The following is a 57,671-nucleotide window of genomic DNA, read 5'->3' as shown; positions in this document are numbered from 1 at the left end:
TATTCGGCACGGAAGGCCCATAAATGTCGGCATCCAGCACGCCGACTTTCGCCCCTTCCGCCGCCAGCGCCAGCGCGAGGTTGACCGCCGTGGTCGATTTGCCCACGCCGCCCTTGCCCGAACTTATCGCCAGAATATTACGCACGCCTTTAATGCCCGGCTTGTCGTTGGCACGGCGCATCGTGGCGATATCGTGCTTCAAACGCCAGTCCACAGAGTGCGTTCCGGTCACGCGCAGCAGCTCGGAAGTAGTCAGTAGCTTCAATTGTTCGAAGCCAGATTTCCAGGCAAACGGCAGAATCAGCTCGATGTGCAGCACGTTATCAAGCACCACGCACTGATGCAGCGCTTTAAGCGCGGTAAGGCTTTTTTGCAGGGTCGGATGGGTAAACGTCGCCAGCACCACGTTAACAGCGGCGTGCAGCTCGGCGGGAGTAACATTCTCAGGGGATTGTGATTTCATCCCGGCTCCTTGAAATACTGTTTTATTTATAAATAGGTTTTGTTAATGAATGTCTTATCAGTGATCGCGGTTTAATGGTCAATAAAAGAACGAAGCAGGATCCTGTCGAAAATTCTGCTCTTTCACTGTTATAAAAATAGCATAACAGAAAGGGTGCAGGTTTACGTAGGGCGGCGCTGTGGGTTAACATCATAGGCCCAATACTTAAAAGAAAGCATGCTCTAACTATGGCTCAAGTCGCGAAAAAAATTTTGGTAACCTGTGCACTTCCTTATGCTAACGGTTCAATTCACCTCGGACATATGCTCGAGCACATCCAGGCAGATATCTGGGTCCGTTACCAGCGAATGCGCGGCAACCAAACTCATTTCATCTGCGCCGACGATGCGCACGGCACCCCAATCATGCTGAAAGCTCAGCAGATGGGCATTGCGCCGGAGCAAATGATTGAGGAGATGAGCCAGGAGCATCAGAAAGATTTCGCCGGTTTTGGTATCAGCTACGACAACTATCACTCGACGCACAGCGACGAGAACCGCGAGCTGTCTACGCTGATTTACAGCCGCCTGAAAGAGAACGGCTTCATCAAGAACCGCACTATTTCTCAGCTTTACGATCCCGAGAAAGGCATGTTCCTGCCCGATCGTTTCGTAAAAGGCACCTGTCCGAAGTGTAAAGCGCCCGATCAGTATGGCGATAACTGCGAAGTGTGTGGCTCGACCTACAGCCCGACCGAACTGATCGACCCGAAATCGGCGGTCTCCGGCGCAACGCCAGAACTGCGCGATTCCGAGCACTTCTTCTTCGACCTGCCAGAGTTCAGCGCAATGTTACAGGCGTGGACCCGTTCCGGCGCGTTGCAGGAGCAGGTCGCGAACAAAATGCAGGAGTGGTTTGAATCAGGCCTGCAACAGTGGGACATCAGCCGCGACGCCCCTTATTTCGGCTTCGAAATTCCTGATGCGCCGGGCAAATATTTCTACGTCTGGCTCGACGCGCCAATCGGCTACATGGGCTCATTCAAAAACCTTTGCGATCGCACACCGGGTCTCGATTTTGATGAATACTGGAAAAAAGAGTCAACTACCGAGCTGTATCACTTCATCGGTAAAGACATCGTTTATTTCCACAGCCTGTTCTGGCCAGCAATGCTCGAAGGCAGTAACTTCCGCAAGCCGACCAACCTGTTCGTTCACGGTTATGTCACCGTCAACGGCGCGAAAATGTCGAAATCTCGCGGCACCTTTATCAAGGCCAGCACTTATCTGAAGCACCTTGATGCCGACTGCCTGCGTTACTACTACGCGGCCAAGCTCTCTTCGCGTATCGACGACATCGACCTGAATCTGGAAGATTTCGTGCAGCGCGTGAATGCTGACATCGTCAATAAAGTGGTCAATCTGGCCTCGCGTAATGCCGGTTTCCTGAGCAAGCGTTTTGACAACGTAATGTCCGACAAACTGGCTGACGAAGCGCTGTACAAGACCTTTACCGACGCGGCCAGCAGCATCGCCGAGGCTTTCCAATCTCGCGAATCAAGCCGTGCTATCCGTGAAATCATGGCGCTGGCCGACCTTGCCAACCGTTATGTTGACGAACAGGCGCCGTGGATGGTCGCGAAACAGGAAGGCCGCGAAGCTGACCTGCAGGCGATTTGCTCGATGGGCATCAACCTGTTCCGCGTATTGATGACTTACCTCAAGCCGGTTCTGCCTTCACTGGCCGAGCGCGCCGAGGCGTTCCTCAATACCGAGCTGACCTGGGATTCAATCGAGCAGCCGCTGCTGGACCATAAAGTCAGCACCTTCAAAGCCCTGTTCAATCGTATCGAGCCGGAAAAAGTGGCCGCGATGGTTGATGCTTCGAAAGAGGACATTGCCGCAACGAAAGCCGTGGTTACCGGTCCTTTGGCAGATGACCCGATTCAGGAAACCATCACCTTTGATGATTTCGCGAAAGTCGACATGCGTATTGCCCTAATCGAAAGCGCAGACTTTGTTGAAGGTTCTGACAAGCTGCTGTGCCTGAAGCTGGATCTGGGCGGCGAGAAGCGTCAAATCTTCTCTGGCATTCGCTCTGCTTATCCTGATCCAAAGCTGCTGGAAGGCCGTTTGACTATCATGGTTGCCAACCTCGCGCCGCGCAAAATGCGTTTCGGCGTGTCGCAGGGCATGGTGATGGCGGCGGGTCCGGGCGGGAAAGATATCTTCCTGCTGAGCCCGGACAGCGGCGCGCAGCCGGGTATGCAGGTTAAATAAGTTTTTCTGATCTGCTGTTAACCGTTTGAAAGAAACCAGCCCGTCCCTAGTGAGTAAAATAACTGCGGACGGGCTTTTTCATGCCTGAAATTGACGCGATTTCTACCGCGGGTTATCGATAAATAAGCATAACTTATAAAGAAATTTGAATTTACAGGCCGAATTTGCAAGACTGGATTTTACTCTTGCTATTGAGCATCAAGGAAAAATCATGACTCAGACCGTACATCTTCAAGGTAATCCCGTAAGCGTTGCCGGCCAACTGCCGCAGAAAGGCGACGTTGCCAAACCTTTCACTTTGGTCGCTAAAGATCTCTCTGACGTTGCGCTGAGCAGCTTCTCGGGGAAACGCAAAGTCCTGAATATTTTCCCAAGCGTCGATACCGGCACCTGTGCAACGTCTGTTCGCACCTTTAACAAAGCGGCCGCCGAACTCGAAAACACCGTGGTGCTGTGCATCTCTTCCGACCTGCCGTTTGCTCAGTCGCGTTTCTGCGGCGCCGAAGGTCTTGAAAACGTCGTTACCCTTTCCACTCTTCGCGGTGATGATTTCAAATCTACTTATGGCGTAGCAATCACCGACGGTCCGTTGGCTGGCTTGACTTCGCGTGCCGTGGTAGTGCTGGACGAGCAGGACAACGTGCTTTACAGCCAGCTGGTGGGCGAAATCAGTGACGAGCCAAACTACGACGCCGCGCTCGCTGTATTACGTTAAATTTACCAGCACGGTTTCATTTTCAGTAAGCAGTAAGCAAAAAACCCCGCTCAATAGGCGGGGTTTTTATTTCAAACTTCTTATTTCAAACGTCTTACTTCACATTCAAATTTTTGATTGTCGAATGAAATCGAAAATCTTACTCTTCGCCGTCTGATTTTCGCGTGCTCAATCCGTATTCGCGCAGCTTGTTGGCGATGGCGGTATGCGAAACGCCTAACCGTTTTGCCAGCTTGCGGGTGCTTGGATAAGTGCGATAAAGACGGGTCAACACGGAACGCTCAAAACGCTTGCTGATGTCATCCAGCGAACCATTCAGCGCCTCTTCTCCGAGTGTTACCTCAGCGTCAAAGTCTGGCAGCGCCAAATCCTGCGGGCGCAGCTCGTTGCCTTCGAGCTGGGTCAAGGCGCGGTAAATGGCGTTTTTCAGCTGGCGCACGTTGCCCGGCCAGCCGTAATGCGACAAATAACTGCCGAGCTGGGCGTTGAGTCTTGGCCGTGGCATGCCTTGTTCGTCGGCAAAGCGCGCCACAAACAGTTCGGTGAGCGGCATGATGTCGGCGGTACGTTCACGCAGCGGCGGCAACGTTACCGTCAGCACGTTGAGGCGATAATAAAGATCTTCACGGAATTCGCCGCGCTGCACCAGCTCGACCAGATTCTTCTGCGTGGCGCAAATTACCCGCACGTCGACTTTCACCTCGTGCTCTTCGCCCACGCGACGGAAAGTGCCATCATTTAAGAAACGCAGCAGTTTGATCTGCATTCTCGGCGACATTTCACCGATTTCGTCGAGCAGTACCGAGCCGCCGTTAGCCTGCTCGAAGAAGCCTTTTTTGCCTTCGACAGCATTTGGATAGGCACCGGGCGCATAGCCAAACAGCTCGCTTTCGACCACGTCGTCGGGTAGCGAAGCGCAGTTAAGACCGAGAAAAGCATTTTTGCCACGCGCGGAACGTAAATGACAGGCGCGGGCCAGCAGATCCTTGCCGGTGCCGGTATCGCCAACAATCAGCAGCGGCGCGTCGAGCATCGCCAGCTTTTTCGCCTGATCCAGCACCTGACGCATTTTCGGACTGACTGCGACAATGTGATCGAATTCGCGTTCGTCGTTAATGGTTAAGTCTTGCAGCTGACGGCCCATTCTGGCGGCCGATTTCAGCATGACCACAGCGCCGACCACTTCACTGGCACGGTTTTCGTCATCAAGCTGAATAGGCGTGAGATCCATCAGGAAATCCTGCCCGTGGATAACGACTCTGTCGGTGTGCGGCTTGTCGCTGTCATGTTCCAGCCAGCGGGTAAAGTTGTAGCCGCTAATCAGGCCCGCCGCCGTGTACTGCCGCATCTTGCTCTCTTCGAGCTCGAACAGAGAAAGCGCGGCGGGGTTTGCCAGCTCGATACGGCCTTTCATGTCGATGGAAAACACCGGCTCGGGCATCGACACCAGCAAGGCACGCAGCGCGCGGTGTTCGCGTTCGGACGGCATAAATGGCACGGTTCTTACATCGGTTACGCCGTCAATGCGGCGGATTTCGGCCATCAGGGCGCGGAAAGTGTCAAAATCGAGCTGCGAAAAGTTGAGATAGATGCGGCTCAGGGCGGCGATTTCTATCCCATGCAAATCAATGCTGCGCAGCACTAATAAATCGAGTAACTCACGGGCAAGACCCAAACGGTCTTCGCAAAAAACTTCCAGGCGCATCGTTTTGACCTTTTTCGGGGAGTGCAATTTTTGGAAACAGACGTTCTGTTAAGCATAATACCCTGTCGCGCGCACTGTAAAAAGAGACTGTCACAAAATGTTGACAGAAAATGTGTCGCCTGCCGATTTCCTCATCAACCATCAGGCTTTTACACCCATAAAAGGCTGTTCACGCTGCGTAACATCACCGCTAACAGCACGCGTGCATCGTGACATCGCGTAAAAAACTCTGTTAACATCAGCGGCTGAATTCAACGCCAAATGGTTCCCGACTATGAAGTTCGTCTCTTTTAATATCAACGGATTGCGCGCTCGCCCTCATCAGCTGGCGGCAATTATCGAACAACATCAGCCCGACGTTATCGGTTTGCAGGAAACAAAAGTCCACGATGACATGTTTCCGCTCGAAGAAGTGAGCCAGCACGGCTACCACGTCTATTATCACGGCCAGAAAGGTCATTACGGCGTTGCACTGCTGACCAAAGAGAAGCCGCTAGAGGTTCGTCGCGGCTTCCCGGGCGACGAAGAAGACGCGCAGCGCCGCATTATCATGGCTGACATCGAAACGCCGCAGGGCGTGCTGACCGTGATTAACGGCTATTTCCCGCAGGGCGAAAGCCGCGACCATCCGACCAAGTTCCCGGCCAAGCAGCGTTTTTACGCCGACTTGCAGGACTACCTCCAGCAGCAGCTGTCAGTAGAAAAACCGGTGGTGGTGATGGGCGACGTGAATATCAGCCCGACAGATTTAGATATCGGTATTGGTGAAGAGAGCCGCAAACGCTGGCTGCGCACGGGTAAATGTTCGTTCCTGCCGGAAGAGCGCGAGTGGATGGAACGTTTGAAAGGCTGGGGTCTGGTCGACACCTTCCGCGCGGCCAATCCGGAAACCAACGATCAGTTCTCGTGGTTTGACTATCGTTCGAAAGGCTTCGACGATAACCGCGGACTGCGTATCGATTTAGTCATGGCGAGCACGCCGCTGGCCGCGCGCTGCATTGCAACGGGTATCGATTATGTAACGCGCGCGATGGAAAAACCGTCTGACCACGCCCCCGTTTGGGCCGAGTTCGACCTGAAGTGATCCTTCCCGACCCACGCGAGTCATCAGGGCTGGCGATAACAGCGCCAATAGAGGTGGTGGCCGCCATCATTGAGCGCGGCGATCACATCCTTTTGGCTCGTCGTGATGAAAACTCCGATCAGGCAGGTTTGTGGGAGTTTCCGGGCGGCAAGGTTGAAGCGGGTGAAACACAGGCCGTCGCGTTGCGCCGCGAACTGCTGGAAGAGCTGAATATTGACGCACAGGTCGAGCAGTGGATTGCCAGTAACGCCTGGCAAAAAGGCCAGCGGATTATCGAGCTGCACGCGCTGCGGGTGAGTGCGTTTAGCGGCGAGTTAGCGTTACGTTGTCACAGTGAGACTGTTTGGGTTACGGCTGTGCAAGCTCGAGATTATGATTTGGCGCCTGCGGACGTTCCGCTGCTTGAAGCCTATATCACTTTCTTGGAATCTAAAAATCTCTAGAAAATCGTGTCTTAACTAAAAGTGATTAACAAAAAAGCCTAACGTGACAACGTCACCTTAGGCTTTTCTTTGCTATTAAATCAAAAATTCACCGCTCTTTTAATTATCAGCAGCTTACAAAGTTACGGCGTAACTGAATATCAATTTCTCGTGCTATTCGTTCACGCGCGGCTTTGGTTTTATTCGTTTACACCCGGCTCCGCCTTGCCTGCTTTGCCCGGTGCGCGCTTACTTTTCGGTGCTGCGCCTTTTGGCTTTGTCGTTTTCGACGCGCTGGCTTTCGATTTGAAAGCATTCGGTTTCGAAGGGATAGTGCGAAACGCCGGTGACACGCGATTCTGCTTGGCCTGCACAATCAAATCTTGCAGCGTCGAGACTAGTGGCTGCATGAAATCCTGATAGCGACAGTTCTTCTCGCTGATCCGCGTCAGGGTCGATTCCCAATCGGCCGTCATGTCAGGTCGCGCGGCAATATCCGGCAGCGAGTGAATTAACGCCCTTCCGGTATCACTCGAATGAATGTAACGCCCTTTCTTATACAAAAACTCACGGCGGAACAGCAGCTCGATAATGCCCGCGCGCGTAGCTTCCGTGCCCAAACCGTCGGTTGCACGCAGGATTTTCTTTAATGCTTTATCCTGAACAAAGCGCGCGATACCCGTCATCGCAGAAAGCAGCGTGGCGTCGGTAAAAGGCCGTGGCGGCTGGGTTTGACGTTCAACCACCTCGCCTTTTTCACACAGCAGCTCATCGCCCTTCGCCACCACCGGCAGCGGCGTGCCTTCGTTCTCCTCGTCGCGCTCTTTGCTGCCGAGCAGCGTTCGCCAACCGGCATCGGCCAGAAAGCGCGCCTTCGCGACGAACTTTCCACCCGCGATATCTAGCTCAATCACACACTTGCGGAAAACCGCGTCGGCGCAGAACTGCATCAGATACTGGCGGGCGATCAGGCCGTAAATCTTGCTTTCATCGTCAGTCAGGCTCACCCGACTGCTGCGCGCGGTCGGAATAATCGCGTGGTGCGCATCAACCTTTTTGTCGTCCCAGCAGCGATTGCGCTTGTCGGTATCCAGCGCGGGCTGCGGCATCAGGCTCGGCTGGTGAATCCCGATGGCGTTAAGCACCGAATGGCGGCCGGCAAAGTGTTCCTCCGGCAGATAACGGCTATCGGAACGCGGATAAGTTATCAGCTTGTGCGTTTCATACAGCCGCTGACAGATATCGAGGATCTTCTGCGCGCTCAGGTTAAAGGCTTTTGCCCCTTCGATTTGCAGCGTCGACAGTGAAAACGGCAGCGGCGGCGTTTCAGATTCACGCTTGTCATTGTATCCGCTGACTATCGCGGGCTGGCCGCCAATCCGTCCGACAACGTGATCGGCCAGCGGACGATGCAGCAAGCGCCCTTCTTCATCCTGATAAGGTTCGCAGGATTCGCTGGGCTGCCACAGCGCGACAAAACGCTCGTCGGCGGGCGTAACGATGTGCGCCTTGACATCGAAAAAGTCTTTGGGCACGAAGTTTTCAATCTCTTCGTCGCGCCGCACCACCAGCCCCAGCACCGGCGTTTGTACGCGACCCACAGAAAGCACGCCGTTATAACCGGCATTGCGGCCCAAAATCGTGTAGGCGCGGGTCATGTTGATGCCGTAAAGCCAGTCGGCACGCGAACGGGCCAGCGCGGACACGCAGAGCGGAATAAAGTCGCGATTGTCGCGCAGGCGAGTAATGGCGCGCTCGACGGCCTGCGGGTTAAGGTCATTAACTAAACAACGCTGCACCTGCTGGCGCTTGGTGGCGTCTAACTCGAGATAATCCAGCACTTCATCGACCAGCAGTTGCCCTTCGCGATCGGGGTCGCCCGCGTGGACCACTTCCTGCGCCTCAAGCAGCAGCCGTTTAATCACATTCAACTGTTTGGCCACCGACGGACGCGGCTGGAGCTGCCATTTCTCGGGAATAATCGGCAAATCTTCCAGCGCCCAGCGCGCAAAGCGGCTGTTATAGGCGTCGGGCTGCGCCTGCTCGAGCAAGTGACCGACGCACCAGGTCACCACGTCCTGACTGCCGCAGGCAATGTATCCATCTCCGCGCTTGTGCGGCTTGGGCAAGACATCAGCTATCGCTCTGGCAAGGCTGGGTTTTTCGGCAATAAACAATCGCATCAGGCGTGACTCACAAACAGGGGGCGGCATTTCATCCTTAATATCTGCCTATGTTAGCCGCTGGGCAAACAATTGATAAGTCGGGATTGAACATCCGTCCCAACGTTCGCTCACAAAAACGGCGAAAAAAGGATTTATCGGATAAATCAGGCCCTTTGCGCACGAATTTCACCCACTCAAAAATCCACACCAACAATAGGGACGCAGCCTGCCGAAGTTTGGCTACGCTTAATAAGGGCAAGACAGCGTCACCGAAAACTCAATCAAAAGCAGCACATAAAGAGTTTCGTTTTGCTTGCGTTCTTTTTTGCATCAATCACCCATGACGTTTACATCACTGTCAATACTGGAAAAAATTATGTCTAACAATCTGCCATTGAGTTTTAGCATCAACGGAACCCAGCGGTCGGTCTCCGTCGACTCGCGCACCACGCTTCTCGACTTGCTGCGCGAACATCTGGCGCTGCCGGGCACCAAAAAAGGCTGCGATCAGGGCCAGTGCGGTGCCTGTACCGTGCTTATCGAAGGCAAAAGCGTGCTGAGCTGCCTGACCCTCGCCGCGCAGGCCAACGGTAAAAATATCACCACGATTGAAGGGCTTGTCGAGCCAAGCGGCGAACTTCATGCCGTGCAGCAGGCGTTTCTCGACTGTGACGCTTTCCAGTGCGGCTACTGCACGCCGGGCCAGATTATGTCAGCCGTGGCCTGCATTCGCGAAGGCCACGCCAACAGCGACGACGAAATTCGTGAATACATGAGCGGCAATATCTGCCGCTGTGGCGCGTATCCCCACATCGTCGACGCCGTGAAACAGGCCGCCAAAACCGTGCAGAAGGAGAAAGTATGAACGAACTTATCTTTCGACAGGCCGCGTCGTCTACGGATGCGGCGCAGCTGAACAGTCAGGCGGGTGCAAACCTGCTGGCGGGCGGCACCACGCAGCTCGACCTGATGAAATGCGGCGTTTTTACCCCCTCTTCGCTGGTGAGTATTCTCGATTTACCCAAGCTGGATCAGATTGAATTCACCGATGACGGCATCAAGATTGGCGCGCTGGTGAAGATGAGCCAGCTGGCCGACCATCCGCAGTGTGAACAGCTGGCTCCGGCAATTTGGGGCAGTCTCACGCAGGCCGCCTCTTCGCAAATTCGTAACATGGCGACGCTCGGCGGTAATTTGCGTCAGCGCACGCGCTGCACCTATTTTCGCGACCCGGAAACCTTCTCGGCCTGCAATAAACGCAATCCGGGATCGGGCTGCGCGGCGATCGGCGGCATTAACCGCAATCACGCCATTCTGGGCACCAGCGACAGCTGCATCGCCACCTATCCCGGCGATTTTGCCGTCGCGCTCACGGCATTTGACGCCGACATCGTACTGACCAATGCCGCTGGCGACGAGCGTCGAGTGCATGTCGACGAATTTTTCCTGCTGCCCGGCGACACGCCGCATCTCGAGCACAATATTGCCGCCGACGAGATTATTACCGCGATCGACATTCCGGCCTCGTCATTAAACGTGCTGGCACATTCAACTTATTTGAAGGTGCGCGATCGTGCGTCCTACGAGTTTGCCGCGGCCAGCGCAGCGGTCGGTGTTAATGTGATTGACGGCGTCATTGAGGATATTCGCATCGCTCTAGGCGGCGTAGCGACCAAGCCGTGGCGTGCTCGCGCCGTCGAACATGCATTGATTGGTCAGCGTTTCGATGAGCAACTTATCGCGCAGGCCGCCCAGCTGGTAGAAAACGACGCGAAACCGCAGCACGATAACCGTTTTAAAATCATCTTGGCGCCGCGCGTCATCACCCGCGCCGTGATGGCCGCAGGAGAAGTGTCATGAGCGAGACCTTAAACCCGAAAACTGATTATCAGGCCCTCGGCAGCGGCAAAAGTCGTATCGACGGCGAGCTGAAAATCACCGGCACCGCCAGCTACGCCGTGGAGCAGGAGCTTGATGGCATGCTTTACGGCGTGGTGATTCAATCGACCATTTCCAGTGGTCAAATCACCAAAATGGATACCACCGAAGCCGCCAAACTGCCCGGCGTGCTGGCGATTTACACCCATGAAAGCGGCCTGAAGATAAACACTCCAACGCCGATTGCCGACGGCGGCGCGGCGCAAACGACCTACGTGCCGCTACAAAACAGCGAAATTCTGCACAACGGGCAGAATATTGGTATCGCCATCGCCGAGACCTTTGAGCAGGCCACGGCCGCTGCGGCGTTAGTCAATATCGAGTATGCCGAAACGCCCGCGATTCTGTTCCAAACCGATCCGCAGGCCAAGCCAAAGCAGGTTGAAAGCAGCGATATTGCGATGGGCGATGCCGAGAAAGCGATGCAGGCCTCGGCGGTGCGCATCAAACATACCTACACCACGCCGCGCGAATACAACATGCCGATGGAGCTGCACGCCTGTATCGCCGACTGGAAAGGTGATGAGTTGACGCTGTGGGAGCCGAGCCAGTGGGTGTCGGGTTCGCAGACGGTGGTGTCCGAATGGTTCGACCTGCCGCGTGAAAACGTGCGCATTATCTCGCCTTACGTCGGCGGCGGATTTGGCTCCAAGCCGGTGCCTTATACTCACGTTGCGCTGGCGAGCGTGGCGTCGCGCGAGCTGAAACGCCCCGTCAAGGTGGTGCTGACGCGTCCACAGACCTTTACCGGTTTTGGTGGCCGCCCTGCTACCTCGCAAACGCTGGAAATGGGGGCCAATCACGACGGCCAAATCAACGCCATCATTCACGAAGGGATGAGTGAAACGTCGTTGAAAGATTCGTTCGCCGAGGCCTGTAATAAAGTCACAGCGATTATGTACGCCATTCCGAATGTCACCTCAAAGCACAGCGTGGTGCCGATCAATACGGTAACGCCAGGCTGGATGCGCGCGCCGGGCGAAAATCCGAGCACCTTCGGGCTGGAAGTGGCGATAGATGAAATGGCCTACGAGCTTGGCATCGACCCGCTGGAGTTGCGGCTGCGTAACTGGGCCGATCACGACTATAAATCCGAGCTGCCGTGGAGCACGCGTCGGCTGAAAGAAGCTTACGCAGAAGGGGCCAAAGCCTTTGGCTGGGACAAACGTTCCGCCACGCCGCGTTCGATGCGCGACGGCCACCAGCTGATCGGCTGGGGCATGGCGGCAGGCACTTATCCGGTGAGCCGCATGCCAGCCGAGGCGCGGCTGACGTTGCAGAAAGATGGCACGTTCCTGCTGCAAAGCGGCGGCGTCGATTTGGGGACCGGCACCTACACTATTTTGGCGCAAACTGTTGCCGAGGTGCTGCAAATTCCGTCTTCGCTGGTCAAGGTTCAGCTGGGCGATACTCGTTTCCCGCTGGCCGGCGTGGCGGGCGGTTCGCAGCTGGCGGGCAATCTGACTACCGTCACTAATAAAGCGGCGCTGCAAATGCGCGAACGTTTGGTGACGCTGGCCGCGATGCAGGCCGGCTCGCCGTTGCAAAACCTTCAACCGTCGACGCTGATACTAATCGACGGCAAGGTCAGTTCGGTTACCGATTCTGCTCGCGCAATTTCCTTAACCAAGCTTATTGAGTTGGCCGGACTCAATGAATTGCAGGTCGATGCCAGCACCTTCAAAGACGGCACGTCGCCCGAAGATCGCAAAAACATTGTCAGCGCGATGGAAGATGCCGAAGGTGCTACCGCACGCGACGTGTCGGCCCACAGCTGGAGCGCGCAGTTTATCGAGGTTCGCGTCGATGAAGATTTCGGCACCGTGCGCGTCAGCCGGATGGTCGGCGCGTTTGACAGCGGCAGACTTTACAACCCGAAATTGGCGCGCAGCCAGTGGATCGGCGGCATGATCATGGGCTTGGGTCAGGCGTTGATGGAAGAAGGCATGGTCGATCCGCGCAATGGGCGAGTAATCAACAATAATCTCGCCGATTACATGGTGGCGATTAACGCGGACGTGCCGGAAATCACTACGATTGACGTGGGCGAACCGGACTATAAAGCCACCGGATTAGGCGGCAAGGCGGTCGGCGAGCTGGGAATTGTGGGCGTAGCGGCGGCATTCAGCAACGCCGTATTCCACGCCACCGGCAAGCGCGTTCGCGATCTGCCGATCACCATGGATAAACTTATTTGATAGCTAAAGGGGCAAGGACGCCCGTTTGCCGTGACAGCGCCTGATTCTTGGTTTTTACCACATCAGACATCACCGCCAGCGCAATTTCGGCTGGCGTTTTACTGCCAATCGGTAGGCCAATCGGCGCGTGAATGCGCTGTAACTCATCGTCAGTCAATCCGGCAATGCTTTTCAAACGTTCAAAACGACGATCGCTGGTGCGCTGCGAGCCCATCGCGCCAATATAAAACGCGGGCGTCAACACCGCCTCCATCAAGGTCAAATCATCCATTCGCGGGTCATGGGTCAACGCCACCACGGCGCTGCACTGATGCTGCCCGTGCTGCTCCAGCCATTTTGCCGGAAACACCTCTTCGAGCTGCACCGTTGAGGGCAAACGATGGCGAAAATTTTGCAGCATTTCAGCGCGGGTTTCGCAAACAATAGTGTTAAAACCCAGCGCGGCGGCGAAGTCGGCGCAGTAAACCGCCACTTCTGACAGCCCCGCGATCACCAGCTGTGGCGCGGCCGCCAGCGTGATGGTAATGGTTTGTTCGTCATCCTCAACTATCGTGCTGCTGGCGTAATCGCACTCTTCGAGCAGATAACACGGCAGCGGCAACACCAATCGTTTACGCAGGGTAATGGCGCCCGCCAGCGCCGACTGCATGCGCGCAAGATAGGCCGCGCTTTCGGCGTTGGGCTGTAGACGTTCAATCAGAATCACAATCGAGCCGCCGCACGGCAGCGTTTTATTGGGCGTAAGGCCCGCTTCGCCATAAATCACCCGCTGACTGTCGGCGGCAAACTGTCCAAGCGCGATGCGTTCCAAAAAATCTTCTTCGACACAGCCACCCGACAGCGAACCGCAGCATTGCCCCGCGTCGTTAATCACCATCATGGTGCCCGGCGATCGCGGCGACGAGCCAAAGGTGCTGAGCACGGTACATAGCCAAAGGGTGTGCTGTTTAATCCACTCGTTTGCCTGAGCAATCACCTGCTTATCCAAGCTTTGCATGCGCGTTCACCTTGTCGAGATCCTCAGGGGTATCGATATCTTGAATGACACCGTCGTCATCAGTTTCCAGAAAATAGCAGTCATGACGGCGTAACAGCGGCCTTGCGCCCTCGCCCGGCGGCAGAGCCAGCAGCGCGGCGTACATACTTTTGGCGAACCCGACTGGATGACCCGGCGCGGAGTGATAAACCGGTCGCGCCATTGCGTGATCGGTCAGCAAATCGTTGAGTGTTAAAAACGTGCTGCTCTCGACGCGCGGCATATCGGCCAGATGTATTAGCCAACGACTCCAGTCTGGACGGGCCTTGACGCCCGCCACAATGGACTCGGCCAGCGTGGCCGTCTGATGACAACTGTAGCCGACGCCGCGCCGCCTGCAAGTTTCAATTACTTCAAGGTGCTCGGGTCGGGTGATGACAAACACCGCCAGACCCGTGCGCAAGCAGCTCTCCAGCGTGCTTTCAAACACCGACGTGCCGCTATTTAACGGCACGTCGAGCTTAAAAACGTCAGGAGCCTGCGCGCGATAACGCTGCCCCTGACCTGCTGCCATCAGCAGAATGCCCATCTTAGAAATAGCTGACGAAGGCGGCGCTGTCGGCCGGAATAACGTGGGTGTTCGATTTCAGCTGCGGCGTGCCGAGATAGAGGAAGCCAACAATGCTGTCTTTTTCCTGGCAGCCGAAAGCTTCACGCACGGCAGCGTGATCGGTCCACGGACCAGTGCGCCAAATGCCGTTGAAACCTTGCGCCTGCGCGGCCATCTGCATCGCGTGAACGGCGCAGCCCGCCGAAACCACCTGCTCCCACTGCGGAACTTTGGCGCTCTCTTTGCAGTCGGCGACGACTGTAATGATTTGCGGCGCGCGCATGGGCGCCTGCGTGGCTTTTTCTATGGCCTTCTCATCCAGCCCGTCTTTCTCGGCGGCATTTTTCAGTAAATTGCTAAAACGAATCAGGCCATCGTTTTCAACAATCACGAAACGCCACGGCTGAAGTGCGCCATGGTCTGGAGCGCGCATACCGGCGTTGATAATATTTTGCAGCGCTTCACCCGAAGGCGCAGGCGCGGCAAGGCGTGAGGCGGAGCGGCGATTTAACAGCAGGTCCAGAGCATCCATTTTTTCTCTCCTTATTATGTACGTATAGCTTTAACGTTAGCATACGCCGCGCGGGTATGACCAACCCGCTCGGGCGCTTTGCCAAATTCTGACATGATTTAAAGCTGACTTTTTTCGGGCAGGTCATTAGGATAGCTGCACAAGTCGCTCTTGATGGAGACAACATGCGCATACTGTGGCGAATCATCGCCGGTTTTTTTAAGTGGACCTGGCGTCTGCTTAATTTTGTAAGGGAATTTATTCTCAACCTTTTCCTCGTGCTGATCATTCTGGTTGGCGTGGGGATTTATTATGAGCTGCAATCCAAACCTGCCGACACCATGCCGACCAAAGGCGCGCTGCTGGTCGATTTGAGCGGATCGGTGGTCGATAAGCCGACGGTCAATAATCGCGTTCGCCAACTGGGCCGCGAGCTGCTGGGCACCTCGAGCAATCGCCTTCAGGAGACCTCGCTGTTTGATTTGGTCGACACAATTCGCGCCGCCAAGGATGACAGCAATGTCACCGGCATGGTGCTGTCGCTGACCGATTTCACCGGGACCGATCAGGCTTCGCTGCAATATATCGGCAAGGCGCTGCGCGAATTCCGCGATGCGGGCAAACCGATTTTTGCCGTGGGCGATAGCTATGACCAGTCGCAATATTATCTGGCGAGCTTTGCCAACAAGATCTATCTGTCGCCGATGGGCACGGTAGATTTGCACGGTTTTGCGACCAACACGCTGTACTACAAAACTCTGCTCGACAAGCTGAAGGTCACCACGAATATCTTCCGCGTCGGCACCTACAAGTCGGCGGTTGAACCGTTGATGCGTGACGATATGTCACCGGCGGCGCGTGATGCCGACGGTCGCTGGGTTAACGGATTGTGGAGTAATTACCTTAATACCGTGTCGGCCAACCGTCAGCTCACGCCGGAACAGCTGTTCCCGGGCGCGGCGGGCGTGTTGAGCGGCTTGCAGCAGGTCGGCGGCGATACGGCGGAATACGCGTTGAAAAACAAGCTGGTGGATGAGCTGGCGTCGCGCGGTGATGCCGATCAGGCGATGATCAAAGCCTTTGGCTATGACAAGCAGAAAAAAGACTTCAATTTCACCACTATTGAAGACTATTCGCCGAAAGCCAAGCCAAACAACAGTTCGTCGCAGATTGCGGTTATCTTTGCCAACGGCGCGATTGTTGACGGTGAAGGCCAGCCGGGCGATGTCGGTGGCGATACTACCGCCGAGCAAATCCGTGAAGCGCGTCTGGATCCGAAGGTGAAAGCTATCGTCTTCCGCGTTAACAGCCCGGGCGGCAGCGTCAGCGCCTCTGAAGTGATCCGCTCCGAGCTCGCGGCCGCCAAGGCAGCAGGCAAGCCGATTGTGGTGTCAATGGGCGGCATGGCAGCGTCAGGCGGTTACTGGATTTCAACGCCAGCGAACTACATTATTGCTAGCCCGAGCACCCTTACCGGCTCGATCGGCATCTTCGGGGTAATCAATACCTATCAGGATACGCTCGGCCAGTACGGCGTACACACTGACGGCGTGGCGACCTCGCCTCTGGCAGACATTGCCACCACCAAGGCGCTTCCCGTCGAGTTCTCGCAGATGATGCAACTGAACATCGAGAATGGCTATAAAACCTTCCTCGGATTGGTCGCCAACGCACGTCATAAAACGCCTGAGCAAATCGACGAGATTGCGCAGGGCCACGTGTGGATTGGTACGGATGCGAAGAACAACGGTTTGGTCGATCAGCTGGGCGATTTCGACGACGCGGTGAAAAAAGCCGCCGAGCTGGCGAAACTGCCAAACTGGCAGCTGAACTGGTATGTCGATCAGCCGAGCCTGACTGATATGGTGTTCTCGCAGATGAATGCGTCTGTTCATGCGATGCTGCCCGCCGTGGCTCAGGCTTATCTGCCTGCGCCAATGGCCGATGTCGCATTGAAAATGAGCTCGCAGGCGGATTTGTTCAACAATCTAAACGATCCGCAAAATCGCTACGCGCTCTGTCTGACCTGCGGCCAAGTGAAGTAATCTTGCGCTAATTGCTGAAAAGACCCGCATAAAATGGCTCCGTAACGGGGCCATTTTTTTATTCTCCCTCATTCAAATTTTTATTCCGGCCGCAGTCGCTTTATAATCGCCCCCACCTGGCCTGTCTGGCTGATTAAAAAAGACTTTTGCACATGACTAAAAAATCGATTTATGTTGCCTACACCGGCGGTACCATCGGCATGCAGCGTTCAGAGCAGGGTTATATTCCTGTTTCCGGCCACCTACAGCGCCAGTTGGCCCTGATGCCCGAGTTCCATCGTCCCGAAATGCCTGATTTCCACATTCAGGAATACGCGCCGTTGATGGACTCCTCCGACATGACGCCGGAAGACTGGCAGCATATCGCCAACGATATTCAGGCACATTACGATCAGTACGACGGTTTCGTGATTCTGCACGGCACCGACACCATGGCGTTCACCGCCTCGGCGCTGTCGTTTATGCTCGAAAACCTCGACAAGCCCGTAATTGTAACCGGATCGCAGATTCCCTTAGAGGCGCTGCGCTCCGACGGCCAAATCAACCTGCTGAATTCGCTCTATATCGCCGCGAATCATCCGGTGAACGAAGTTACGCTGTTCTTCAACAACCGCCTCTATCGTGGTAACCGCAGCACCAAGGCCCACGCTGACGGTTTCGACGCTTTTGCTTCGCCAAATATGGCACCGCTGCTGGAGGCAGGTATTCACATTCGCCGCCTCTCTACGCCTTCCATTCCGGCCACCAGCGGTCCGCTACGCGTGCATAACATTACGCCGCAACCGATTGGCGTAGTGACAATTTATCCGGGGATTTCTGCCGAGGTCGTGCGTAACTTCCTGCAACAGCCGGTAAAAGCGCTGATTCTGCGTTCTTACGGCGTGGGTAATGCGCCGCAAAAAGGTGACCTGTTAAAAGAGCTGAAAGAAGCCTCCGATCGCGGCATCGTGGTGATTAACCTGACGCAGTGTATTTCGGGCAAGGTCAACATGGGCGGCTACGCAACCGGTAACGCGCTGGCGCACGCAGGTGTAATTAGCGGCTTTGACATGACCGTCGAAGCGACGCTGACCAAGCTGCATTATCTCCTCAGCCAGCCGCTTTCTGCTGCTGAAATTCGCGAGCAGATGCAGCAAGATTTGCGCGGAGAGTTAACCGTTTAATCGATTTTTGAGAGACTTAAGGGGATGAAATGGGAGACGACATGAAACGTGCGCTGTTACTGATCGACCTGCAAAATGATTTCTGTGAAGGCGGCGCGTTAGCCGTAGCGCAAGGAGACGCGACGATTAACATCGCTAATCTTGCCATTGCGGCCTGTCGTCATGCCAATATTCCGGTGGTGGCTTCGCAGGATTGGCACCCCGCCGATCACCGCAGTTTCGCGGTGAATTCGGCAGCGGAAGTCTGGACGACGGGCGAGCTTGACGGACTGCCACAGGTTTGGTGGCCGGTTCACTGCGTGCAGCACCAGCCCGGCGCCGCGTTTCATCCCGAATTAAACTCCGCCGCCATCGATTTTACGGTTTATAAAGGAGAAGATCCGGCGATAGACAGCTATAGCGCTTTCTTTGATAACGGTAAACGCGCCGCTACGCCGTTGCATGACTGGCTCAAACAGCAGCAGATTTCGCATCTGATAGTGATGGGTCTCGCGACCGATTACTGCGTCAAATTTTCCGTACTCGACGCGCTGGCATTGGGTTATCAGGTGATGCTGCTCGCCGATGGCTGCCGAGGCGTGAATATGCAGCCCGAAGATAGCCAGCAGGCGATCGAACAGATGCAACAGGCGGGCGCGGAGATTCAAACGCTTGCTCAAGTGGTCAGTTCGCTGCAATTTACTCTATGATTTAAGCTGTTCAGGCGCAGAGACTGACGTTGTCTCTACGTCTTGTTCTGCCTCCTACTCTATAAAGAAATTTGAAACGGGCTGCGCGGATTAACGCGGCTCGTCTCCTCACCAAAAGAAGTCGACTATTTATGAGCTCAGTAAAGATCCATAACCAGCAGGAAATCGAGAAGGCGCGCCTCGCGGGCAATACGGCCGCCAAAGTGCTGGAATTCATTAAGCCTTACGTTAAAGTTGGCGTGACTACCAACGAAATCGACCAGCTGTGTCACGACTATATTGTCAACGAACTCAAAGTGATACCGGCTAATATCGGCTATCACGGCTACACCAAAACCTCTTGCACCTCGGTAAATCACGTGGTTTGTCACGGCATTCCGGCGGATAAAAAGCTGAAAGACGGCGACATCGTGAACATCGACGTGGCAATCATTCAAGACGGTTGGTATGGCGACACTAGCCGCATGTATTACGTCGGCAAGCCGTCGATTCGCGCGCAGCGTCTGGTTGAAGTCACGTATCAGTCGATGGTGGCGGGGATTAAAACCGTGCGTCCGGGCGCGACGCTGGGTGATGTCGGCGCGGCGATTCAACACGTTGCCGAAAGCAACGGCTTCTCCGTGGTGCGCGAATATTGCGGGCATGGCGTCGGCGAAGAGTATCACGCCTCACCACAGGTGCTGCACTACGGTCAGGCGGGTGAAGGACGCGTGCTGGAAGCGGGCATGATTTTCACTATCGAACCGATGATTAACGCCGGTAAAGCGGCCACCAGTGTGCTGTCCGATGGCTGGACCGTTGTGACCAGAGACCGTTCGCTGTCGGCGCAGTGGGAACATACCATCGCCGTGACTGAAACCGGCTATGACCTGTTAACGCCGTGGCCAGAAGGCACGGGCGAATACGAAGAAATCTAAGTCGCGGTTTCTGCTCGTCTGCTCGGCCCTGCTCTCAAAAAAATCCCCTCGCCTAGTTAGATAGCGAGGGGATTTTTTTTACAGTCTGCGTAATTTTACTCACCAATTCCTCCCGATTAATTTTTAGTGCTTACTTTACACTCTTGATATTGTGCTTTTGATTACGCCTACACTTTAGTAGTTATAAATATTTTATATTGTTCATTTTATTAATCTTTATATAACGAATGAAAGTGCGCATTTTTTACATCGCTACTCATCCAAAATATGCGCCCTGTCATAATTAATACAACTCAGCGTTATTTCCGCTAATAAATCAGATCGCTTTCGGCTAAGTTTATTCCACCAAAGTTAAATGCAACGTTAATTTTGGTGGGGGGGAACTGAATGCGCATATCAGAAACTCATTGTTAGGATAGTTGCTTTTGAAATGAACGCTGTTAATGACCGTGGGAAAGTGACCCACTTTCATCGCCTTATTATTTATCTCATCTATGGTTTTTCCATTAAGGATTAAGGAAAGTTACTATGAATAAATTAAAAACGTTTGTCGCTGCATTGGGCCTGTTAGGTGCGATGGGTATGAGTTCAACCGCCAACGCAGACCTGTTGCCGCTGCCGCCACTGCCTGTTCCGGGGCTGTGTTCGATTCTGGGCGGCCTGGTTCCTGCGGGGGTTCCTGTGAGTGATCTGACCTCTGCACAAATTATAGAAATTTTGGGTAAATTACCTGCTGGAACAACTATTCAACAAGTTCTTGCTTGCGTTAAATAACCTTGACCCCTTCTGTTCGCAGAAGGGGTATTTAATTATCGATTAACTCATACATATTTTAATAGTAATGCTCTTAATTACATTCATAAGAACAATATTAGCAACTAGGCAATTTATTTAATGTTCCCTTTGTTTAACCGCCGAAATATAAAAGTTTTTTTCGCCCTCTTGCTTCTCCTCCTCCTGCTATTTTCAATAGCGAGTTGGCGCTTTTTAAATAATTCAGTTCCTGTCCAATCAACAATCAAGGTCACGCGACAAACGCTGGAGCAAACAGTGTTAGCCAGTGGAATATTACAGCCAATTATGCGCGTTGACGTGGGTTCACAGGCTTCAGGACAATTAACCTCGTTAAAAGTGAATCCCGGTGATTTTGTGACGCAAGGTCAGCTGCTCGGCGAGATAGATCCCGCGCTGTCGCAAAATGCCCTTAGAGATGCCGAAGTGGCGCTTAATAGCCTGTTGGCGCAGAAAAAAGCCAACGAGGCACAGCTCACGCGATCCTTATTAATGCTGAAACGCCAGCAGCAAATGTTCACCCAACACGCCTCTGCTCAACAGGACGTTGAAAGCGCGCAGGCAGAATGGCAGGTGCAAAAAGCGCAGCTTGCCTCAATGAATGCGCAAATCCATCAGCAGCAAATTCGCGTCGAGACGGCGAAAACCAATCTTGGTTACACCCAAATTATCGCGCCCGTGAGCGGCACCGTGCTGTCAGTCAGTACGCAGGCCGGGCAAACGGTGGTCGCCTCCTATCAAATTCCCGTCATCCTGCAAATTGCCGATCTCAACACCATGACGGTAAAAGCGCAGATCCCCGAGGCAGATTTTGCACGGATTAGCCCCGGCCAGCCGGTCTGTTTCACTACGCTGGGCGCGGCCGATAAACGCTATTGCAGCACCATTAATACCGTCGAGCCAGCGCCCGAAAAGGTCAATAACGCCGTGTTTTTCAACGCGCTGTTTGATGTCGACAACCCAAAAGGCGATTTACGCCCCGATATGACGGCTCAGGTCAGCATTGTACTTAATCGCGCGGTAGAGGTGCTCGCAGTGCCTATCACTGCCTTGGGACGCGCACTGTCGGCCAATCAGTATCAAATTTTGGTGGTGAATGCCGCCGGCAAAAACGAGACGCGCACAATATTGACCGGCATTGATGACGGCATACACATTGAGATCGCGCGCGGACTGCAAGACGGCGAGAGCGTTGTGCTGCCTAACGTGCTGGCGACAGGCGAAGCATGATGATCAATATTAAAAACGCACAGCCGATTATTCGCCTGACTGCCGTTTCACGCCGCTTTAGCTTAGAGAGCGGTGAGGTAGAAGTTTTGCACGACATTAATCTTGCCATTAACTCAGGAGAAATGGTGGCGATTATGGGGCCTTCCGGCTCTGGAAAATCCACGCTGATGAATATTCTTGGCTGTCTGGATAATCCGTCCAGCGGACACTATTGGGTTAAAGGAGTGGCGGTAAAGCAATGTTCTGTAGAAGAGCGGGCGAGATTACGCAGGGAGAAATTCGGTTTCGTGTTTCAGCGTTATCATTTGATACCCGCTTTAACTGTGATCGAAAACGTTGCCATGCCCGCGCGTTATGCCCATTGGACAAGAGCGGCACGTCGTGAAAAGGCTCAACGGCTTTTGAATGAGCTTGGCCTGCGTGGATTCGAAAATCGTGAGGTCTCGCGCCTCTCGGGCGGCCAGCAGCAGCGGGTCAGTATTGCGCGCGCATTAATAAACGGCGCAAATATTATTCTCGCCGACGAGCCGACGGGTGCCTTGGACAGCCAGACGGGCAAAGCCGTGATGCAGCTGCTGCAAAAATTACATCGGCAGGGCCACACGGTGATTGTAATTACTCACGATCCCGAGGTGGCGCGATATGCCGAGCGAGTCGTTCAACTGGTCGATGGGCGCATGGTTTCGGATAGCCATTTTGTTGATAAAGAGGTTATTTATCGTCATGTAAATTCGAAAGCCGTGTTAACGCTCGCGCCCCTGCCTTGCCCCTCCACCGAGCCGCGAAGGTGGCATCATCGTTGTGAAAGCATTTTCGATGTGCTAATCAGCGCCTGGCGAACGCTCAGCGCGCATCGATTACGTTCCAGCCTGACATTGCTCGGCATTGTGATTGGCATCGTTTCGGTTGTGACGCTCAATGCCGCCGGTGAAGGGGCAAAACAGTATGTAATGAAAACGCTCTCTTCCCTCGGCGGCAACGTGATTACGTTATATGCGGGCAAAGGTTTAGGCGATGACGACACGGCGGGCGTGCGATCGCTGCGGGAAAGGGATTTGACACTGCTGGCCGCGCAGCCGTGGATCCGCACCCTTTCGCCGCAGGTAAACCTGAACCTTCGCGTACGCTGGCAACGCGCGGATACCGCCGTCAACGTTAACGGCGTCGGGGCGGATTATCTCGACACCGTTTCGTTAAAAGCGGTTCAAGGACGCAGCCTGTTAGCGCGGGATATTGAACAGCACGCCGCCGTGGTGGTCATTGATGAAAATCTGCTGAAAAAGCTGTTTCGGAGGCAACAGAACCCTATCGGCCAAACTATATTGGTCGGCAATTTGCCCTGCCGCGTAGTTGGCGTGATGCGAAACACCTCCGCGCTGCCGGCCAATATATTCAATTTGTGGTTACCTTGGAGTACCGCCAACAGTCGCCTGCTCGGGCAAGACTGGTTTAATTCGATTGCCATAACGCTGCAAGACGAGGTGCAGACCCCGCGTGCGCGCATTGCCCTGCAAACGCTGCTCACCCGTCTTCACGGCCGACAGGATTTTTATCTGCAAGACAGTTCGGCGTTTATCAGCTCCATTGAAAAAACCAGCTTCGCGCTAACGGTTTTTTTGTCGCTGATTGCGCTGGTATCGTTACTGGTGGGCGGAATTGGCGTGATGAATATTATGCTGGTTTCCGTGACAGAGCGAACCCGCGAAACGGGTATTCGCTTGGCCGTCGGCGCGCGCCCGCGTGATATTCAATGGCAATTTCTGACCGAAGCCGTGCTGCTCTGCATGATTGGTGCAGCTATAGGCGTGACGTTGTCACTCACAATGGGCGGCCTATTTTCGCTTTTTGTGCAAAGCTGGCAATTAGTCTATTCGCTGGAATCACTATTGATGGCAACCTGTTGCGCCGTGGCGGTCGGAATAATCTCTGGCTGGTTACCGGCTTGGCGAGCGGCGCGACTTGACCCCGCCGAGGCGTTGACTCGCGAATGAAAATCAAATTAACAGCCATGATTTTCGTTCTTACATTGAGTGGTTGCCAGACTTTTAGAACGCCTCCTCCCGAAAAACCGCCGCTGCCCGCAGCCTGGTTGTACCAAGATACGAAAATCACACCAGCCGCCAGTAAGAGTCATTTTTTCGCCAATGATGAGGATTTTTGGCAATCTTTTGGCGATCCGGCTTTGCCTACTCTCATAAATCTGGCGCTGAGGCAAAATGCTCAGGTAAAACTGGGCGAGCTACAGGCCCGACTGGCGCGAATACAAGCCTCTCTAGCCGGACTTTCCCGCTGGCCGTCGACCTCGCTATCTCTAAGTGCGGGCGTATCACGGCCTTTTTACCATCCAGGCGGGCTGAAATCTCATTCTTTACGCTCGGCCAGCGCGGCATTTTCGGCAGGCTTGCCATTGGATATTTGGGGGAAAGACGCCGCCGTGCGCGAAGCTGCCGACCTTGAGGCCAGCGCCAGCGAGAGTGACACCCGTGCTATTCGGTTGGCAATTTGCTCTGCGGTGGCCGAGGCGCGCTGGCAGATTGGTTTCCTTAATCTTATAAAAAGCCATGCGCGTGCCGATGTAAATGATGCCCAGCAAATTGTGGAGTTAACGCAAACTCGTTTTACCGCCGGAGCGATCGGTGCAGGTGACAGTGTGTTTGCGCAGCGCGCATTAGCCGAGCGGGAAATCATGCTGTCACAGGCGGAGCAGAATCTGACCGAGGCGCGTCTTGCTTTCAACTTAATCATGGGCAACGCGCCGCAACAGGCTTTTGATGAATTACAGACTCTGCCGGAAAGCCCATTACCCCAAGTTCAGGCAGGCATTCCAGCCGATATCCTTGCCAATCGCGCAGACGTTCAAGCAGCCGAATTGAGACTGCGTGCCAGCCTTGCCGAGGCCGACGCCGTGCGTTTGAGCTTTTATCCCTCGTTTAACCTAACAGCCAGTTACGGCACCCTGAGCCCGACATTAACGCAATATTTCCGTGATCCCATTGGCGCGCTGAGTGCCACGCTGGCGCTACCTTTCATACAATTCAACACTACGCGTTTTAGCCGTCAAAGCGCCTATTTAGTTTACGAAGCCAATAAAGTGAGTTTTATCAATACGCTCTACTCCGCGTTAAAAGACGTGGAGAAAGCCTTGTCGGCCAGAGACCGACTCGCCGAGCAGGCTGAACAGCGACGGCAGGCGTTGTCGTTATCACGGGAGGTAGTAAACCTGACGTTTATTCGCTGGCAGCAAGGCAGTACGGATATTCAGCCGTGGCTGGAGGCGAAAAGTGCTTTTCGCGGAGCAGAAATTGGGTTCGAGCAAAACGTGCTTGAGCGTAGAAGGAATGTTTTAGCGCTTTATCGCTCCTTAAAAGGAGGAGGAAAATAAAATTTCAGATTTTAATTTTAAAATTTTTTTTAAGTTCAAGTTCAAGTTCAAGTTCAACTGCATGCGCTTCGCTTACTGCGCGGCGGCGCAGACCGCCTAAAGAGGCGCAGTCGGGTTTTGATTTGGAAATCTAATAGCAAACTTTCAAGTTCAACTGCATTCGCTTTGCTCAATGGGCGGCGGCCCATACCGCCACAAGGGTCGCAATCGCTCGCCCCTTGTGAATCCCAAGCTTTTTTTCCACAGCTGTAACTTGAGAGCTGAAAAAGTGAGATCTTTCCAGAAGCCACAGTGTGTGGCGTAGGTCGCGCGGCTTCGCCGTCCCTTCATTCCGGATTTGAGCCAAAAACGTCTCAAATCACTCCACTCAGCGCCGCCCTGATCCCGCCAAGTTCAGATATCAAAGCAAGGGCGGTAACTCTTGGGCGGTCAAGGACCGATCCTTCAACCTAAATTTTATTGTTTGAGGGATCGGCTTTTGACCGCCTAAGAGATACCGCCCTTGCCCTAAGTGCTGTGATTGGCGGCTTCGCCGTCCCTTCATTCCGGATTTGAGCCAAATACGTCTCAAATCACTCCACTCAGCGCCGCCCTGATCCCGCCAAACACAGCCTAAACAGAAAAAGCGGTAACTTTTCCGCGGTCAAGGACCGCTCCTTCAACCTAAATTTTATTGTTTGAGGGATCGGCTTTTGACCGCCTAAGAAATACCGCCTTTGCCCTAAGTGCTGTGATTGGCGGCTTCAGGGCGGCGCGGAACGGAGGTGAAGAAGACGTTTTTGGCTTCTGAACGAAGTGACGGGAGTGCGAAGCACCGCGACCCACGCCACGCGCGGAAGCTTCTGGAAAGATCTAACCTTTTAGTCCTCAAGTTCCAGCTGTGGAAAAAAAGCGCGGGATTCTCAAGGGTGTTCGCTTAGGAACATCCTTGAGGCGGTCTGCGCCGCCGCGCAGTAAGCGAAGCGCATGCTTTAGACTTTAGAAGTAAAACTTGAACTTGAACTTGAACTTGAACCTAAAAGTTTGCCTTAAGATTTTCAAATCTTAATACAAAACAGTTTATTAATTTTTCTGCTCAAACTTTATTTGATGATCTTTCATAAACTGCTGTTTAAGCTCCTGCTTCGACTTAGTCACAATCTGACCATCTACCCCAATAGTCATATGCTCGGCCTCAACGTTATGTCGCGCTTGATACAACATCACTACCTGTAAACTGTGCTCTTTTTGCTGCTCGGTCAGGCGAACGCCGTCCGGCCATTTCCCCAACTCTACGGCCTGCGCCAATCGTTGGTAAATTTCTGGTGTCATTACATCGACCAATTCATGTATTTCCAATTTTTTAGCTCCTCTGCCCGCTACGCCACCAACAAAATAAGCAAATTATTCTTATCGATTGAATAATTGGCTGAATCGATTTTGTAGACTTATCTCTCACAATTTTTGCAAAATTTATTGCCAAACTACAAGCGCGGTAACGGAGAACCGTTGTATTGCATTTTCGCCACAAACAGACGGTTTTCCGTAATCGGAATGCGCTAATTATCCTGCGGTTTTGTCGCCGTTTTCGCCATCAATAAAGCTCATGGAGGCAGAGTTGACGCAATAACGATCGCCGGTAGGCTCCGGGCCGTCGGGGAAAACGTGACCCAGGTGCGCATCGCAGTTGGAACAGCGGATTTCTACCCGCTCCATTCCGTGCGTATTATCCGTTAAGTATTTGATAGCGTCGTGAGTTACCGGCTCATAGAAGCTCGGCCAGCCGCAGCCAGAATCGTATTTAGTCGTTGAATAGAACAACGGCGCATTACAGACCAAACAGTGATAAATACCGTCACGTTTGTTATGCAACAGCTTGCCAGAGTAAGGCCGCTCGGTGCCGCGCTCTTGCGTTACATATTTTTGAATATCAGTAAGTTGTGGATTTTCTGGAGTATCTTTGAATTCATTGCTCATAGTTGCCGCTCTCATCGCGTAAAAAAATCAACTAATATAACTGCTAATAATAACAAAAAAGTAACAACGCGTCAGGCGCTTTTGGCTTAAACTCTATGCCATTGGTGCGGCCGCAAAAACATGTGTGACTGCGATCACATATTTGATCTGGCGGTGTTTAATACTCGGTATTACACCCCAATATGCGTAACAGCTGATTAGGAAACGGAACGTACAATAAGCGAACGATCGTGGTGGAAAGGTTTGACCTACCGCAACAATTGACACGATTCCGCTTGACGCTCACCAAGGTTTTTGTAATTTTACAACCAACCTTTTATTCACTGAAAAATAGCTGGTGGAATATATGACTATCAAAGTAGGTATCAACGGTTTTGGCCGTATCGGCCGTATCGTTTTCCGTGCTGCGCAGGAACGTTCTGACGTTGAAATCGTTGCAATCAACGACCTGTTAGACGCTGACTATATGGCTTACATGCTGAAGTATGACTCAACTCACGGCCGCTTCGACGGTACCGTTGAAGTTAAAGACGGTCATCTGGTTGTTAACGGTAAAACCATCCGTGTTACCGCTGAGCGTGACCCAGCTAACCTGAAATGGAACGAAGTTAACGTTGACGTTGTAGCCGAAGCTACCGGTATCTTCCTGACCGACGAAACCGCGCGTAAACACATCGAAGCTGGCGCCAAGAAAGTCGTTCTGACGGGCCCATCTAAAGATGACACCCCAATGTTCGTTATGGGCGTTAACCACGAGTCCTACGATGGCCAGGAGATCGTTTCCAACGCCTCTTGTACCACCAACTGCCTGGCTCCGCTGGCTAAAGTACTGAACGACAAGTTCGGTATCGTTGAAGCGTTGATGACCACTGTTCACGCAACGACTGCAACCCAGAAAACTGTTGATGGCCCGTCTCACAAAGACTGGCGCGGTGGCCGCGGCGCATCCCAGAACATCATCCCTTCTTCTACCGGTGCAGCTAAAGCAGTAGGTAAAGTTATTCCTGCGCTGAACGGTAAATTGACCGGTATGGCTTTCCGTGTTCCAACGCCTAACGTTTCTGTTGTTGACCTGACTGCACGTCTGGAAAAATCAGCTTCTTACAAAGAAATTTGTGCAGAAATGAAACGTGCTTCAGAAAACGAACTGAAAGGCATTCTGGGCTACACTGAAGATGAAGTAGTTTCTACCGATTTCAACGGCGAAAAACTGACTTCCGTTTTCGATGCGAAAGCCGGTATCGCCCTGAACGACAACTTTGTGAAACTGGTTTCCTGGTACGACAACGAAACTGGCTACTCAAATAAAGTTCTGGACCTGATTTCCCATATCGCTAACAAATAAGCGTCTGCGCCACGGTTTCGAATGAAACTCTGGCAAGCGATATGTGAACTGACAGAGGGCGACGAAAGTCGCCCTTTTCTATTTTGCCACTCATCCTTTTTGGCTAAATAGTTGTTGGATTAATGACTGTCAGCTCCCCTGTCCTGGTTTCTACAACTTTGCATAGGACGTTATCATGATCGATCAATTCTTTACGCTCCCCGTCCAAAAACAGCTTTCCCCTGCCGTAAGTCAGTGTCAGATTGCCGATCTACCGGTATTGGTTATCACCCATCCGCAGGGTCAGGCCGCTATCACGCTTCAGGGCGCGCATCTTTTATCGTGGCAGCCGACGGGTCAAAAGCCGGTGATTTGGTTAAGCAGCGAGACGGCTTTTCAACACGGTGTTGCTATTCGCGGCGGTGTGCCGATCTGCTGGCCGTGGTTTGGTCCCGCCGGAAAACCTTCGCACGGTTTCGCGCGTAATTTGCCATGGCAGTTGACGGCGCAAAGTGAAGATGACGAGAAAGTTCAGCTCACTCTTACCCTGAAAGACAGCGCGGAAACGCGCAAGCATTGGCCACACGCCTTTACGCTGCACGCGCATTTCACTTTTGGCGAGCAATGTACTATCGAGCTTGAATCACACGGCGATTTCGAAACCACCAGCGCGCTGCACGCCTATTTCGATATCGGTGACATCAATACCGTCAGCGTTGAAGGTTTGGGTCAATCCTATATCGATAAAGTATTAAATGGCGAAAAGGCCGTGCTAAATGGCCCACTGACTTTCGTTGGCGAAACCGATCGCATCTTTATTGAACCGGAAGCAGAAAGCCTGATTGTCGATCCCGCGTTAAACCGCACGATTTTCGTTAAGCATCACGGTAATAGCGACGTGGTGAGCTGGAATCCGGGGCCAGCCAATTCGGCATCGATGAAAGATATGGCCGATGAAGGCTATAAAACGATGGTCTGTGTAGAAACGGCTGCCGTTACTCATTCGCAAATCAGCACCGAAAATGCGCCAGCGCGTTTGGCGATTACTTTTGGCGTTCAGAAAGACGCCTGATTTGTGGTGACGTTCAAAAGTGAAAGTCGACAGTGACGTTCAAACGAAAATGGGACAGCATGCTGTCCCTTTTTATATTTTTAATATGTCATTTACACGCTAAACGATGTCGAGCGGCATTTTAATTGAAGGCGTCGGAAAAGCCTGATCAATCAGCGCAATCTCTTCAGGATTCAAGCTTAAGGTCAGCGCGCCGGCGTTATCATGAACGTGTCCGGGCTGCACGGCTTTCGGAATGGCAATGACATTATCGAAACGCGTAACCCATGCCAACGCAATTTGCGCGCTGCTGACGTTTCTCACCCGCGCTAGTTGTTGCATGACCGGATGATGCAGCACCTCGTGGCGCAGATTTCCGGCCTGCGCCAGCGGGCAATAAGCCATTACCGGAATTTCATGCTCGCGACACCAGGGCAATAATTCATATTCGATACCGCGCGACGCCGCGTGATAAAGCACCTGATTGGTTTGGCAATGCTCTCCGCCGGGTACGTTCCACAGCTCGTTCATGTCTGGCGTGTCCAGATTAGACACTCCCCAGCGACGGATTTTACCTGCCTGCTGCAAAGCTTCCATCGCGCGAACGGTTTCTTCGAGCTTTATCGATCCACGCCAGTGCAACAGATAGAGATCAAGCGTTTCGGTTTTCAGTCGCTGCAAACTTTGCTCGCAGGCCGCTATCGCTTTCTCCCCACCTGCGTTTTGCGGGTACACCTTCGACACGAGATAAACCTGATCGCGGCGTCCGGAAATGGCTTCTCCCACCACACGTTCGGCACCGCCATCGGCATACATCTCGGCAGTATCGATAAGCGTCATGCCAAGATCGATACCCAGCTGTAACGCGCTGACTTCCGAACGAAACTCTGACTCTTTCTCACCCATAAACCAGGTACCCTGTCCGACTGCGGGAACTCGTATCCCATCGGGAAATAACACGGTCTTCGCGTTCATCATTTGCTCCTGTCGAGGTTACTTATAGCGGCTATCTGCGCAGCGTTTGTCTATCGATTTAATGTAGCTGTGAGACAACTCGGCTTATTATGTGATGCAAATCTCATTTCTCAGGCACGTCCTTAACTTTTCAGTGACACGTAAAAACCGGTGAGCACCGCACCCCAGATGTGCAAATGGGGCCTAATGCCCCATTATCATTCATCTAACGCACCAAAAAGTGGCAGCGCGTTAAAAGTCGCTTAATTAGAAGCTATAGGTTATGCCGGTCATTACGACACCGGTATAAGATTTGTCTACCATTGGGCTATCTTTAACTTCGTCAGCCAGTCGAATATAACGCCCGGTGAAGAAGGCCTGCCACTGTGGCGCGAAGCTGTATTTGGCGGAAAGCTCGAAATAAGGGTTGAAGCTGTCGCCCGGTTTGTAGCTTTGCAGGCCGCTGCGACGCGATTCGTTGCCACTTACACCATAATAGTATTTGTTTTGATTTGCGCTGTTCCACATCACACCTACGCCAGGAACCACGGCCCATTTGTCGGCTTTAAAGGCGTAAAGGTAAGCTACATCACCCACCAAACCGTTGCTGTAATCCAGCGTATCGCCGGTAAAGGTGGTGCGGATGGTGCCCCACTCGGCATTGTGATTGTAAGCAACGCCCGCCATCAACGTACCCCGACGCTTGTCCAGACGTTTCAGCTGCTCGTCGTCGGTATCTTTTGGTCGGAAGCCAAACGGGTTATAGCCGGCAATCAGGCTGAGCTGGTTTTGCTGGTCCTTCCATAAATAATAACCGGCCACCAGCGAGTGGAAGTAAAAATTATCGCCGTCATAGTCCACCACTGGAATCGGGTAAAAGTTGTTGCCATAGCCTTTATACAGGTTGGTGCTGCCCAACGCCGCCGCGCCCAGAGAGAAAGTGCTGGCGTGAACAGACTGACAAGACATCGCAACAACGGCCACCAAAGGTAGAGCTTTAAAATAATAAGTTTTCATCGATAAAATCCGTAAATGGTAAAATCGAGGTTAGTGTAATGGAAACACGAGGTAGCGTCAGGGTTAGCGCACAAAATCCTAAAGCAACCGGATAATTTATATGCGTTTTATGAATTAAATATGACTAAAAATAACTTAGCCCGGCTGTATCCCACGTCCCACAAGGGCTGCAGATCACATTACGTTAACTGAGTCATTGATATGGCTTACAAAACGATAATTTAACGGAGGAAATTTTTCAAAGGTCAAACTACGCTTATAAATAGGAGAAAAAAACAACTGGTTGCATCCTGCTCGTGTTGCTTAGCATAATCATTATGACGCTTATTTGTTCTACGAGCGGCTCCACGAGTGATATCAAGTTGGCATAAGGGTTGCACATCTTCTACAGGCGCAAGGCCGTACTGAACAGTCATCAGTATCTGGCCGATAACTGTAGGAGAAAGATAATCAGTTGGGGAAATTTTCTTCCGGGAGCTGCCCTACCGCATCACTGGCTCTCTTTAACCTGTGCTAAATAACGAAGGACGGGCATCTATGAACATATTTGACCATTATCGCCAGCGCTATGAAGCTGCCAAGGATGAAGAGTTCACACTGCAGGAATTTCTTACCATCGCTCGGCAAGATCGCAGTGCTTATGTTAACGCCGCGGAACGCCTGTTGATGGCAATAGGTGAACCTGTCATGGTCGACACAGCGCTTGAACCCCGCCTGTCGCGTCTATTCTCCAACCGCGTCGTTGCGCGTTATCCTGCCTTTGAAGAGTTTTACGGCATGGAAGACGCCATCGAGCAAATCGTCTCCTACCTGAAGCACGCTGCTCAGGGGCTGGAAGAGAAGAAACAGATCCTTTACCTGCTGGGCCCGGTCGGCGGCGGTAAATCATCCCTTGCCGAAAGATTAAAAGCGTTGATGCAACGCGTGCCGATTTACGTGCTTAGCGCAAACGGCGAACGCAGTCCTGTTAACGACCATCCTCTGTGCCTGTTTAATCCGCAGGAAGATGCCCATATTCTTGAAAAAGAATACAATATTCCAAACCGCTACCTCGGAACGATAATGTCTCCGTGGGCGGCAAAACGTCTGCACGAGTTCGGCGGCGACATCACCAAATTTAAAGTCGTTAAAGTCTGGCCTTCAATTCTGGAACAGATTGCGATTGCCAAAACCGAACCCGGCGATGAAAACAATCAGGACATCTCCGCGCTGGTGGGTAAAGTTGATATTCGTAAACTTGAAAACCACGCCCAGAACGACCCCGATGCCTACGGTTATTCAGGGGCTCTCTGCCGCGCCAACCAAGGTGTGATGGAGTTCGTCGAGATGTTCAAGGCGCCAATCAAGGTCTTGCACCCGCTGTTGACCGCCACGCAGGAAGGGAACTATAACGGTACCGAAGGTATTTCGGCCCTGCCGTTTAACGGGATAATCCTGGCTCACTCCAACGAATCCGAGTGGGTAACCTTCCGCAACAACAAAAATAACGAAGCCTTCCTCGACCGCGTGTATATCGTTAAGGTGCCTTACTGCCTGCGCGTGTCGGAAGAGATCAAGATTTACGACAAACTGCTCAGCAACAGTGAGCTGATCCACGCACCTTGCGCGCCCGGCACGCTTGAAACCTTGGCCCGATTCACCATACTTTCGCGCCTGAAAACGCCTGAAAACTCCAGCACCTATTCCAAGATGCGGGTATATGACGGTGAAAGCCTGAAAGATACCGATCCAAAAGCCAAGTCTTATCAAGAGTATCGCGATTACGCGGGTGTTGATGAAGGGATGAACGGTCTGTCGACACGTTTCGCCTTTAAAATTCTGTCGCGCGTCTTTAACTTCGACCATGCAGAAGTCGCCGCTAACCCAGTGCATCTGTTCTACGTGCTCGAGCAGCAAATAGAGCGTGAGCAATTCCCGCAGGATATTGCCGAGAAATATCTCGAACACCTGAAAGGCTATCTGATCCCGAAATATGCCGAGTTTATCGGTAAAGAGATCCAGACCGCCTACCTTGAATCTTATTCAGAGTATGGGCAGAACATTTTCGACCGTTATGTCACCTACGCTGATTTCTGGATTCAGGATCAGGAGTATCGCGACCCGGATACCGGCCAGCTTTTCGACCGTGAAGCGCTGAATGCCGAATTGGAAAAAATCGAGAAACCGGCTGGGATCAGTAATCCAAAAGATTTCCGTAACGAGATTGTCAACTTTGTGCTGCGTGCCCGTGCCAATAACAGCGGCCGCAATCCAAATTGGACCAGTTACGAAAAACTGCGCACGGTCATCGAGAAAAAAATGTTCTCAAATACCGAGGAATTACTGCCTGTTATCTCCTTTAACGCGAAAACCTCGACCGACGAGCAGAAAAAACACGATGACTTTGTCGATCGAATGATGGAAAAAGGATATACACGCAAACAGGTTCGCCTGTTGTGTGAATGGTATCTGCGCGTGAGGAAATCATCGTAACCAGCATTCGCAGTCTGTATGTCTAAAGCGGGGATCGTTGGCAACGTTGTTTGGGGGCTATATGACGTACTTTATTGACCGTCGACTGAATGGCAAAAACAAAAGCGCGGTTAACCGCCAGCGCTTTTTGCGCCGCTATAAGTCGCAAATAAAACAGTCGATCGCCGGAGCCATCAATAAGCGTTCGGTAACCGACGTTAACAGCGGGGAGTCTGTCTCGATCCCCAATGAAGATATCAACGAACCCATGTTTCATCAGGGTCGCGGTGGCTTGCGCCACCGCGTTCATCCCGGCAACGATCACTTTGTACAAAACGACCGTATCGAACGTCCTCAGGGCGGCGGTGGCGGCGGCAGTGGTCAGGGCGATGCCAGTCAGGATGGAGAAGGTCAGGACGAATTCTCGTTCCAGATTTCCAAGGATGAGTATCTCGACCTCTTGTTCGAGGACCTCGCGCTGCCTAATCTGAAAAAAAATCAGTACAAGCAGCTTACCGAATATAAAACGCACCGTTCCGGTTACACCTCTAACGGCGTGCCGGCCAATATTAGCGTCGTGCGCTCGTTGCAGAATTCACTGGCGCGTCGTACGGCGATGTCAGCGGGTAAGAAACGCGAGTTGCGCGAACTTGAAGGCATTCTCAGCGAGGTGGAAAACAGCGAACCTGCCCAGCTGCTTGAGGAGGAGCGGCTGCGAAAAGAGATAGCCGAACTGCGGCAGAAAATCGCCAAAGTGCCGTTTATCGACACCTTCGACCTGCGTTATAAAAACTACGAACGTCGTCCCGAGCCTTCGAGCCAGGCGGTGATGTTCTGCTTGATGGACGTCTCGGGGTCGATGGATCAGGCGACCAAAGATATGGCTAAGCGTTTTTATATCCTGCTCTATCTGTTCCTGAGCAGAACGTATAAGAACGTGGACGTGGTTTACATTCGTCACCACACCCAGGCGAAAGAGGTGGATGAACAAGAGTTCTTCTACTCTCAAGAGACGGGCGGGACGATTGTTTCCAGCGCGCTTAAATTGATGGATGAAGTTATTCAGGAACGCTACGACCCTGCCCAATGGAATATCTATGCGGCGCAGGCGTCGGATGGGGATAACTGGGCGGATGATTCGCCGCTTTGCCACCAGCTGTTGGCCCAAAAGATCCTGCCAATGGTGCGTTACTACAGTTATATAGAGATTACGCGTCGCGCGCATCAGACTCTTTGGCGCGAATATGAAGTTTTGCAGAAGCAATTTAGTAACTTTGCGATGCAACATATTCGTGAACAGGAAGATATTTACCCTGTATTCCGCGAGCTTTTCCACAAGCAGACAGTAGAAAACTGAATCAATAATGACCCTATCAAGCCGGATGAAATTTCATCCGGCTTTTTTTATATCTACTATTTTTCTCCACAATTCATTTTCCACGCCCTTCTCTTCGCTTTAAAGCCTGCCGGGCAGGCGCGCCATTACGCAGAATTAAAAACAGGTAATGGCCCATTAAATAAGTCGATAACTCCGCCCTTTCATCTTATTTAGCACAGCCTATTTTTTATGGTAAATATATCCCCCAGCAATACGCTAATGGTTGAATAAGGCAATCCGCAAACGTTACCCTATTAATATTGGCGCGCGAGCATTATTCATAATTAAGAATAGTTCGGTTTATTCGCTCCTGGCAGCTTATTAAGAAAAAGCCCATTCTTGTCATTTTTAATATTCTGATGCATGCCTAATGCAATTAATGGTTAGAAGGCCTTATGGATAATTACTCCGAAATTAACTATAACCTTGGATAAAGACAGAAGATAAAAAATGAAAAAAATTAAACTATTATTTCTACCAATCATTATTTTGGCTAACGTTACGCTTATTTATACAGGTAATGCGCATGCAGCAACTGTCGAAGATGCCTGTTTAAACGCGGGCGAGCTGGATTATTCGCATATCATTCCCTGCTACCGTGAAAAATTGGCCGCCGAGCCATTAAGCTACTGGTTTATGAGCAACCAGCTTTATGGCGATGTTGAAGTTAACCGTTATCAAATGATTTCACAGATGTGGTCCCCCGACGATCTGGTTTCGCCCGTTAAGTGGCAAGAAGATGTCGCCATCGCCATTCCTGACAATCAGAAAGGCACGCGGGCGCTTATTGCCGTCGATATCAGCGAAGATATCCTGATAAAAGTGGCGCGAGCGACTAACACGGTGGTCATCTCGCTACATTCTATTCCAAGTCGGGATCTGGTTTATGCCAACGATAACAAGCCATTGATTGAAGACGATAGCATTGCCCGCAGTTGGCGGCTGACCATGGAGGATCCTGCCACGCGGCAAACGCTGCCTTTACACGTGCCGATGGCGGCAAGCATCTCCCAGACCATTCGCCTAGCGAAAAAGGAGCTGGCCAAAGAGAATATCGACAAGTTTATCGTGACGGGCGCCTCTAAGCGCGGCTGGGCGACCTGGCTTTCTGCTATTGCCGACCCTAACGTCGAGGCCATCGTGCCTATTGTGGCAGACGTGTTGAATACTCAGGAAGTGATGGAGCACATGTATAAAAGCTATGGCGGTAATTGGCCCATCGCCTTCGAGCCTTATTATCAGCAGGGTATCGATAAAACGGCGGCCACAGCAGACTTTGCCAATCTAATGAAAGTAGAAGACCCTATTCAATATCTCGGTACCGCCTACCAGTCGCGATTAGCGATTCCGAAATACATTATCAATGCCAGTGGTGACGACTTCTTCATGCCCGACAATACTCGCTTCTATTACGATAAGCTTCCGGGTGAAAAATCGCTACGCGTGGCGCCTAATACCGGACACATCGGGATTTTGGCCTTTACCCAACAGTCATTGATTACTTTTCTAAATCGCATCCAGAATAACGTTGCGCTACCCGAAATTGATTCAAAACTTGAGCAGGTTGGCAACGGCCAGCAATTAGACGTGAAGTTCTCGGAGACGCCAGCGAAAGTCGTTCGCTGGACAGCGGTGAATCCAGTCTCTCGTGACTTCCGCTTCGCCTGTGGTATTCAATATGTGCCTACCACGCTGACAATGACTTCACCAAATAGCCTCACTATTCCAATGAATTTTGCCAGTCCCGGCTGGGAGGCTTCTTTTGTTGAGGCCACATTCAAAGATGGGTATGTCGCCACCACTCAGGTCAATATCTTCCCGGATAATAAATATCCTACCGCTGCGCCGCCGTCTAAGGGCGGAGCCTGTACCACCTTACCCGGCAGAGGCATTGATCAACCGTCAATTGCGAAGCATGTGATAAGTAACAGTGAACAGGTCGCTGTTAATAGATAGATTTTACCAAAAGGTTATTAATAAATAGATGCTGTACCCCGTAATAAATCGAGAAGCGAGAAGATTTCACTCAGGCAGTTATTTCCAAGGAAGGAATAACTGCATCCTACTTTTTTGGACAACGGTGATTATCTACCATGACTCAATCAAAATATCCTCCGCGTATTGTCTGCACGTTTTGTGAAAACGTATTACCGCCGGACGCAAAGCGCTGCAATGATTGCGGCGCTGTAAGAGTAACCAATCATTTTAGTTTCCTTGAAAAGTTGATGATTTTCTTATTACGCATCGGTTTTATTATTTTCACCCTCATCTATTTCAACTCTTTCTTCTCAGCCATGAATATGCAAAACAAAATGATAATTTATGGATGTTATTGTGTTGGTATATTGCTCTCATGGGTAATACCCAAGTGGATATTCAAATTAAAAAACAGAAATCGCTATATTTGGAGAAGAAAGTCTAAACCTGCCTGATAGCTTTGACTCTTCCTACACCCTCCCCCTGCCTCCACGGGGAGTTTTTAGCGTTCAGCGCGCACTCATCTGCTATTCATCTAAAGTTTGTCTTATCCTCGCGTAATCCTCCTCTCTACCCGCAGAGTTTCGCTGTCATTGCAAAAAATATCATAAGTTTTTTTTAACTTTAGGAATTGCCTTGATGGTTACAATTGTTCTAAACTGTTGACTCAGCGAGAATTTAATCACTCCAGTTTATTATTTTGCCTGGGCTTTTGCATGGGCGTTTTTCATCCGCATACCTCTGCGACTACAAGCGGTAACTTGCATGACTACAAAAACTGATTCTGATACAAACACTTGTTCAATCTGCAATACCGAAATGCCTGCGAACGTGACTCACTGTTATAACTGCAAAGCGACAATGATAAAAGGTTATATGGATCGCTCGTCGCGTAAACGTAGACGTTGGATAACTGTGCTTTTGCTAATCTTTTCGTCGCTGTTTTTCTATTACATCTATCCGACGTCTAACCGACCTTCATTTGTGTTAAATATTTTCCTAGTCGCCATTGTGGTCTCTTTTGTTCTGCCTTATACCTATTACAAGGTAAAGACCAAAGACCACATTATCTGGAAAAGAAAAAAACTGTAGGTTAAAGCTCAATAGGTTAAAGCCGGAAAAGAAAGCGGACTGGAATGGTGGAGTGAAAAGCGGCGTGGCAAAAAGCATCTAATCAGATTTGGAAAGATGAAGGTCGCGTTACTCTCTAAAAACAAAAAGAATACGCTATAAAACATAAAGACCTGAAGTTCATCTGAAGCGTTTCGAATAAAGCGTATTTGAAACGTCAGAAAATCACTTCAGGTCTTGATCGTGCGGAAATCCAATTTTATTGCGGCTGGTACTGACTCGTTTTCAAGCAATGGCTGCATACACACCCGCAGCGGCCAACGCTACCCAGAAAAGAGAGCAGCCAGCGAAAATCCCTAACCATACCTTTTCGTTGAAGGACATCTCAGATTTATGTCCAACCATTGATTTGTGTCCGAACGTTGACTTAGCGCTCATCATAATTTTTTGCTCCATTTACTGTGTTAATTGCCACCCTTCTTTTGTTAAGGAAATGTTGACACAAAGAATCATTAAAAATAGTGATGAAAATCTCATACCTCTTAAGATAAATCCGCTTAAACGGCCCCAAGTTTCAAAAAAGTGACACAAATCTCATATCAAATTTAGATAATTCAAATTATCCGCCTCTCGATTTTACGTTTCGAATGCTTAAGAGCTCATCATCACTTAGTACTTTGCCCCTCTCTTCATAAGCGTTCCTTTATCCGATCATTTCCTGCCAAGGGCAGGTAAATTGGTGCTAGCAATAGGTTTTTATAAGCTAAATTCGGACTAAATGCCGCATCATTCACCAAAGTTTTAGAAATTGCTAGCATTATAATTTTGCATAGTTTAAGCGTTATTTGAGCTGTTAAATTACGCGAAATTAACAATCTTACTATTAAGATCGTGTTAAGATGCCCACGTGCTATCAACAGCATGTGTGTAATAATTGGATATATGTTTTGGCCTGTCTTGATGACAGGCTTTTTTTTGCTCAAATTGCATGCCAAGTATGCAAAAAACCTATTACCGCTTATTTGCTAAAGAATATTGCTAGCAATAACCCCTTACATACTTTTCACTTTTCTCTGCCAAATGGCAGGCATAAAAAAAGCCAACCTAAAGGCTGGCTTTTTATACACCGTTAACGCGTTTACGTTAGGCTGAAAAAACTTAAAGACCGTAAACCAAATTGATTGAGGTAACGGTGTCAGTTTTATCCGGCGCGCTGGAAGGCGGCTTGGTGTTGTAAGTCACGTTGTAAGCCAATTTCAGAGAGAATTTCTCATTAATTGCTACTGACAGCGCAGTTTCAGAGTTCAAGGTAGTATCATCATTTGCCAATACTGAGACGCCTTCGCTGAACTTGGCTGTATCGCTGATCTGGTATGAATAAGTACCTGATGCATAGGCGATAGCTTTAGTTTCGTTGCCACCCGCCTGGAATTCGTCGTGACGAACGCCCGGACCCGCTTCGAGGTTCAACGTGTGGATTGGACCATTCAACAGCTGGCGACCGTAACCTACTGTCGCGGTATCACGTGCGTGGTAACCGTTGTAACGGTCAGTCAACCAGTTAGCCTGACCAAACAGGTAGTTAACGTCAGACAGGTTGTAACGCGTACGCGCACCCGCCTGATATTTCTCGGACGAACGCACGCCAGAAGAAGAGCTGTTAACCGCTGAGCCCCAGATACTGTTGGCGAAGTCGTTGTTAAACCAAGTCATTGTTGTGTTGGCATTCAGGTTGCTGCTGCTGGTGTTACCCGTTTGCGCGTTGAAACCCGCCTGAAGATTGCCCACAAATGGTTGTTTGGCAGTAGCCGGGTTATCCAATGCAGTGAAAACATCGGTATCGGCAAGAGTTGAAACACTGAACAGCGCGGCACCACAAACGATGGCACAAGCTGGTAAACGACGAGCAGCCCTAAAAAACATTCTCTTTCCCCAATATAATTTACGCGAAATCATTGACGCGAAATTTTGTGTAAATAAAGCCATAGCGTGAATCGCTACATGATGCCGACTTATTGAACTTGCCACTGTCTGCACGTCATGCCAATTGGCAGATCACACTCGTGGTAGCTTGCATAATTAACAGTCAACAAATATACAACACCAGGCTGGGAAGATCCTTTTTGGACTAAATTTTTTAGACCATTCCTAGGGTTGTATATTTCCTGACAAACAACCATACAAAATCATTACGTTTTCACTGGTTGATTTCTAACAATCTAAATCGTTTAAAATCTCATTCCGCCCATTCGAGACAACGTGGCGGACTTTCGTTTACATAATTGCATTCTTAAGCATCAGTACTTTCGTTTACATCAGTACTTTCGTTTACATTAATACCGCGCCGTTCTTGGCTTAATCACATTCCTTGTTCTTTCTTCAACAGCCATATAGATTTACACTAACTTTTCAGTCGCGAATTCAGCCAGATTAAGCCGCACGTTCGCGGACAGCCTAAGGAGGAAGGGTCATGGCACTTCAGCAAGAGATTATTCAGGCTTTGCACGTTAAACCGCAGATCGATGCCGAGCAGGAAGTTCGTGTAAGCGTCGATTTTCTTAAAAGTTATCTGCGCGCTCATCCTTTCTTAAAATCTTTGGTTTTAGGGATAAGCGGCGGGCAGGATTCTACCCTTGCCGGCAAGCTTTGCCAAATGGCAATTACCGAATTACGCAATGAATCGCCAGAAGCAGGTTATGAATTCATTGCCGTTCGCCTGCCGTATGGCGTTCAGGCCGATGAAGCTGACTGTCTTGATGCGATCAACTTTATCAAGCCTGACAACGTGTTAACCGTCAATATCAAGAATGCCGTGCTGGCCAGCGAAGCGACCTTGCGTGAGATTGGCATCGAGCTGAGTGATTTCATAAAAGGTAACGAAAAAGCGCGTGAGCGAATGAAAGCTCAGTACAGCATTGCCGGAATGAAAAAAGGCGTTGTCGTCGGCACCGATCACGCTGCGGAAGCGGTTACCGGATTTTTCACCAAATACGGTGACGGCGGCTCGGATATTAATCCCCTCTTTCGTTTAAACAAACGTCAGGGCAAAGCGCTGCTGGCACATCTTGGCTCTCCGGCACACCTTTATACCAAAGCGCCGACCGCCGATTTGGAAGAGGATCGCCCTTCGCTGCCCGATGAAGTCGCGCTTGGCGTAACCTACGAAATCATCGACGACTATCTCGAAGGTAAGAGTGTCGATTCGAAAGCCGCCGCGATTATCGAAAATTGGTATCTGCGCACCGAACACAAACGCCAACCGCCGGTGACCATTTTCGACGATTTCTGGAAATAGTTTCCAATGTTATCTTAAGCTGCGGGCACCTCATCGGGTGCCCGTGTTTTATTCCCTTCCTGCGCTATCCTCACTTTGACCCGCATTCCCTAAGCTAAATCGTCGGCTTTGATTTTAATAATTACTCTGCTTTTCATTTCGCGCAGAAATCATTACTCTTGTTCCCTTTTTCAGAATGGATGCGCCGCTACGCCATGCAAAAATTCCTGTTTCTCTTACTTACTCTGGTTTTGCTCGGCCCACTTGGGATCGACCTCTATTTACCCGCTATTCCCGCCATCGCCCGCGGATTAAACAGCAGCGAAAGCGTTATCCAATCTTCTATCTCGCTGTTTATTCTGGTATTAGGCTTGGGTCAGCTATTGGCCGGACCGTTGGTGGATAGCTATGGCCGTCGACCTGTCGCGATCGCCGGATTGGCGCTCTATCTAGTTGGCGTAGCGTTGGCCGCCACTTCAATAAATGCGGCAATGTTTATGAGCTCGCGCGTAGTGCAAAGTTTGGCGGTGTGCTGCACGTCAGTGGTTATTTTCAGCAGCGTGCGCGACCGGCTGGAAGGCGAAGACGCCGCTCGCGCTTTTGGATTCTTAAACGGCACGCTGAATATCGTCCCTGCGTTAGCGCCACTGATTGGCGGACTCATTGCCCAATATTTTGGCTGGCGCGCGCCTTTCTGGGCTCTGTTCGGCTACACATTGATCACATTGTTGCTGGTGCTGGCGTTCTTGCCCGAGACCCGTCCAGCCAATACTAAACAGGTTGGCAGCCTGCCAATACGTCAATACCTTCGCATTCTGCGTGACGGAAACTTTCTCAATTTCGCGTTGGTCAATGCCGGAGCGATGGGCATGGCCCTCACCTACGTCTCCCTAGCTCCATCCGTTTTGATGAGCACCGGCGGCCTCTCGCCGCTGCAATTTTCACTGGTTTTTGGCGCTAATGGCTTCTGGATTATGTTGATGAGCTACATCGCCAATCGCATTATCCGCAAGGTTGGACGGCCTGTATGTCTGGCGATTGGCGCAATTTTCATGCTGCTTGGTGGCGCGGCGCTGTTTGCCGGACTTGCGTTACTGCCCGCTGAAATACAACTAGCGACCTGGGTGTATATGTTGCCGGTAGCGAGTGCCTGTGCGGGACTGGCGTTTGTGATTGGTCCGGCCACCAGCTACGCGCTAGAGCCTTATTCCAGTGAAGCGGGCATCGCCTCGGCGTTGGTCGGTTTTGTGCAGATGGCCGGTGGTGCGGGTTTAGGTTTACTCGCGATGGCATTGCCACTGCCACCAAAAGCCAGTCTGGCACTGGTGATGCTGACGGCTTTCGTTTTGGCTTGGACTGCAAAACGCCGCAGTAAGAAGATGAAAGGCAAGATTGAGACAGTTATTTAAACGTAGGCATTTAAACGCAGGTAGTTAAACGCTGGCCTCTCTAGCCTTTCAAACGAAAATAGGTTGGAAAAAGTAGAGAGGCCCGTAATGAGAAATTTAGGCGCTGACGCGAACCGGTACGCGCTGCGCCAAAGCACTCATCAATTCGTAACCTAAGGTTCCGGCCGCTGCCGCAACGTCATCGATCGGCAGTTGCTTGCCCCACAACTCAACGCTCGTGCCTATCTGCGCTTCGGGGCACGGCGTGAGATCGACCATCAGCATATCCATTGAGACCGTCCCTAAAGTCCGCGTGTTAACTCCGCCCACTATAATCGGCGTGCCGCTCGGCGCGTGTCGTGGATAACCGTCGGCGTAGCCACAGGCCACAACGCCAATTCGCTGACTCTGCTCGGCCTGATAACGGCCGCTATAACCCACGCGATCGCCCTTTTCTAACGATTGCACGGCGATAATCTCACTGCTAAGCGTCATTACCGGCTGCAAACCGGTGTTCGCGACATCATCTGCGCGCCCGCTCGGGGAAGCACCATAAAGAATAATGCCCGGCCGCACCCAATCGTGATGAGCCTGCGGATGCCACAAAGTGGCCGCCGAATTGGCATAACAGCGCGGCGCAGAGATCGAATGTGTGCCCTGCTCCATCTTGTCGAGCTGACCGTTGATCCCTTCCGGACCATCGGCGCTGGCAAAATGCGTCATCAGGGTAATTTCGCCGACTTGCGAAATGGCACGCAGCTGCTGCCAAATCTCAACGGCCTCTTTCGGATGAAAACCAAGCCGATTCATGCCGCTGTTGATTTTCAAATAGACATCTATAGGCGCGCTAACCTCGGCTTTCGCCAAGGCGTCGAGCTGCCAATGGCTGTGTACTGCTGTCGTTAAGCCGTAATGACTGACCTCTTTGAGGTCTTGAGCAGAGAAAAAACCTTCAAGCAGTAAAATCGGCCCATGCCAGCCCGCTTCTCTTAAAAGCACCGCTTCGTTGAAGTCGAGTAAAGCGAAGCCGTCAGTCTGCTGGAGACCCTGCCAGATGCGCGCAAGGCCGTGTCCGTAGGCGTTGGCTTTCACCACCGACCACACTTTACTCTTCGGTGAGTGACGGCGAACAACCTGCAAATTATTTTGCAGAGCGTTTAATGACAAGGTGGCGGCGATTGGGCGTGGCATGAAAACTCCTGAAATCAAGCGTATAGACGCCCGCCATCAATAATGACGGGCATTGACGGGCGTCTGTTTCCTTTTATCTTTTTTAAACAGTGTGCTGGCTGTGAGGCTTAGCCGACCGGATGCATTTTATGTGCGCCGTCATGGTGAGAAACGAAACCGGCACTGTAACGTGCGACGGAGAGATCGTCTGACGGAATAGCCGGCGTCACGCCTGACATAATGTCAGCCAGCAATTGTCCCGAGCCGCAGGCCATGGTCCAACCCAGCGTGCCGTGACCGGTATTTAAATAGAGGTTTTTGAGGCTAGTTTTACCCACAATTGGTGTGCCGTCTGGGGTCATCGGGCGCAGGCCGGTCCAGAAAGTCGCCTGTTCAATATTCCCGCCGTTAGGATAGAGGTCGCGAACCACCATCTCCAGCGTTTCGCGACGCGCTTTCGCCAGTTGAGTATTGAAGCCGACAATTTCTGCCATGCCGCCAACGCGAATCCGCTGATCAAAACGGGTAATGGCGATTTTATAGGTCTCGTCGAGCACGGTAGAAAACGGTGCCGAAGCGGGATCGGTAATTGGAATAGTTAGCGAGTAACCTTTTAACGGATAAACCGGAATTGAGACCAAATCGGCCAGCAGCGAGGTGGAATAAGAGCCAAATGCCACCACGTAAGCATCGGCCTTCACTACTTCATTGCCACACTGCACGCCGGAAATCTGGCCGTTTTCCACCAGCAGGCGATCTACGCTCTTGTTGAATTCAAACTTAACGCCCGCCAAACGCGCCATCTCGGCCAGTTGACGAGTAAACAGCTGGCAATCGCCTGTTTCATCGTTAGGCAAACGCAGGCCGCCGGTCAGCTTGTGTGCCACCTGTGCCAAAGCGGGTTCGGCGCTCGCGAGTTGGTGAGATTCCAGCAGTTCATAAGGCACGCCCGCGTCTTTCAATACCGCGATATCTTTATAGGCGCTGGCAAACTGCTGTTCGGTACGAAAGAGCTGCAAAGTGCCACCCTGACGACCTTCATACTGAATGCCCGTCTCTTCGCGCAGCGCTTTCAGGCAGTCGCGGCTATATTCCGCGATGCGTACCATCCGGCTTTTATTGGTTTGATAATGCTGCATGTCGCAGTTACGCAGCATCTGCCACATCCATTTTAACTGCGTGCTGGTGCCATCAAGACGAATGGCCAGCGGCGCGTGGCGTTGAAACATCCATTTAACCGCTTTTAACGGGACGCCAGGTGCTGCCCACGGCGCGGCATAGCCGGGTGAGATCTGACCGGCATTTCCCGCACTGGTCTCTTCCGCCGGGCCGGACTGGCGATCGATAACGGTCACTTCGTGTCCCGCTTTTGCCAGATACCATGCACTGGCCACGCCGACGACACCACTGCCTAAAATTACCACTCGCATACTCGACTCCAGTTTACCGCGCAATAAGCATATTATTCTGGCGCAGAAAGTATCTTACTCGAGAGAAGAAACCTACTGAAACCGCCAAAAATGTGAAGAATTTCACAAACATTTATCGTTGAAAATGAATTGCTTTTCAATAGCACTCATTAAATAACGATATACCGCAACATTTCATGCTGAAACGAAGTAATTTCTGGCAAACTGCTATCAACGCTAGCATTGCTATCATCAAGCTTTTGAGTGATTTACTGCTGCCACCAAGCAGATAATAATTCTGATAAACAATGCCCAAGGCAGCATTTAAAACCATCCATTAAGCCAAAGGAGATATTCTCTACATCACCTTCACTTCGAAAGTGCTCCAAGCCTATGGATAATTATAATCCCGATATTTGATAGCCGTCGGAGGCATTCATCCCCGCTTGCACTTTCGATAAGCATCGTTTTCGCTTTTGATTAGCTTCGTTGCCACTTTTTGATAAAAGTTGCTTTCAGTTTTGATAAAGGTTTAGGGTGATAGAGACGGTGAATAATTGCACTGTCGATTGACACTGCATCGGCCGAGGGATATAGATTTCATACCGATATTGAATAAAGTTTAAACCGTTTGCCCGCTCCCTAATTGGCTTGGCACCTAGCTTGGACGGTAAATAAGCCAACAGTAAGGTCGGATTTGGCTTAACGATAAGGTGATGAATAAGCGTAAAAAAAAGCCTCGACGCTCTTCACAAGGTCGAGATTGAGCTACGATTAGTAGTGGATGCCTATTTTTAATACGCGAAAGGCATCCGTAACTGACTGAGGGTGCGCTGATGACGACAAAGACCCAGGAACATAAAACTGAAGACAAACGTCTGAGTGATGGACCGGACTGGACGTTTGAATTGCTGCAAACATATTTGGAAGAGATTGACCGGGTTGCCAAGAGTTATCGGCTCGAAACTTACCCGCATCAAATCGAAATAATCACCTCCGAACAGATGATGGATGCCTATTCCAGCATCGGTATGCCTATCAACTATACCCATTGGTCTTTCGGTAAAAAATTTATCGAAACCGAGCAGCGATACAAACAGGGCCAGCAGGGCCTTGCGTATGAGATTGTGATCAACTCCAATCCGTGTATCGCCTATTTAATGGAAGAAAATACCATTACCATGCAGGCGCTGGTTATTGCTCACGCCTGTTACGGCCACAACTCGTTTTTCAAAAACAACTATCTTTTCCGCAGCTGGACCGACGCCAGCTCGATTGTGGATTATCTGATTTTCGCTCGCCGCTACATTAGCCAGTGTGAAGAGCGCTACGGCGTCGAAGAGGTTGAGCGCCTGCTCGACTCCTGCCACGCGCTGATGAATTACGGTGTGGATCGTTATAAACGCCCGCAAAAAATTTCGCTGATGGAAGAGAAAGCCCGTCAGGAGAGCCGCGAAGCTTATCTGCAAAGTCAGGTAAACACGCTGTGGAAAACGCTGCCGCGCCGCGATAAAGAGGACGCGCCCGAGCAGGTTCGTCGCTTCCCTTCCGAGCCGCAGGAAAATCTGCTCTATTTTATGGAAAAAAATGCGCCACTTCTGGAACCGTGGCAGCGCGAGATTTTGCGTATCGTGCGTAAAATCAGCCAGTATTTTTATCCACAAAAACAGACTCAGGTTATGAACGAAGGCTGGGCCTCATTCTGGCACTACACCATCCTGAATCATCTTTATGACGAAGGGAAAGTCAGCGACCGTTTCATTCTGGAATTCTTGCACAGCCACACTAATGTGGTTTATCAGCCGGCTTACAACAGCCCGTATTACAGCGGCATAAACCCTTATGCGCTGGGTTTCGCCATGTTCCAGGACATCAAGCGAATTTGTCAGTCGCCGACGGAAGAGGATAAACACTGGTTCCCGGACATCGCCGGTTCCGATTGGCTGGAGACGCTGCATTTCGCCATGCGTGACTTTAAAGATGAGAGCTTTATCAGCCAGTTCCTTTCTCCAAAAGTGATGCGTGATTTCCGTTTGTTTACCGTGTTGGATGACGATAAGAACAATTATTTGGAAATCTCGGCTATTCATAATGAAGAAGGCTATCGCGCGGTTCGACAGGAGCTGTCGGCGCAATACAACCTGAGTAATCACGAGCCGAATATTCAAGTGTGGAATGTCGATTTACGTGGTGATCGTTCACTGACGTTGCGTTATATCCCGCAGGATCGCGCGCCGCTCGACAAGAGCCGTCGTGAGGTGATGAAACATATTCATCGGCTTTGGGGTTTCGACGTTTATATGGAGCAGCTTAACGAAGATGGCAGCATTGAGCTGCTTGAACGTTGCCCTGCTCGCACCTCGGCATTGTAATTTACAAATTGCGCGATTTGAAAATTAAGTCATTTAAAAATTAACTGTTCTAAAAAGCAAAAAGGGCGCTTCGGCGCCCTTTCTATTAATCAACTCTGTTTCAGGCTAGCAACTCGCCGCCCAGCAATAATTTAAGAAAACTTAACGCTTTTGCTCGGTGAGATCGCTGGGCATCGCGCTCTGCATACTGTGCCAAATGGCCCCGCTCTCTTTACCGTAGCCGCGCACACAGTCAACAATTTGGTCGAACTGTTTTTCTTCGCAAATGTGCGAGAGCTTCTGGTAAAAATCCACCGCCAATTTTCGAGCCTGCGGATTCGAGAAATAGTAGCGTCCGACGCGCGTATAAAGACCGCGCAATCCGTTGATAATTAACCCGTAGATAGGATTACCGGACGCGAAAGCCAAGCCGCGGAAGATACCGTAATCCAGCGCGGTAAAGGCCTCGGAACTGTCTTCTGCCTCGTTGGCTTTAGCCAATACGTTTTGCGTTTCTTCTGGATTGGTACGCATTGCTTTTCGAATGAAAATGGTCGCGATATTGGTTCTCACCGACAATAGGTTGTCGATAAGTTCGGGTACGCTTTCGTGATCCAGACGCGCCAGCGTTTCCAGTATATTAAGACCGGAAGTTTCCCAAAAGTTATTCACCTTGGTGGGTTTACCGTGTTGAATAGTTAACCAACCGTCGCGCGCCAGACGCTGTAAAACTTCACGCAAAGTGGTACGCGTTACACCAATCAGCTCGGAGAGTTCTCTCTCGGCCGGTAAAATGGACCCTGGAGGAAATCGACTGTTCCAAATACTTTCAATAATATATTCTTCGGCAAAACCGGCAGGACTCTGCGCCTTGATAACCATGGTTGTGGCTTTCCGTTACAGCTTCTACAAGCTGCCTATTCAGAAGTTATAATTCAGCTCATCATACCAGATGAAAATCTCCGGTTATAGCACCCTTGAAAGAGTTATACGCAAAATGTCGGTCCCTTGATTTAACACACGCAACGTCTAGATTTTGCGTGCTATTTTTGTCGCCCCTTCTTCAAACAAGCTGGAAGATCAGACGAATTGGTTTACACTGCCTGTCGATAGCTTACTGCATGGATAACTGACCTATGTTGCAATATCTTAACCGTTGCTCTCAGGGGCGCGGAGCCTGGCTGCTGTTGGCGCTGACAGCATTGATACTTGAATTGGTTGCACTCTTTTTTCAACACGTGATGCTCCTCCAGCCGTGTGTGATGTGCATTTATGAACGTTGCGCGCTGTTTGGAGTTTTAGGTGCCGGTTTGGTAGGCGCTATAGCTCCTGCAACCTGGCTTCGCTACGGCGCAATTTTCATCTTGATTTACAGCGCAGCCGAAGGATTGCGACTTTCGTGGCAACACACAATGATTCAGTTGCACCCCTCACCTTTTACTACCTGCGATTTTGCCGCCCGCTTCCCTAGCTGGTTGCCGCTCGATAAATGGTTGCCAGGCGTTTTTGTCGCCACGGGCGACTGTGCTGAACGTTCCTGGACTTTTCTAACCCTCGGCATGCCACAATGGCTGGTGGTCGTATTTAGCGTTTTCCTGGTCATTGGCGTTATTATATTGTTGGCACAATTTTTCAAACCAAAACGTCGCGACCTCTTTTCTCGCTAAATTCAAAGCATACAAATTTTGATAGCGCGCTAATTGTGATGGAAAGAGAACGGTTTCGAATGAAAATTGAAAGAAATTGTATATTGCTGACTTTCATTTGAAATTATAGCCCTTACAAATTTATATAAGCCTCTAAAATTAGAGGCTTTTTTTATTGTGGTATGCGTAACTTTTTAGCAGTTTTCTCATTAATTGGATTTTTGGCCACACTAGGCGATACTAAGACTGTAACTAGAATGTATTAAGAACTTAACGAAATGCCTCAACCTGCTGACTTAAGTAAAATTATTTAGATTTAAATAATTAGGTTTCCTTAAATTCAGCGTTTTAAGAACATTCATCAAGTTCTCACCAGTGAAAATGTACTTTTTTTACTACTATTAAAAAGCTATACGCAATAAATCATCTTATTTTGGAGGTTCTGTGTTTATTTCTGATGAAGCAAAGGGTAATACACTGATCGGTGAGGCGACCATCAACCTTATCTTCAACAGGGAAGAAGTGACCGTTAATTCGTTGCTGAGAGAGCTGAAATCCATGGCCGAAAGCGAAAATGATGAAAATCGCCTCTTGTTGATGCATGAGGTATGTCGCTGGTTGCAGGGCTATTGCAGTTTAGGCAGCATCAAGCCCGAGCGCGCAGGCTGGCTGGACTCCGCATTGAAAGACGGCAGTATGAACACCTCGGTTTCATTTAATCGATTTGCTCCTTCCTCAAAAGATGAAGGTTAGTGCATCTACGCTAACGATTGTTTTACAAACAGCGGCTTTATAACTCTTAGTTTTTTAACTCTTAGTTTTTTAACTCTTAGTTTTGTAACTCTCAGTTTTGAAATTAAGGGCTGTCAAAGTATCTGACTGTGTTCGATTGAGTTTAACGGCCATCTTTAGGGTGGCCTGTCGAATGAATCTCCCCCTTCTTTTCTGTCCTCTCCTCTCAAAAAATGCAGATAAATTGATGAATTGCTTCAAATAGCACTTTTTGCAAAAAAACTCAGTGACACTCTTTTAAAATAACTGTACAAGAATAATAAAGCTGTATAACTTTGTATTTATATCCCCGATCACTTTTTAATCAGGCCTAGCCTAAGGATTACTTATGCGTCAGGACAAATACAGTGCACCAAGTTTGAGCGATGCCCATCTTTTCAATAATGTTCCCGTCCTTTCTCAGGATGAGACAATGGGTCAAATCGTGGTAGAGATTCTGCGCGCCGGTAAGAACCTTAACCGTAAGGCGTTATGTAGCAAACTGTTACGTCGCATTGAGGTGGCAGGCAGTGCAGAAGAAGAGAAGCATTACCAGCAACTCATTCATCTCGTGCTTGAGCGTGACGCCTAATTAAGTAGGGTGATTCAATCATCCATCCTTTTATGGCAAACATGCTGCACATTGTAATTTGTACTCTGACGTATTAAGCCATAACGGACAGACCTTACCCGAGAGAGACATCTCTCTGTCGGGTACGGCCCCCGCTTATTGATCGCAGGGCCTGGGACCCGCCTATTCCGGTACGCACCGGTCGGGCAACTGAATTCCGAGAAGCTGATATGAACAGAAACGACGACGAAAAATTGAGTGACATCATGATGGGTAAGGCCGTACTTGCCTTGCTCCACGGAGGTGGGCCAGTGTCCACCGCTGCGCTGATTACGCAGCTGCAAACTTTAGCTGATGAAGAGAAAAGCGAGGTGCGGAAACGTGCCTGCGAGCGTGCCATCAACGAAGTGCGTAACAGTGCGACTGCCAGTCGAAACCGTACGACTTTCAAAGTACGAGGCAGTGATAACGTGGGCCATATATTTTCTTCGGAAGGCCCGACCGACGACAAAAAGAAACACTAATGAGTGTTATCTGATCAACAAATTATGACGGGGTAATTTACCCTGGAGAGGACGCGGCATATGCAGCAGCTGTCAGAAGAGACTGAGCTTTTTGAATATCTGGCCAACTCTGGCGAAAACAGCGCCAGTGAGCTTGAAGTTTTGGGCGCCACTATCAGAGCCCTTACAGCAGAACTCAGTCTAATCACCAACAAAACGATCATTATCCACCTTGTTGGACAGATGGAACGTACGACCGATGCAGGACAGCTCGATGTTTTGCGCAAGACGCTTGAATTAGTCGTGGGTTTAACGCCGGACGATCCGGAAATTTAAGCCCTAATTTGTCCTGTTGTCGCTGCTTGTTTACCCCTATCTTGCTGCCGTTGTCATTACAGCACCGTTTTTAGAGTGATAAACAAAGCAATAAAAAAACCGCCCTTCAAAGGCGGTTTTTTTGTTTATGCTCACTGCCTAACTCCCCCAACCTGTGACGCGTAATATTCATCGTCAATGTTGATCTGTTTAAAGCTCATAGCGCGAAACTACGAGTAAAAACAACAGGATTAATTTTGGGGGTGCTACGGGTTTTAGTTCATTTTGTCTGCAATAAGTCGAAGCGCTTGCAAACAATGCTCCTTTAGTCTCTCATCTGAAGCTCTTTCAGCCTGCGTCTTTAGCATCGCTGCAATCTCATGCATGTGCATGGGCTTCCCGGCCTCAAGCAGTGATGCGACTACATATCCTATAACGGCGTGAATCTCTTCCGGATTAGCCGCTTTTTCGTCGTTCAAAAGCTCTCCTCCGCTTTTTATCAGCTGGATGTACGTACAGTTTACCATCTCATTCGACGAAATTACAGGTCAAGATGCAACATGTTTGTTAGGTTGAAAGAAGTGTTAACCGTTTTCCACTTTTATATAAACCTTTATATTCTTCAGGTTGTCTTAATATAGATATGACAAGCTTCGCTTAACTACGCCCCTTCTATGAAGAGATAGACGCTGATGAAAATACTGATTGTCGAAGATGACGCGCTGCTGCTACAAGGCTTGATTCTGGCCTTGCAGGGTGAACGTTATCTTTGTGATGGCGTAACCACTATTCGCGATGCCGAAGCCGCGCTAAATTCAGGATTATACAGTCTTTTGATTCTGGATTTAGGTCTGCCGGACGAAGACGGCCTGCACTTTTTACAGCGCCAGCGACGTCAGAAAAAGGCCATGCCGGTACTGATTTTGACCGCGCGCGATACGGTGAGTGAACGGATTGCCGGTCTCGATGCCGGTGCAGATGACTATCTGGTTAAACCTTTTGCGCTTGATGAACTGCTGGCGCGGATCAGAGCGTTAATTCGTCGTCACGTCAATCAGGGTGACGATCGCGTCGTCGCGGGCAATCTTTCGCTTGATATGGCCCATCGCCAAATTCATCTTGCCGACAAGCTGCTTGATCTGCCGCCAAAAGAGTACGCCATTTTGGCTCGCCTGATGCTCAAAGCCGGGCAACCCGTGCATCGTGAAATTCTTTATAACGATATCTACAGCTGGGATACGGAGCCATTAACCAACACGCTTGAAGTCTATATCCATAACCTTAGGGATAAAATTGGCAAGTCGGCGATCGGAACGGTGCGCGGTTTTGGTTATACTCTGGTGAAATCCTGCCCAACAAGTGAAACGGAATGAGCGTTCTTTCCACCCTGCAACAAAAAAGCACCACGCTAAGTTTTCGCCTGCTGTTAGCCATTGGCGCAATCTTGTTATTTTGCCAAGTGATAAGCGTCGCCTGGCTGTGGCACGAAAGTAAAGAGCAAATTCAGCTGCTGGTTGAAGCGTCGCTGCATCATATTAATGAGCAAAAACACGTTAAGAAAGAGATTCATGAGGCGGTCGCTAGCTTGGCCGTGCCGAGTTTAATCATGATTGGCTTCACTTTACTGCTCTGTTTTCAGGCCATTAAATGGATTACTCGTCCGCTTTCAGAGTTAAGAGTAAAACTCGAAAATCGTGAAGAAGACGATCTCGACCCCGTCGATTATCACAGCACCGTGCGTGAAGTTGATGCAGTAACGCAGGCGATAAACCATCTGGTTGCGCGTATCACGGTAAGCCTCGAGCGTGAAAGGTTGTTTACCGCCGACGTGGCGCATGAGCTTCGCACCCCACTCGCTGGCCTGAGACTGCATCTCGAGCTGTTTGAAAAACACAACAAGATTGACGTTAAGCCGCTGATTCAACGTCTGGATCAGATGACCAACAGCGTTTCGCAACTGCTGCAACTGGCGCGCGTAGGGCAGTCATTTTCATCCGGTAATTATCAGCAGGTAATGCTGGATGGCGACGTTATCGAACCGATGGTGGAAGAGTTAAGAATGATGCTGGCTCAGCGTCAGCAAACTCTCGACGTGGTAATCGCAGAAGAAATTACCGTGCTTGGCGATGCCACGCTGTTACGCGTGTTGCTGCGCAATCTAGTGGAAAACGCCTATCGCTACAGTCCAGAAAGCTCAACGATTACTGTAAGGCTGGTCAACAGCCCTTCCCTAGCGTTGATCGTCGAAGATCAGGGGCCCGGAATCGATGCCAGCAAGAGTGGAGAGTTAAGTAAAGCCTTTGTGCGCATGGATAGCCGTTACGGTGGCATTGGCTTGGGCCTGAGTATTGTTACCCGCATCGTGCAGCTGCATCGTGGGCATTTCTTTCTCGAAAATCGGCAGCATGATTCCGGCTGTCTCGCGCGGGTTACCTTTGCCTCACCCTCTTCGATAGCCAAGGTTTGAAACTGATTTATTCGCTGCGAATCGTTGCAAAAACGTCGACATGCCAAGAACTATTACAGTTGGCATTTTTTAAGATTAAGTTGATAGAATAATTTCTTGAATCTGGGAAACTTAAATCATTAAGTTACTGGAGGTACAACATGAAAAATATTATTAAAATCGTCGGCGTTCTGGCAGTGGTTATTTCACTGAATGGCTGTATCTGGCCGGGCTATTACCATGGCGGGCACGGCGGCGGTCACGGTGGCGGTTATCACCACGGCGGCGGCGGTCGTCACTATTAATTGCGGTCGTCACTACTAATTACTGTAGATAAAATAGACGTCACTCATTTAGCCAGCTTCATAAGCTTAAATGATGTAAATAAAAACCCACCCTTTGGTGGGTTTTTATTTTATTGCTGCAGGGTCGGTCATTTAGGTGGTGTTTCCGACTCCGGAGCAGTTTCGGGCAGCGTGACGTTCAACTCCAGGATGGAGATATCATCGCCCTTCTGCTCGAACTGCACGTGGAGCATTTCAGGGTCAATCTGAATGTACTTACAGATGACCGCTAAAATATCACGCTTCAAATCAGGCAGATAAGCGGGTTCGCTGTCCCCGCGACGCCGCTCTGCAACGATAATCTGTAGCCGTTCCTTGGCAATATTCGCTGTCTGTTTTTTGCGGGACAAAAAGAAATCTAACAAGGCCATGGCTTATCCCCCAAACAGGCGTTTCAGGAAACTCTTCTTCTCTTCCTCAATAAAACGGAACGCACGTTCTTCACCCAGCAAACGACTGACTGTGTCGTCGTAAGCCTTACCTGCGTCAGAATCCTGGTCCAGAATGACCGGCTCGCCCTGGTTGGACGCACGCAGTACGGACTGATCTTCAGGAATGACGCCAACCAGTGGAATGCGCAGAATTTCCAGCACATCTTCCATGCTCAGCATGTCGCCACGGCTAACGCGGCCCGGGTTATAACGGGTAAGAAGCAGGTGTTCCTTGATAGGATCCTGACCCTTCTCGGCACGACGGGATTTTGAGGACAAAATACCCAAAATGCGATCGGAGTCACGAACGGAAGAGACTTCAGGGTTAGTCGTAATGACGGCTTCATCGGCGAAATAAAGTGCCATGAGCGCGCCGGTTTCGATACCTGCCGGAGAGTCGCAGACGATGAAATCGAATTCCATCTCGGCCAGGTCGTTAAGAATTTTTTCGACGCCATCACGGGTCAGCGCGTCTTTGTCGCGCGTCTGTGATGCCGGCAAAATATAGAGGTTTTCGGTGCGTTTATCTTTGATAAGCGCCTGATTCAGCGTTGCATCGCCCTGAATCACATTGACAAAATCATACACCACGCGACGCTCGCAACCCATGATCAGGTCGAGATTACGCAGACCGATATCGAAATCGATGACGACGGTCTTTTTGCCTTTTTGGGCAAGGCCAGTAGCAATGGCTGCGCTTGAAGTAGTCTTGCCAACGCCCCCTTTACCCGATGTAACAACAATGATGCGTGCCATGTAAAGATTCCTTGTCAAAGGTCGTAGTGTCTGCCTGTTACCCCGCGTAACGTTTTACGTGGGGCATCGCTTGAGCAGAGACTTAAAATAAGGGTTGTACGGTTAACACATTATCTAGAAGGCTGAGCTTTGCCGCCTGTCCAAAGAAATTGGACGGGATTTGATCGCTTAACCAATATTGGCCGGCGATAGACACCAACTCGGCACCCAGATAGGTGCAAAAAATCTGACAATTCGTATCACCCGCAGCGCCAGCCAAGGCTCGACCGCGCATCATGCCGTAAATATGAATATTGCCGTCGGCAATAAGTTCGGCACCTGCACTCACGCTACTGGTTACAATAAGGTCGCTGTTACGGGCATAAATTTGTTGGCCTGAACGGACTGGCGTACTGACAATCCGCGTTTTAGCGGGCGCATTATCCGGCACGGCGGCTACCGGAGCGGGAGGAGCCTCGGCAACCACTCGCTTGGCCCGACCTTCGCTAATAAGCGGCAAGCCGGTTAGAGCGATGGCGCGCTTTTGCTGCTCATCTTTGCAACCACTGATGCCTACAACGCGAAAGCCTGCAGAAACGACAGCCTGTTGAATGTTTTTCCAGTCTGCATCACCTTTAAGTGCTGCAACGTTAATAACAACAGGGGCATTTTTCAGAAAAGCGGGCGCCTGCTCGACCTTCTCTTGTAATGCCTGATGAATAACCTTGGGTTCTGCACTGTATAAATGCACAACTGATAAGGTAAAACTGCTGCCTTTTAGTTCTATTGGCGATTGTGACATCTATCCTGACTCAGTCTCAGCAACTTTAAATCCCCGGAATACCACACGGGGGGCGATATTCCTATGTACGTTATGCATGGTATAGTTACAGCTATATCTAGGCAAGCCACCAATCTTATAAAATAGAGCTAAAAAAATGTTTTGTGCAATTTATAGAAGTACCAAGCGCGATCAAACCTACCTGTATGTCGAAAAAAAAGACGATTTCACCAAAGTGCCTGAAGAACTGATGAAAAGTTTCGGCAAACCGGACTTCGCGATGATGCTTAATCTCTCCACGCGCGAGAAGCTGGCTTCCGCTGATATCAATAAAGTTAAGCAGGCCTTATTGGATCCGGGTTATTACCTGCAGGTTCCGCCGCCAGTTGAGAATTTATTAAATATGCACTTGGGCGCAAATAACAAATAATCAGAATATTCTAGGGAAATTCTGACAATTCCCGTCTTTCTCGAAAATGAGAGGCGGGAACCTTGCATTCGAAAGCGCTCTCCTGCACGTTAATCGCTATAGGGAACATTTTTTGTTCTTGCGGATTATCTGTAAAAGGAGGGGAATAAGAATGGATAGAATGCGGAAGCCCGGTATAGGAAGAAATTTATCAATTATTGCGCTTTCAGTGAGCGCCGTACTCGTAAGCAGCTCGGCAATGGGCAACATGCTGCCCTCCTCGACAAATGTCGCCGCCGACCAAGTTACATCGCAAACCAGTTCTGTATCGCAAACCAGTCCTGTCTCGCAAAACAGTTCTTTATTGCAAAATAGTTCTGCATCACAAAATAGCTCTTTATTGCAAAATAGTTCAGCGCCTCAAAACAGCGCGCCCTTTAGCAATTCGCCCGCGAAGAGCCCGTTTTCAGCAGATTCTAGTCCTGCTCAATCTTCATCAACGTCCGATACTTCACCATTAACGTCCACGGCATCGCCAGAAGCGTCATCGCCATCCCAGCCCTCTTCGACAATGCTGCCTGCCAAACCAGATAATGGGCAAACCACGCTGGCGACCAAAGGCCGTGATCCTGCCGAATTTCCTGCTTACGTTGAACAGTTAAAAGCGCAGGCCTTGCAGCAGGGA

The 57,671-nt window shown here is 50.7% G+C and carries 51 protein-coding genes (2 of these 51 running past the window's edge); 33 read left to right on the top strand and 18 right to left on the bottom strand.

The genetic code is table 11. The features are described 5' to 3' along the window. Positions 1-463, bottom strand: the 5' end (the start) of a protein-coding gene (apbC, locus tag SC206_RS21645; protein WP_332740721.1) for an iron-sulfur cluster carrier protein ApbC. 650 nt of this gene lie to the left of the window's left edge; the window shows 463 of its 1,113 coding nt (coding positions 1-463); its start codon is at positions 461-463; the stop codon falls past the left edge of the window. A 227-nt stretch (positions 464-690) separates the two neighbouring features. Between apbC and metG the strand changes: the two genes are divergently transcribed. Next, positions 691-2,721 carry a methionine--tRNA ligase gene (metG, locus tag SC206_RS21640; protein WP_332740719.1) on the top strand — a complete coding sequence of 677 codons (2,031 nt, stop codon included), beginning with the start codon at positions 691-693 and terminating at the stop codon, positions 2,719-2,721. 211 nt (positions 2,722-2,932) lie between these two features. Continuing rightward, positions 2,933-3,436, top strand: coding sequence for a thiol peroxidase (gene tpx / locus SC206_RS21635; RefSeq protein WP_332740717.1), 504 nt, complete (start codon positions 2,933-2,935; stop codon positions 3,434-3,436). A 139-nt stretch (positions 3,437-3,575) separates the two neighbouring features. On the opposite strand, the gene tyrR is transcribed toward tpx, so the two are convergent. Continuing rightward, positions 3,576-5,141 (bottom strand): transcriptional regulator TyrR, encoded by a 1,566-nt coding sequence (gene tyrR, locus SC206_RS21630; protein ID WP_332740715.1) that lies wholly within the window; start codon positions 5,139-5,141, stop codon positions 3,576-3,578. A 274-nt stretch (positions 5,142-5,415) separates the two neighbouring features. Here tyrR and xthA point away from each other — a divergent pair, with 274 nt between their 5' ends. Then, complete coding sequence (gene xthA, locus SC206_RS21625) at positions 5,416-6,225, top strand: exodeoxyribonuclease III (RefSeq protein WP_332740713.1); 810 nt, start codon at positions 5,416-5,418, stop codon at positions 6,223-6,225. Next, positions 6,222-6,668, top strand: coding sequence for a pyrimidine (deoxy)nucleoside triphosphate diphosphatase (locus SC206_RS21620; protein WP_332740711.1), 447 nt, complete (start codon positions 6,222-6,224; stop codon positions 6,666-6,668). The genes xthA and SC206_RS21620 overlap by 4 nt, the downstream gene beginning before the upstream one ends. 179 nt (positions 6,669-6,847) lie before the next feature. Here SC206_RS21620 and SC206_RS21615 read toward each other — a convergent pair whose 3' ends face one another. Beyond that, positions 6,848-8,830 carry a DNA topoisomerase III gene (locus SC206_RS21615; RefSeq protein WP_332740890.1) on the bottom strand — a complete coding sequence of 661 codons (1,983 nt, stop codon included), beginning with the start codon at positions 8,828-8,830 and terminating at the stop codon, positions 6,848-6,850. A gap of 358 nt (positions 8,831-9,188) precedes the next feature. Between SC206_RS21615 and SC206_RS21610 the strand changes: the two genes are divergently transcribed. Genes SC206_RS21610 through SC206_RS21600 form a run of 3 tightly spaced genes read left to right on the top strand, consistent with a single transcriptional unit; the run spans position 9,189 to position 12,948 of the window. After that, positions 9,189-9,677, top strand: coding sequence for a (2Fe-2S)-binding protein (locus tag SC206_RS21610; RefSeq protein ID WP_332740708.1), 489 nt, complete (start codon positions 9,189-9,191; stop codon positions 9,675-9,677). Next, positions 9,674-10,672: an FAD binding domain-containing protein gene (locus SC206_RS21605; RefSeq protein WP_332740706.1), complete on the top strand. Its 999-nt coding sequence runs from the start codon at positions 9,674-9,676 to the stop codon at positions 10,670-10,672. The genes SC206_RS21610 and SC206_RS21605 overlap by 4 nt, the downstream gene beginning before the upstream one ends. Next, positions 10,669-12,948 carry a xanthine dehydrogenase family protein molybdopterin-binding subunit gene (locus tag SC206_RS21600; protein WP_332740704.1) on the top strand — a complete coding sequence of 760 codons (2,280 nt, stop codon included), beginning with the start codon at positions 10,669-10,671 and terminating at the stop codon, positions 12,946-12,948. Before SC206_RS21605 ends, SC206_RS21600 begins: the two co-directional genes overlap by 4 nt. On the opposite strand, the gene SC206_RS21595 is transcribed toward SC206_RS21600, so the two are convergent. From SC206_RS21595 to SC206_RS21585, 3 genes are read right to left on the bottom strand one after another with little or no spacing between them, the layout of a single operon-like run. Beyond that, entirely contained in the window at positions 12,941-13,945 is a 1,005-nt protein-coding gene (locus tag SC206_RS21595; protein WP_332740702.1) for an XdhC family protein, read from the bottom strand. The two genes, SC206_RS21600 and SC206_RS21595, sit on opposite strands and share 8 nt — an antisense overlap. Further along, a complete protein-coding gene (locus tag SC206_RS21590) occupies positions 13,929-14,513 on the bottom strand; it encodes a nucleotidyltransferase family protein (protein ID WP_332740700.1) in 585 nt (194 codons plus the stop codon). Before SC206_RS21590 ends, SC206_RS21595 begins: the two co-directional genes overlap by 17 nt. 1 nt (position 14,514) lies before the next feature. Further along, a complete protein-coding gene (locus SC206_RS21585; protein ID WP_332740699.1) occupies positions 14,515-15,066 on the bottom strand; it encodes an NAD(P)H nitroreductase in 552 nt (183 codons plus the stop codon). 164 nt (positions 15,067-15,230) lie between these two features. Here SC206_RS21585 and sppA point away from each other — a divergent pair, with 164 nt between their 5' ends. The 8 genes from sppA (at position 15,231) to SC206_RS21545 (ending at position 25,263) form a co-directional block, all read left to right on the top strand. Next, positions 15,231-17,090 carry a signal peptide peptidase SppA gene (gene sppA, locus SC206_RS21580; RefSeq protein ID WP_332740698.1) on the top strand — a complete coding sequence of 620 codons (1,860 nt, stop codon included), beginning with the start codon at positions 15,231-15,233 and terminating at the stop codon, positions 17,088-17,090. A 152-nt stretch (positions 17,091-17,242) separates the two neighbouring features. Further along, positions 17,243-18,253 carry an asparaginase gene (gene ansA, locus SC206_RS21575; protein ID WP_332740697.1) on the top strand — a complete coding sequence of 337 codons (1,011 nt, stop codon included), beginning with the start codon at positions 17,243-17,245 and terminating at the stop codon, positions 18,251-18,253. A 41-nt stretch (positions 18,254-18,294) separates the two neighbouring features. Then, complete coding sequence (gene pncA / locus SC206_RS21570; protein WP_332740695.1) at positions 18,295-18,942, top strand: bifunctional nicotinamidase/pyrazinamidase; 648 nt, start codon at positions 18,295-18,297, stop codon at positions 18,940-18,942. Positions 18,943-19,073: 131 nt separating this feature from the next. Then, on the top strand, positions 19,074-19,859 hold the full coding sequence (map, locus tag SC206_RS21565) for a type I methionyl aminopeptidase (protein WP_332740693.1): 786 nt from the start codon (positions 19,074-19,076) through the stop codon (positions 19,857-19,859). A 528-nt stretch (positions 19,860-20,387) separates the two neighbouring features. After that, positions 20,388-20,633, top strand: a complete 246-nt coding sequence (locus SC206_RS21560; RefSeq protein ID WP_332740691.1) for a hypothetical protein — start codon at positions 20,388-20,390, stop codon at positions 20,631-20,633. 120 nt (positions 20,634-20,753) lie between these two features. After that, a complete protein-coding gene (gene macA, locus SC206_RS21555) occupies positions 20,754-21,881 on the top strand; it encodes a macrolide transporter subunit MacA (RefSeq protein ID WP_332740690.1) in 1,128 nt (375 codons plus the stop codon). After that, positions 21,878-23,872 (top strand): ABC transporter permease, encoded by a 1,995-nt coding sequence (locus SC206_RS21550; RefSeq protein ID WP_332740689.1) that lies wholly within the window; start codon positions 21,878-21,880, stop codon positions 23,870-23,872. The genes macA and SC206_RS21550 overlap by 4 nt, the downstream gene beginning before the upstream one ends. Beyond that, entirely contained in the window at positions 23,869-25,263 is a 1,395-nt protein-coding gene (locus tag SC206_RS21545; protein ID WP_332740688.1) for an efflux transporter outer membrane subunit, read from the top strand. Before SC206_RS21550 ends, SC206_RS21545 begins: the two co-directional genes overlap by 4 nt. A 1,062-nt stretch (positions 25,264-26,325) precedes the next feature. Here the strand turns inward: SC206_RS21545 and SC206_RS21540 are convergent. Beyond that, on the bottom strand, positions 26,326-26,601 hold the full coding sequence (locus SC206_RS21540) for a YeaC family protein (RefSeq protein WP_332740686.1): 276 nt from the start codon (positions 26,599-26,601) through the stop codon (positions 26,326-26,328). 204 nt (positions 26,602-26,805) lie between these two features. After that, complete coding sequence (gene msrB / locus SC206_RS21535; RefSeq protein ID WP_332740684.1) at positions 26,806-27,219, bottom strand: peptide-methionine (R)-S-oxide reductase MsrB; 414 nt, start codon at positions 27,217-27,219, stop codon at positions 26,806-26,808. Between the two features lie 346 nt (positions 27,220-27,565). Between msrB and gapA the strand changes: the two genes are divergently transcribed. Further along, positions 27,566-28,564, top strand: coding sequence for a glyceraldehyde-3-phosphate dehydrogenase (gene gapA / locus SC206_RS21530; protein WP_332740682.1), 999 nt, complete (start codon positions 27,566-27,568; stop codon positions 28,562-28,564). A gap of 175 nt (positions 28,565-28,739) precedes the next feature. Beyond that, complete coding sequence (locus SC206_RS21525) at positions 28,740-29,615, top strand: D-hexose-6-phosphate mutarotase (RefSeq protein ID WP_332740680.1); 876 nt, start codon at positions 28,740-28,742, stop codon at positions 29,613-29,615. 99 nt (positions 29,616-29,714) lie between these two features. On the opposite strand, the gene SC206_RS21520 is transcribed toward SC206_RS21525, so the two are convergent. Beyond that, the gene (locus SC206_RS21520) at positions 29,715-30,569 is read right to left on the bottom strand and encodes an aldo/keto reductase (protein ID WP_332740888.1); all 855 of its coding nucleotides are present in this window, start codon (positions 30,567-30,569) and stop codon (positions 29,715-29,717) included. A 246-nt stretch (positions 30,570-30,815) separates the two neighbouring features. After that, positions 30,816-31,565, bottom strand: coding sequence for a MipA/OmpV family protein (locus tag SC206_RS21515; protein WP_332740678.1), 750 nt, complete (start codon positions 31,563-31,565; stop codon positions 30,816-30,818). Positions 31,566-32,102: 537 nt separating this feature from the next. On the opposite strand from SC206_RS21515, the gene yeaG reads away from it, so the two are divergent. The 3 genes from yeaG (at position 32,103) to SC206_RS21500 (ending at position 37,350) form a co-directional block, all read left to right on the top strand. Then, a complete protein-coding gene (gene yeaG / locus SC206_RS21510; RefSeq protein ID WP_332740676.1) occupies positions 32,103-34,037 on the top strand; it encodes a protein kinase YeaG in 1,935 nt (644 codons plus the stop codon). 61 nt (positions 34,038-34,098) lie between these two features. Continuing rightward, on the top strand, positions 34,099-35,373 hold the full coding sequence (locus SC206_RS21505; RefSeq protein ID WP_332740674.1) for a YeaH/YhbH family protein: 1,275 nt from the start codon (positions 34,099-34,101) through the stop codon (positions 35,371-35,373). A 471-nt stretch (positions 35,374-35,844) separates the two neighbouring features. After that, positions 35,845-37,350 (top strand): PhoPQ-activated protein PqaA family protein, encoded by a 1,506-nt coding sequence (locus tag SC206_RS21500; RefSeq protein WP_332740673.1) that lies wholly within the window; start codon positions 35,845-35,847, stop codon positions 37,348-37,350. A gap of 2,250 nt (positions 37,351-39,600) precedes the next feature. On the opposite strand, the gene SC206_RS21495 is transcribed toward SC206_RS21500, so the two are convergent. Then, positions 39,601-40,365 carry a DUF481 domain-containing protein gene (locus SC206_RS21495; RefSeq protein ID WP_332740672.1) on the bottom strand — a complete coding sequence of 255 codons (765 nt, stop codon included), beginning with the start codon at positions 40,363-40,365 and terminating at the stop codon, positions 39,601-39,603. Between the two features lie 547 nt (positions 40,366-40,912). On the opposite strand from SC206_RS21495, the gene nadE reads away from it, so the two are divergent. Together nadE and SC206_RS21485 are read left to right on the top strand one after the other, a co-directional pair. Continuing rightward, entirely contained in the window at positions 40,913-41,737 is an 825-nt protein-coding gene (nadE, locus tag SC206_RS21490; RefSeq protein ID WP_332740669.1) for an ammonia-dependent NAD(+) synthetase, read from the top strand. A 194-nt stretch (positions 41,738-41,931) separates the two neighbouring features. Then, positions 41,932-43,125, top strand: a complete 1,194-nt coding sequence (locus tag SC206_RS21485; RefSeq protein ID WP_332740886.1) for a multidrug effflux MFS transporter — start codon at positions 41,932-41,934, stop codon at positions 43,123-43,125. 96 nt (positions 43,126-43,221) lie between these two features. On the opposite strand, the gene dadX is transcribed toward SC206_RS21485, so the two are convergent. Both dadX and SC206_RS21475 read right to left on the bottom strand, forming a co-directional pair. Then, positions 43,222-44,295 carry a catabolic alanine racemase DadX gene (dadX, locus tag SC206_RS21480; protein ID WP_332740667.1) on the bottom strand — a complete coding sequence of 358 codons (1,074 nt, stop codon included), beginning with the start codon at positions 44,293-44,295 and terminating at the stop codon, positions 43,222-43,224. Positions 44,296-44,402: 107 nt separating this feature from the next. Continuing rightward, the gene (locus SC206_RS21475) at positions 44,403-45,704 is read right to left on the bottom strand and encodes a D-amino acid dehydrogenase (protein WP_332740665.1); all 1,302 of its coding nucleotides are present in this window, start codon (positions 45,702-45,704) and stop codon (positions 44,403-44,405) included. An 815-nt stretch (positions 45,705-46,519) separates the two neighbouring features. Between SC206_RS21475 and SC206_RS21470 the strand changes: the two genes are divergently transcribed. Beyond that, a complete protein-coding gene (locus SC206_RS21470) occupies positions 46,520-48,055 on the top strand; it encodes a SpoVR family protein (protein ID WP_332740663.1) in 1,536 nt (511 codons plus the stop codon). A gap of 141 nt (positions 48,056-48,196) precedes the next feature. Here the strand turns inward: SC206_RS21470 and fadR are convergent, their stop codons facing one another. Beyond that, positions 48,197-48,916: a fatty acid metabolism transcriptional regulator FadR gene (fadR, locus tag SC206_RS21465; RefSeq protein WP_332740661.1), complete on the bottom strand. Its 720-nt coding sequence runs from the start codon at positions 48,914-48,916 to the stop codon at positions 48,197-48,199. Between the two features lie 254 nt (positions 48,917-49,170). Here fadR and dsbB point away from each other — a divergent pair, with 254 nt between their 5' ends. The 5 genes from dsbB (at position 49,171) to SC206_RS21440 (ending at position 51,861) form a co-directional block, all read left to right on the top strand. Continuing rightward, entirely contained in the window at positions 49,171-49,701 is a 531-nt protein-coding gene (gene dsbB, locus SC206_RS21460; protein ID WP_332740659.1) for a disulfide bond formation protein DsbB, read from the top strand. Positions 49,702-50,124: 423 nt separating this feature from the next. Next, positions 50,125-50,433 carry a hypothetical protein gene (locus tag SC206_RS21455; RefSeq protein WP_332740657.1) on the top strand — a complete coding sequence of 103 codons (309 nt, stop codon included), beginning with the start codon at positions 50,125-50,127 and terminating at the stop codon, positions 50,431-50,433. Positions 50,434-50,800: 367 nt separating this feature from the next. Then, entirely contained in the window at positions 50,801-51,043 is a 243-nt protein-coding gene (ycgZ, locus tag SC206_RS21450; protein WP_332740655.1) for a regulatory protein YcgZ, read from the top strand. 209 nt (positions 51,044-51,252) lie between these two features. Beyond that, positions 51,253-51,546: a hypothetical protein gene (locus SC206_RS21445; RefSeq protein ID WP_332740653.1), complete on the top strand. Its 294-nt coding sequence runs from the start codon at positions 51,253-51,255 to the stop codon at positions 51,544-51,546. 60 nt (positions 51,547-51,606) lie between these two features. Further along, positions 51,607-51,861 (top strand): biofilm development regulator YmgB/AriR family protein, encoded by a 255-nt coding sequence (locus tag SC206_RS21440; RefSeq protein ID WP_332740651.1) that lies wholly within the window; start codon positions 51,607-51,609, stop codon positions 51,859-51,861. Positions 51,862-52,115: 254 nt separating this feature from the next. Here the strand turns inward: SC206_RS21440 and SC206_RS21435 are convergent, their stop codons facing one another. After that, positions 52,116-52,319 carry a hypothetical protein gene (locus SC206_RS21435; RefSeq protein WP_332740649.1) on the bottom strand — a complete coding sequence of 68 codons (204 nt, stop codon included), beginning with the start codon at positions 52,317-52,319 and terminating at the stop codon, positions 52,116-52,118. A gap of 213 nt (positions 52,320-52,532) precedes the next feature. On the opposite strand from SC206_RS21435, the gene pmrA reads away from it, so the two are divergent. The 3 genes from pmrA (at position 52,533) to SC206_RS21420 (ending at position 54,591) form a co-directional block, all read left to right on the top strand. Then, positions 52,533-53,213, top strand: a complete 681-nt coding sequence (gene pmrA / locus SC206_RS21430) for a two-component system response regulator PmrA (RefSeq protein ID WP_332740647.1) — start codon at positions 52,533-52,535, stop codon at positions 53,211-53,213. Beyond that, a complete protein-coding gene (gene pmrB, locus SC206_RS21425; protein WP_332740645.1) occupies positions 53,210-54,307 on the top strand; it encodes a two-component system sensor histidine kinase PmrB in 1,098 nt (365 codons plus the stop codon). The genes pmrA and pmrB overlap by 4 nt, the downstream gene beginning before the upstream one ends. Before the next feature lie 140 nt (positions 54,308-54,447). Continuing rightward, positions 54,448-54,591, top strand: a complete 144-nt coding sequence (locus SC206_RS21420) for a hypothetical protein (RefSeq protein ID WP_332740643.1) — start codon at positions 54,448-54,450, stop codon at positions 54,589-54,591. 128 nt (positions 54,592-54,719) lie between these two features. Here SC206_RS21420 and minE read toward each other — a convergent pair whose 3' ends face one another. The 3 genes from minE to minC form a co-directional block, all read right to left on the bottom strand. Beyond that, positions 54,720-55,001 carry a cell division topological specificity factor MinE gene (minE, locus tag SC206_RS21415; RefSeq protein WP_332740641.1) on the bottom strand — a complete coding sequence of 94 codons (282 nt, stop codon included), beginning with the start codon at positions 54,999-55,001 and terminating at the stop codon, positions 54,720-54,722. A gap of 3 nt (positions 55,002-55,004) precedes the next feature. Beyond that, positions 55,005-55,817: a septum site-determining protein MinD gene (minD, locus tag SC206_RS21410; RefSeq protein ID WP_332740639.1), complete on the bottom strand. Its 813-nt coding sequence runs from the start codon at positions 55,815-55,817 to the stop codon at positions 55,005-55,007. Positions 55,818-55,899: 82 nt separating this feature from the next. Next, a complete protein-coding gene (gene minC / locus SC206_RS21405) occupies positions 55,900-56,598 on the bottom strand; it encodes a septum site-determining protein MinC (RefSeq protein ID WP_332740635.1) in 699 nt (232 codons plus the stop codon). A 136-nt stretch (positions 56,599-56,734) separates the two neighbouring features. Between minC and SC206_RS21400 the strand changes: the two genes are divergently transcribed. Together SC206_RS21400 and SC206_RS21395 are read left to right on the top strand one after the other, a co-directional pair. Continuing rightward, positions 56,735-57,007 carry a YcgL domain-containing protein gene (locus tag SC206_RS21400; protein ID WP_332740633.1) on the top strand — a complete coding sequence of 91 codons (273 nt, stop codon included), beginning with the start codon at positions 56,735-56,737 and terminating at the stop codon, positions 57,005-57,007. 550 nt (positions 57,008-57,557) lie between these two features. After that, positions 57,558-57,671, top strand: partial view of a lytic murein transglycosylase gene (locus SC206_RS21395; protein ID WP_332740631.1) — the beginning only. Its footprint extends 861 nt past the window's final position; only the first 114 of its 975 coding nucleotides appear in the window; the start codon lies at positions 57,558-57,560; its stop codon lies off the right edge, out of view.

The sequence above is a fragment of the Rouxiella sp. T17 genome, assembly GCF_036663475.1.
Classification (GTDB): domain Bacteria; phylum Pseudomonadota; class Gammaproteobacteria; order Enterobacterales; family Enterobacteriaceae; genus Rouxiella.
Note: the sequence above shows the minus strand (reverse complement) of the source record. Positions and strands in the feature narration are given on the sequence as shown.

Excerpts from the sequence above, each read along its gene's own strand:
- gapA (WP_332740682.1), top strand. The coding sequence starts at position 27,566 with ATGACTATCAAAGTAGGTATCAACGGTTTTGGCCGTATCGGCCGTATC.
- tpx (WP_332740717.1), top strand. The coding sequence starts at position 2,933 with ATGACTCAGACCGTACATCTTCAAGGTAATCCCGTAAGCGTTGCCGGC.
- pncA (WP_332740695.1), top strand. The coding sequence starts at position 18,295 with ATGAAACGTGCGCTGTTACTGATCGACCTGCAAAATGATTTCTGTGAA.
- minD (WP_332740639.1), bottom strand. The coding sequence starts at position 55,817 with ATGGCACGCATCATTGTTGTTACATCGGGTAAAGGGGGCGTTGGCAAG.
- SC206_RS21610 (WP_332740708.1), top strand. The coding sequence starts at position 9,189 with ATGTCTAACAATCTGCCATTGAGTTTTAGCATCAACGGAACCCAGCGG.
- tyrR (WP_332740715.1), bottom strand. The coding sequence starts at position 5,141 with ATGCGCCTGGAAGTTTTTTGCGAAGACCGTTTGGGTCTTGCCCGTGAG.
- dsbB (WP_332740659.1), top strand. The coding sequence starts at position 49,171 with ATGTTGCAATATCTTAACCGTTGCTCTCAGGGGCGCGGAGCCTGGCTG.
- SC206_RS21550 (WP_332740689.1), top strand. The coding sequence starts at position 21,878 with ATGATGATCAATATTAAAAACGCACAGCCGATTATTCGCCTGACTGCC.
- fadR (WP_332740661.1), bottom strand. The coding sequence starts at position 48,916 with ATGGTTATCAAGGCGCAGAGTCCTGCCGGTTTTGCCGAAGAATATATT.
- sppA (WP_332740698.1), top strand. The coding sequence starts at position 15,231 with ATGCGCATACTGTGGCGAATCATCGCCGGTTTTTTTAAGTGGACCTGG.
- SC206_RS21420 (WP_332740643.1), top strand. The coding sequence starts at position 54,448 with ATGAAAAATATTATTAAAATCGTCGGCGTTCTGGCAGTGGTTATTTCA.
- ycgZ (WP_332740655.1), top strand. The coding sequence starts at position 50,801 with ATGCGTCAGGACAAATACAGTGCACCAAGTTTGAGCGATGCCCATCTT.
- SC206_RS21545 (WP_332740688.1), top strand. The coding sequence starts at position 23,869 with ATGAAAATCAAATTAACAGCCATGATTTTCGTTCTTACATTGAGTGGT.
- SC206_RS21520 (WP_332740888.1), bottom strand. The coding sequence starts at position 30,569 with ATGAACGCGAAGACCGTGTTATTTCCCGATGGGATACGAGTTCCCGCA.
- SC206_RS21590 (WP_332740700.1), bottom strand. The coding sequence starts at position 14,513 with ATGGGCATTCTGCTGATGGCAGCAGGTCAGGGGCAGCGTTATCGCGCG.
- minE (WP_332740641.1), bottom strand. The coding sequence starts at position 55,001 with ATGGCCTTGTTAGATTTCTTTTTGTCCCGCAAAAAACAGACAGCGAAT.
- SC206_RS21485 (WP_332740886.1), top strand. The coding sequence starts at position 41,932 with ATGCAAAAATTCCTGTTTCTCTTACTTACTCTGGTTTTGCTCGGCCCA.
- SC206_RS21600 (WP_332740704.1), top strand. The coding sequence starts at position 10,669 with ATGAGCGAGACCTTAAACCCGAAAACTGATTATCAGGCCCTCGGCAGC.
- metG (WP_332740719.1), top strand. The coding sequence starts at position 691 with ATGGCTCAAGTCGCGAAAAAAATTTTGGTAACCTGTGCACTTCCTTAT.
- xthA (WP_332740713.1), top strand. The coding sequence starts at position 5,416 with ATGAAGTTCGTCTCTTTTAATATCAACGGATTGCGCGCTCGCCCTCAT.
- SC206_RS21400 (WP_332740633.1), top strand. The coding sequence starts at position 56,735 with ATGTTTTGTGCAATTTATAGAAGTACCAAGCGCGATCAAACCTACCTG.
- SC206_RS21585 (WP_332740699.1), bottom strand. The coding sequence starts at position 15,066 with ATGGATGCTCTGGACCTGCTGTTAAATCGCCGCTCCGCCTCACGCCTT.
- SC206_RS21560 (WP_332740691.1), top strand. The coding sequence starts at position 20,388 with ATGAATAAATTAAAAACGTTTGTCGCTGCATTGGGCCTGTTAGGTGCG.
- SC206_RS21495 (WP_332740672.1), bottom strand. The coding sequence starts at position 40,365 with ATGTTTTTTAGGGCTGCTCGTCGTTTACCAGCTTGTGCCATCGTTTGT.
- SC206_RS21475 (WP_332740665.1), bottom strand. The coding sequence starts at position 45,704 with ATGCGAGTGGTAATTTTAGGCAGTGGTGTCGTCGGCGTGGCCAGTGCA.
- SC206_RS21605 (WP_332740706.1), top strand. The coding sequence starts at position 9,674 with ATGAACGAACTTATCTTTCGACAGGCCGCGTCGTCTACGGATGCGGCG.
- SC206_RS21445 (WP_332740653.1), top strand. The coding sequence starts at position 51,253 with ATGAACAGAAACGACGACGAAAAATTGAGTGACATCATGATGGGTAAG.
- map (WP_332740693.1), top strand. The coding sequence starts at position 19,074 with ATGAGCTCAGTAAAGATCCATAACCAGCAGGAAATCGAGAAGGCGCGC.
- dadX (WP_332740667.1), bottom strand. The coding sequence starts at position 44,295 with ATGCCACGCCCAATCGCCGCCACCTTGTCATTAAACGCTCTGCAAAAT.
- ansA (WP_332740697.1), top strand. The coding sequence starts at position 17,243 with ATGACTAAAAAATCGATTTATGTTGCCTACACCGGCGGTACCATCGGC.
- SC206_RS21515 (WP_332740678.1), bottom strand. The coding sequence starts at position 31,565 with ATGAAAACTTATTATTTTAAAGCTCTACCTTTGGTGGCCGTTGTTGCG.
- SC206_RS21595 (WP_332740702.1), bottom strand. The coding sequence starts at position 13,945 with ATGCAAAGCTTGGATAAGCAGGTGATTGCTCAGGCAAACGAGTGGATT.
- msrB (WP_332740684.1), bottom strand. The coding sequence starts at position 27,219 with ATGAGCAATGAATTCAAAGATACTCCAGAAAATCCACAACTTACTGAT.
- minC (WP_332740635.1), bottom strand. The coding sequence starts at position 56,598 with ATGTCACAATCGCCAATAGAACTAAAAGGCAGCAGTTTTACCTTATCA.
- nadE (WP_332740669.1), top strand. The coding sequence starts at position 40,913 with ATGGCACTTCAGCAAGAGATTATTCAGGCTTTGCACGTTAAACCGCAG.
- yeaG (WP_332740676.1), top strand. The coding sequence starts at position 32,103 with ATGAACATATTTGACCATTATCGCCAGCGCTATGAAGCTGCCAAGGAT.
- pmrA (WP_332740647.1), top strand. The coding sequence starts at position 52,533 with ATGAAAATACTGATTGTCGAAGATGACGCGCTGCTGCTACAAGGCTTG.
- SC206_RS21505 (WP_332740674.1), top strand. The coding sequence starts at position 34,099 with ATGACGTACTTTATTGACCGTCGACTGAATGGCAAAAACAAAAGCGCG.
- SC206_RS21525 (WP_332740680.1), top strand. The coding sequence starts at position 28,740 with ATGATCGATCAATTCTTTACGCTCCCCGTCCAAAAACAGCTTTCCCCT.
- SC206_RS21500 (WP_332740673.1), top strand. The coding sequence starts at position 35,845 with ATGAAAAAAATTAAACTATTATTTCTACCAATCATTATTTTGGCTAAC.
- SC206_RS21615 (WP_332740890.1), bottom strand. The coding sequence starts at position 8,830 with ATGCGATTGTTTATTGCCGAAAAACCCAGCCTTGCCAGAGCGATAGCT.
- SC206_RS21440 (WP_332740651.1), top strand. The coding sequence starts at position 51,607 with ATGCAGCAGCTGTCAGAAGAGACTGAGCTTTTTGAATATCTGGCCAAC.
- macA (WP_332740690.1), top strand. The coding sequence starts at position 20,754 with ATGTTCCCTTTGTTTAACCGCCGAAATATAAAAGTTTTTTTCGCCCTC.
- pmrB (WP_332740645.1), top strand. The coding sequence starts at position 53,210 with ATGAGCGTTCTTTCCACCCTGCAACAAAAAAGCACCACGCTAAGTTTT.
- SC206_RS21470 (WP_332740663.1), top strand. The coding sequence starts at position 46,520 with ATGACGACAAAGACCCAGGAACATAAAACTGAAGACAAACGTCTGAGT.